This window comes from Rhizobium sp. SJZ105 (assembly GCF_007828365.1).
Lineage (GTDB): Bacteria > Pseudomonadota > Alphaproteobacteria > Rhizobiales > Rhizobiaceae > Agrobacterium > Agrobacterium tumefaciens.
Genome location: NZ_VIUP01000002.1, coordinates 1 through 57,671 on the forward strand (window position 1 = coordinate 1; position 57,671 = coordinate 57,671).

The 57,671-nt window shown below is 58.4% G+C and carries 50 protein-coding genes (1 of these 50 running past the window's edge); 22 read left to right on the top strand and 28 right to left on the bottom strand.

Annotation, left to right across the window (positions count from 1 at the left end; all coding sequences use genetic code 11):
- Positions 1-206 precede the first annotated feature (206 nt).
- Complete coding sequence (locus FB593_RS09270; protein WP_112199110.1) at positions 207-797, top strand: nucleotidyltransferase family protein; 591 nt, start codon at positions 207-209, stop codon at positions 795-797.
- A 128-nt stretch (positions 798-925) separates the two neighbouring features.
- Here FB593_RS09270 and FB593_RS09275 read toward each other — a convergent pair whose 3' ends face one another.
- From FB593_RS09275 to FB593_RS09295, 5 genes are all read right to left on the bottom strand, one after another.
- Positions 926-1,429, bottom strand: a complete 504-nt coding sequence (locus FB593_RS09275; protein ID WP_186447905.1) for a GNAT family N-acetyltransferase — start codon at positions 1,427-1,429, stop codon at positions 926-928.
- A 75-nt stretch (positions 1,430-1,504) separates the two neighbouring features.
- Entirely contained in the window at positions 1,505-2,116 is a 612-nt protein-coding gene (locus FB593_RS09280; RefSeq protein ID WP_321186271.1) for a GNAT family N-acetyltransferase, read from the bottom strand.
- Between the two features lie 117 nt (positions 2,117-2,233).
- The gene (locus FB593_RS09285) at positions 2,234-3,001 is read right to left on the bottom strand and encodes a DUF6892 domain-containing protein (RefSeq protein ID WP_210246034.1); all 768 of its coding nucleotides are present in this window, start codon (positions 2,999-3,001) and stop codon (positions 2,234-2,236) included.
- Positions 3,002-3,190: 189 nt separating this feature from the next.
- Positions 3,191-3,589 (bottom strand): hypothetical protein, encoded by a 399-nt coding sequence (locus FB593_RS09290; protein ID WP_162692342.1) that lies wholly within the window; start codon positions 3,587-3,589, stop codon positions 3,191-3,193.
- A gap of 335 nt (positions 3,590-3,924) precedes the next feature.
- On the bottom strand, positions 3,925-4,548 hold the full coding sequence (locus FB593_RS09295) for a 2'-5' RNA ligase family protein (RefSeq protein ID WP_112199107.1): 624 nt from the start codon (positions 4,546-4,548) through the stop codon (positions 3,925-3,927).
- A gap of 194 nt (positions 4,549-4,742) precedes the next feature.
- Between FB593_RS09295 and FB593_RS09300 the strand changes: the two genes are divergently transcribed.
- The 3 genes from FB593_RS09300 (at position 4,743) to FB593_RS09310 (ending at position 7,764) form a co-directional block, all read left to right on the top strand.
- Positions 4,743-4,976, top strand: coding sequence for a hypothetical protein (locus FB593_RS09300; RefSeq protein WP_112199106.1), 234 nt, complete (start codon positions 4,743-4,745; stop codon positions 4,974-4,976).
- Between the two features lie 173 nt (positions 4,977-5,149).
- Positions 5,150-6,886 (top strand): hypothetical protein, encoded by a 1,737-nt coding sequence (locus FB593_RS09305; protein WP_145166513.1) that lies wholly within the window; start codon positions 5,150-5,152, stop codon positions 6,884-6,886.
- Between the two features lie 200 nt (positions 6,887-7,086).
- Entirely contained in the window at positions 7,087-7,764 is a 678-nt protein-coding gene (locus FB593_RS09310; protein ID WP_145166514.1) for an SH3 domain-containing protein, read from the top strand.
- A 344-nt stretch (positions 7,765-8,108) separates the two neighbouring features.
- On the opposite strand, the gene FB593_RS09315 is transcribed toward FB593_RS09310, so the two are convergent.
- From FB593_RS09315 to odc2, 3 genes are all read right to left on the bottom strand, one after another.
- Positions 8,109-8,582 (bottom strand): hypothetical protein, encoded by a 474-nt coding sequence (locus tag FB593_RS09315; RefSeq protein ID WP_145166515.1) that lies wholly within the window; start codon positions 8,580-8,582, stop codon positions 8,109-8,111.
- A 773-nt stretch (positions 8,583-9,355) separates the two neighbouring features.
- Positions 9,356-9,925, bottom strand: coding sequence for a GNAT family N-acetyltransferase (locus tag FB593_RS09320; protein ID WP_013761478.1), 570 nt, complete (start codon positions 9,923-9,925; stop codon positions 9,356-9,358).
- A gap of 193 nt (positions 9,926-10,118) precedes the next feature.
- On the bottom strand, positions 10,119-11,252 hold the full coding sequence (gene odc2, locus FB593_RS09325) for an ornithine/lysine decarboxylase (protein WP_003510663.1): 1,134 nt from the start codon (positions 11,250-11,252) through the stop codon (positions 10,119-10,121).
- A gap of 537 nt (positions 11,253-11,789) precedes the next feature.
- On the opposite strand from odc2, the gene FB593_RS09330 reads away from it, so the two are divergent.
- Positions 11,790-12,683: a LysR family transcriptional regulator gene (locus FB593_RS09330; protein ID WP_145166516.1), complete on the top strand. Its 894-nt coding sequence runs from the start codon at positions 11,790-11,792 to the stop codon at positions 12,681-12,683.
- A 207-nt stretch (positions 12,684-12,890) separates the two neighbouring features.
- Here FB593_RS09330 and FB593_RS09335 read toward each other — a convergent pair whose 3' ends face one another.
- The 6 genes from FB593_RS09335 to FB593_RS09360 all read right to left on the bottom strand — a co-directional run bounded on the left by FB593_RS09335 (position 12,891) and on the right by FB593_RS09360 (position 20,469).
- On the bottom strand, positions 12,891-13,844 hold the full coding sequence (locus FB593_RS09335) for a substrate-binding domain-containing protein (protein ID WP_112199102.1): 954 nt from the start codon (positions 13,842-13,844) through the stop codon (positions 12,891-12,893).
- A gap of 90 nt (positions 13,845-13,934) precedes the next feature.
- Complete coding sequence (locus tag FB593_RS09340; RefSeq protein ID WP_112199101.1) at positions 13,935-14,936, bottom strand: ABC transporter permease; 1,002 nt, start codon at positions 14,934-14,936, stop codon at positions 13,935-13,937.
- Positions 14,937-14,987: 51 nt separating this feature from the next.
- A complete protein-coding gene (locus FB593_RS09345; RefSeq protein ID WP_003510667.1) occupies positions 14,988-16,511 on the bottom strand; it encodes a sugar ABC transporter ATP-binding protein in 1,524 nt (507 codons plus the stop codon).
- 263 nt (positions 16,512-16,774) lie between these two features.
- Entirely contained in the window at positions 16,775-18,280 is a 1,506-nt protein-coding gene (locus FB593_RS09350; RefSeq protein ID WP_111801416.1) for a sensor domain-containing diguanylate cyclase, read from the bottom strand.
- A 174-nt stretch (positions 18,281-18,454) separates the two neighbouring features.
- On the bottom strand, positions 18,455-19,279 hold the full coding sequence (locus FB593_RS09355) for a bifunctional allantoicase/(S)-ureidoglycine aminohydrolase (protein WP_065659479.1): 825 nt from the start codon (positions 19,277-19,279) through the stop codon (positions 18,455-18,457).
- A 143-nt stretch (positions 19,280-19,422) separates the two neighbouring features.
- Complete coding sequence (locus FB593_RS09360; RefSeq protein ID WP_013761484.1) at positions 19,423-20,469, bottom strand: class I SAM-dependent methyltransferase; 1,047 nt, start codon at positions 20,467-20,469, stop codon at positions 19,423-19,425.
- Positions 20,470-20,785: 316 nt separating this feature from the next.
- Between FB593_RS09360 and FB593_RS09365 the strand changes: the two genes are divergently transcribed.
- Complete coding sequence (locus FB593_RS09365; RefSeq protein WP_013761485.1) at positions 20,786-22,780, top strand: putative bifunctional diguanylate cyclase/phosphodiesterase; 1,995 nt, start codon at positions 20,786-20,788, stop codon at positions 22,778-22,780.
- Positions 22,781-22,825: 45 nt separating this feature from the next.
- On the opposite strand, the gene FB593_RS09370 is transcribed toward FB593_RS09365, so the two are convergent.
- Together FB593_RS09370 and FB593_RS09375 are read right to left on the bottom strand one after the other, a co-directional pair.
- Positions 22,826-23,902 (bottom strand): Ldh family oxidoreductase, encoded by a 1,077-nt coding sequence (locus FB593_RS09370; RefSeq protein ID WP_111842577.1) that lies wholly within the window; start codon positions 23,900-23,902, stop codon positions 22,826-22,828.
- Between the two features lie 91 nt (positions 23,903-23,993).
- Positions 23,994-26,702: a DNA translocase FtsK gene (locus tag FB593_RS09375; protein ID WP_145166517.1), complete on the bottom strand. Its 2,709-nt coding sequence runs from the start codon at positions 26,700-26,702 to the stop codon at positions 23,994-23,996.
- A gap of 375 nt (positions 26,703-27,077) precedes the next feature.
- On the opposite strand from FB593_RS09375, the gene FB593_RS09380 reads away from it, so the two are divergent.
- The 7 genes from FB593_RS09380 (at position 27,078) to FB593_RS09410 (ending at position 33,571) form a co-directional block, all read left to right on the top strand.
- On the top strand, positions 27,078-28,688 hold the full coding sequence (locus FB593_RS09380) for an ABC transporter substrate-binding protein (RefSeq protein WP_145166518.1): 1,611 nt from the start codon (positions 27,078-27,080) through the stop codon (positions 28,686-28,688).
- 9 nt (positions 28,689-28,697) lie between these two features.
- The gene (locus tag FB593_RS09385; protein WP_111842575.1) at positions 28,698-29,687 is read left to right on the top strand and encodes an ABC transporter permease; all 990 of its coding nucleotides are present in this window, start codon (positions 28,698-28,700) and stop codon (positions 29,685-29,687) included.
- The gene (locus FB593_RS09390; RefSeq protein ID WP_111801420.1) at positions 29,684-30,514 is read left to right on the top strand and encodes an ABC transporter permease; all 831 of its coding nucleotides are present in this window, start codon (positions 29,684-29,686) and stop codon (positions 30,512-30,514) included. The genes FB593_RS09385 and FB593_RS09390 overlap by 4 nt, the downstream gene beginning before the upstream one ends.
- Positions 30,511-31,314: an ABC transporter ATP-binding protein gene (locus FB593_RS09395; RefSeq protein ID WP_111801421.1), complete on the top strand. Its 804-nt coding sequence runs from the start codon at positions 30,511-30,513 to the stop codon at positions 31,312-31,314. Before FB593_RS09390 ends, FB593_RS09395 begins: the two co-directional genes overlap by 4 nt.
- On the top strand, positions 31,311-32,096 hold the full coding sequence (locus FB593_RS09400) for an ABC transporter ATP-binding protein (RefSeq protein WP_111802567.1): 786 nt from the start codon (positions 31,311-31,313) through the stop codon (positions 32,094-32,096). The genes FB593_RS09395 and FB593_RS09400 overlap by 4 nt, the downstream gene beginning before the upstream one ends.
- 3 nt (positions 32,097-32,099) lie before the next feature.
- Complete coding sequence (locus FB593_RS09405) at positions 32,100-33,218, top strand: pyridoxal-phosphate-dependent aminotransferase family protein (RefSeq protein WP_111801423.1); 1,119 nt, start codon at positions 32,100-32,102, stop codon at positions 33,216-33,218.
- 158 nt (positions 33,219-33,376) lie between these two features.
- Positions 33,377-33,571, top strand: a complete 195-nt coding sequence (locus FB593_RS09410) for a hypothetical protein (RefSeq protein ID WP_013761494.1) — start codon at positions 33,377-33,379, stop codon at positions 33,569-33,571.
- A gap of 270 nt (positions 33,572-33,841) precedes the next feature.
- On the opposite strand, the gene FB593_RS09415 is transcribed toward FB593_RS09410, so the two are convergent.
- Positions 33,842-35,653, bottom strand: a complete 1,812-nt coding sequence (locus FB593_RS09415; protein WP_003510695.1) for an IlvD/Edd family dehydratase — start codon at positions 35,651-35,653, stop codon at positions 33,842-33,844.
- Between the two features lie 521 nt (positions 35,654-36,174).
- Here FB593_RS09415 and ytfQ point away from each other — a divergent pair.
- The 5 genes from ytfQ to FB593_RS09440 all read left to right on the top strand — a co-directional run bounded on the left by ytfQ (position 36,175) and on the right by FB593_RS09440 (position 41,509).
- The gene (gene ytfQ / locus FB593_RS09420; RefSeq protein ID WP_003510698.1) at positions 36,175-37,134 is read left to right on the top strand and encodes a galactofuranose ABC transporter, galactofuranose-binding protein YtfQ; all 960 of its coding nucleotides are present in this window, start codon (positions 36,175-36,177) and stop codon (positions 37,132-37,134) included.
- 79 nt (positions 37,135-37,213) lie between these two features.
- The gene (locus tag FB593_RS09425; RefSeq protein ID WP_035251439.1) at positions 37,214-38,737 is read left to right on the top strand and encodes a sugar ABC transporter ATP-binding protein; all 1,524 of its coding nucleotides are present in this window, start codon (positions 37,214-37,216) and stop codon (positions 38,735-38,737) included.
- Positions 38,737-39,780: an ABC transporter permease gene (locus FB593_RS09430; protein ID WP_162632755.1), complete on the top strand. Its 1,044-nt coding sequence runs from the start codon at positions 38,737-38,739 to the stop codon at positions 39,778-39,780. The genes FB593_RS09425 and FB593_RS09430 overlap by 1 nt, the downstream gene beginning before the upstream one ends.
- On the top strand, positions 39,777-40,757 hold the full coding sequence (yjfF, locus tag FB593_RS09435) for a galactofuranose ABC transporter, permease protein YjfF (RefSeq protein WP_003510704.1): 981 nt from the start codon (positions 39,777-39,779) through the stop codon (positions 40,755-40,757). Before FB593_RS09430 ends, yjfF begins: the two co-directional genes overlap by 4 nt.
- Before the next feature lie 17 nt (positions 40,758-40,774).
- Positions 40,775-41,509 (top strand): FadR/GntR family transcriptional regulator, encoded by a 735-nt coding sequence (locus FB593_RS09440; protein ID WP_013761497.1) that lies wholly within the window; start codon positions 40,775-40,777, stop codon positions 41,507-41,509.
- A 129-nt stretch (positions 41,510-41,638) separates the two neighbouring features.
- Here the strand turns inward: FB593_RS09440 and FB593_RS09445 are convergent, their stop codons facing one another.
- Positions 41,639-42,856, bottom strand: coding sequence for an MFS transporter (locus tag FB593_RS09445; RefSeq protein WP_003510707.1), 1,218 nt, complete (start codon positions 42,854-42,856; stop codon positions 41,639-41,641).
- A 182-nt stretch (positions 42,857-43,038) separates the two neighbouring features.
- Between FB593_RS09445 and FB593_RS09450 the strand changes: the two genes are divergently transcribed.
- A complete protein-coding gene (locus FB593_RS09450) occupies positions 43,039-43,977 on the top strand; it encodes an AraC family transcriptional regulator (protein WP_013761499.1) in 939 nt (312 codons plus the stop codon).
- A 112-nt stretch (positions 43,978-44,089) separates the two neighbouring features.
- Here the strand turns inward: FB593_RS09450 and FB593_RS09455 are convergent, their stop codons facing one another.
- From FB593_RS09455 to FB593_RS27495, 4 genes are all read right to left on the bottom strand, one after another.
- Positions 44,090-47,365: an error-prone DNA polymerase gene (locus tag FB593_RS09455; RefSeq protein WP_111801425.1), complete on the bottom strand. Its 3,276-nt coding sequence runs from the start codon at positions 47,363-47,365 to the stop codon at positions 44,090-44,092.
- Positions 47,362-48,879 (bottom strand): Y-family DNA polymerase, encoded by a 1,518-nt coding sequence (locus FB593_RS09460; protein ID WP_186447906.1) that lies wholly within the window; start codon positions 48,877-48,879, stop codon positions 47,362-47,364. Before FB593_RS09460 ends, FB593_RS09455 begins: the two co-directional genes overlap by 4 nt.
- Positions 48,794-49,558, bottom strand: coding sequence for an ImuA family protein (locus FB593_RS09465; protein WP_025595750.1), 765 nt, complete (start codon positions 49,556-49,558; stop codon positions 48,794-48,796). Before FB593_RS09465 ends, FB593_RS09460 begins: the two co-directional genes overlap by 86 nt.
- Before the next feature lie 69 nt (positions 49,559-49,627).
- Positions 49,628-49,801, bottom strand: coding sequence for a hypothetical protein (locus FB593_RS27495; RefSeq protein WP_003510714.1), 174 nt, complete (start codon positions 49,799-49,801; stop codon positions 49,628-49,630).
- Between FB593_RS27495 and FB593_RS09470 the strand changes: the two genes are divergently transcribed.
- The 3 genes from FB593_RS09470 to FB593_RS27825 all read left to right on the top strand — a co-directional run bounded on the left by FB593_RS09470 (position 49,788) and on the right by FB593_RS27825 (position 51,781).
- Positions 49,788-50,141: a DUF1304 domain-containing protein gene (locus FB593_RS09470; protein WP_111801426.1), complete on the top strand. Its 354-nt coding sequence runs from the start codon at positions 49,788-49,790 to the stop codon at positions 50,139-50,141. The genes FB593_RS27495 and FB593_RS09470 overlap by 14 nt on opposite strands.
- Positions 50,142-50,145: 4 nt before the next feature.
- Complete coding sequence (locus tag FB593_RS09475; protein WP_111801427.1) at positions 50,146-51,417, top strand: glycerate kinase; 1,272 nt, start codon at positions 50,146-50,148, stop codon at positions 51,415-51,417.
- Between the two features lie 115 nt (positions 51,418-51,532).
- Positions 51,533-51,781, top strand: a complete 249-nt coding sequence (locus tag FB593_RS27825) for a hypothetical protein (protein ID WP_145166519.1) — start codon at positions 51,533-51,535, stop codon at positions 51,779-51,781.
- A gap of 117 nt (positions 51,782-51,898) precedes the next feature.
- Here FB593_RS27825 and FB593_RS09485 read toward each other — a convergent pair whose 3' ends face one another.
- The 6 genes from FB593_RS09485 to FB593_RS09510 form a co-directional block, all read right to left on the bottom strand.
- Complete coding sequence (locus FB593_RS09485; RefSeq protein ID WP_013761506.1) at positions 51,899-53,086, bottom strand: Gfo/Idh/MocA family protein; 1,188 nt, start codon at positions 53,084-53,086, stop codon at positions 51,899-51,901.
- 71 nt (positions 53,087-53,157) lie between these two features.
- A complete protein-coding gene (locus tag FB593_RS09490) occupies positions 53,158-54,210 on the bottom strand; it encodes a sugar phosphate isomerase/epimerase family protein (RefSeq protein ID WP_013761507.1) in 1,053 nt (350 codons plus the stop codon).
- 146 nt (positions 54,211-54,356) lie between these two features.
- Positions 54,357-55,430, bottom strand: coding sequence for an ABC transporter ATP-binding protein (locus tag FB593_RS09495; protein WP_111801428.1), 1,074 nt, complete (start codon positions 55,428-55,430; stop codon positions 54,357-54,359).
- 17 nt (positions 55,431-55,447) lie between these two features.
- The gene (locus FB593_RS09500) at positions 55,448-56,296 is read right to left on the bottom strand and encodes a carbohydrate ABC transporter permease (RefSeq protein ID WP_003510727.1); all 849 of its coding nucleotides are present in this window, start codon (positions 56,294-56,296) and stop codon (positions 55,448-55,450) included.
- Positions 56,289-57,227, bottom strand: coding sequence for a carbohydrate ABC transporter permease (locus FB593_RS09505; RefSeq protein ID WP_003510729.1), 939 nt, complete (start codon positions 57,225-57,227; stop codon positions 56,289-56,291). The genes FB593_RS09500 and FB593_RS09505 overlap by 8 nt, the downstream gene beginning before the upstream one ends.
- Positions 57,228-57,296: 69 nt before the next feature.
- Positions 57,297-57,671 carry the final stretch of an ABC transporter substrate-binding protein gene (locus FB593_RS09510; RefSeq protein ID WP_038493940.1) on the bottom strand. The gene runs 927 nt beyond the window's last position, so 375 of the gene's 1,302 nt are visible here — the last part of the coding sequence; its start codon lies beyond the right edge, outside the window — the gene reads right to left on this strand; its stop codon occupies positions 57,297-57,299.

Consider the following 57,671-nt stretch of genomic DNA (forward strand, 5'->3'; position numbering starts at 1 on the left):
CCTCTCCATAGAGTACCTTTCTTCCGCGCAACCTCGTTAAAGGTGGATGTTTGAGACCCGACGATCAATAGGTGTTTTTCAACGGTATCCGCCAACACCGGCCATTGCGGCCGCTGCGAAACTCCTTATTCTGTGCCGGCGCAGATGTCAGGAAAACAAGCGTCGCTTTAATCGGGAGTTTCGTGACAAGTAAGGAAATCACAAGGATGGACCAGCACGAAGGAATTCGATCCGCTGTTCTCGCTAGTCCATTGCTTCGCCCAATCATCGATGGGTGGGATAACGTAGCCTTACCGGATTGTTGGTTGGTCGCAGGCGCTATCGCTCAAACCGTTTGGAACCGGACGTTCGATTTGCCAACTACTCACGGCATTTCCGATATTGACATTGTTTATTTTGACTCGGACGACCTCACGGAAAACGGGGAAGCGCGGCAGGCGGCAAGAATTCGTGCGGCGTTCTCACATCTGCCGGTATGGATCGATGTGAAAAATGAAGCTCGGGTGCATATGTGGTACGAGGCCAAGTTCGGGTATCAGATTACGCCATACACCTCCACTGCCGAGGCCATCACCACATTTCCCACCACAGCGACAGCAATCGGCTTGAAGCCCATCGGGGGCTCCCTTCTTCTCAATGCTCCGTTTGGAACGGACGATCTGATGAACGGGGTTGTCCGAGCGAATAAGAAGCAAATCACCCGCGAAATATACGATGCTAAAACTACGCGGTGGATCGCTATCTGGCCTGACCTCTACGTTGTGCCTTGGCGTGATGAAGGCGCGCAGAAATCCTAATTTAGCGACAGTCGGCCGCGGCTCAAATCAAAAATGTTGATTGAAGCCCGGCTTGAAGAGACACGAAAGTCCGCTACCGATCCATTCGCGTCATTGCGGAGGTCTCGGCTTTGCCAAAAACGGACGTTTTATGAAGCGACAGCAACTGGCCCTTCCATCAAAATTGTTGGAAACGTAATCCCTGGCCCCATCGCCAGATTGATCACGCGAACCCGCCGTAGTCCAAGACGCTCGTAGAATGATTCAGCATTCAATGCCGCAAACACCTGGAACCTGGTCGCTCCGTGATCATTAGCGTCGGTGGCGCACTGATTGTAGATTAGACGACCAATGCCCTGCCGAGCTTGATCCGGGTCGGATGCGAAGTGTCGCAGATGAGCGACACCGGGTTCAGCCTCGCCGGTGCCCGGCTTTCCAGGCGTCCATCCCCCACAGCCGACAAGACGGCCATTATCTTCAACCACGTAATAAGTTTCTGAAGCGAGGAGGATTGGGTTCGACTTTGTCATTGAAGGAAGGGCTAAGACAAGAACAGCGGCGTCATAAGATGCCGCCATCAATGTCGGGTAAGCTCTTTCCAAAAGAGTTGTTACGGCCGTGGCGTCGCTCAATTTTGCAGTCCGCAATTGCATTCTTCTATCTCCAACCTCGCGCGCCATCATTGCTCATTGGTACAAAACCTCTCTTCGTCGCCATTTCGCTCATAACTATTCGAGCGGACGTGACCTCCGAAACAACAAACGGTTTCGATCCGGAAGATGACGGGCGAATACAAAACCTGCCTTCTCCAGAACTCGCTTTGAGCCACCGTTGTCTGGATGTGCCATCGCCCATACTTCTGGCAGCTTGAGCTGCTGATCCGAAACGCCCAATGCTGCGCGAACAAGCTCGGAGGCATAACCTCTGCCCCAAACCTCGGGACGAAAATAGTATCCTACCTCGAAATCCCAACCTGGATCAAAAGTGTCTTCATATAGTCCACCCCATCCTATGATTCGGCCGTCTTCGCGGCGTACGACAACCCATGGCGCACAGCCATCACGGCGTCTTCGCCATTCATGAACCAATACCCGCCGGCGGCACTCCCGAAGCGTTTTATCGCTATAGGTATGCGGCATTGCTGCGGGGTCTCCGAGGAATTCAAACAGCTCCGGGACGTCCGCCTTTTTTGATGGGCGTAGGATCAATCGTTCAGTTTCCAGCATGATCGCCACCTCCGACACGCACTGACTCAATAATTTGAAGGACATCGTACGCGCAGAGTATTCGTCAATCGATTTCTGGTTCATTGATGACCGCAAAAACCAAGAAGTCATCATCGCGCTCACCGCCAATAGGAGGCATCAACCCAAATCTTTTGTGAAGGTCGCTTTCGATGCCCTTGTTGATGGTCCGCTTAGCTGCGTCAATTGTCGAAAGCGCACCCAGGATCACAGTTATTGGTATGCGGCGCGGTTCTCATCGTAACTGGACACCCAATGGACCCAGACAGAGACTCCCCTAGCCTTCAACACTTCCATCACTTGTCGATTGGGATGCCCCGGAGACGTGACATCTGCGTAAAGCTGGTCGTCGAGGACACGGACGCTTCGTAGAGTGGGCATGTCGAGCAGAGCCGGGATGTTCTCTAACGCAATCCCTGCATTGATGGTCTCGATCTTGAATGGCGACAGGAGGTCACGGAGGTCACGGAGGTCACGGAGGTCACGGAGGTCACGGAGGTCACGGAGGTCCACAGTCCCGACTATCGACGTTAGATCAAGACTCTTGATGTTCGGGCAGTGCTTGATCCCGGCAAGGCTGTTGATGTCAAAGATATCGTCCTCTCCATCCCAGAAGAACCAGACATATCGATAGATGGAACTGCCTCCATCCAGAACAAGCTCGTCAATCTGATTCAGAAGGTCGGTCGAGAGAGGGTAGCGATCCAGAAAGGCTCGAACTGCGGGAATGGGCTTGTAGCCTTCGTTCTCAAGATCGACGGGCCGTCCAAGAAGATACTCGGCAAGCTGTTGTGGAGTCCCGAGATCGATCAGTTGTTTGTCGACGAGGCTGGATAGGATCGCAAGCTTCAGGTTAGGATCACCGACCGGCGCACCCGGCATATCTTCAGGCACGGGGTAGCGTGATGCAGTAGCCATCCGCGACCATCCAAGAGTTGCGAGAATACCTCCCGCGGCCACAAGATCACGTCGTTTCAGCATAAATGTGCCATATCTCCATGACATTGAGCCGGTTTACCGCGCTGGTCTGCTTCAATAGCAGTTCTACCGAAAGTAGCCTACACTGACTCAGCGCGAGATCGGTGTCCAGAATGGGTCGAAGGAAGACTGTCTTACCATTGGCGGCGTACCTGCCGAACAATGGGACTAGAACCGCTCGCAGCGATGATTTCAGATGGATTTATCGAATGCATCTGCCTCGCTTTGAGTAGTAAACGTAAATGTGACTCGTTCACTATCATCATCCTGACGGATGCCGATTGCAGTCACAATCAACCGAGCGATCTCATCCTGAGCTTCACTTCCCGACCGAGACGAATTCACCGCTTTCTCGATGGCTGGTGCGAATACTTCGCTGATTACACCGAGGCGCATATTGTGTTTCATGATGATGTCCCGATCCTCGATGATCGCTGCCTGTTCAGCTTTAGGGATTCCGGCATTGTCCATTGCGGTTATCGTGGCATTGGTCGCAAGCTTGATCGGACCCTCCTCAAGCCACCGATCAACCATCTGATGGAACTGGCGCATACGCGCAGCAGGGATTATTTTCTCTACAGTGATCGACATCTGCGTTCCTTTGTCAGCTTTCATGCATAACGATACACGCTCCCTAAATAAGGGACATGCTATCGTAATCATCGAGTACTTGCGCGAAGAGGGTGTAAGAGGTCGAGCAACGAGCTTCAACGCATTTGTGTTGATGGCAACACGAAAGATGTATGGCAACACTGGAGCGCGCCGAAACCGTCATAAAGGCCCTGAACAAGTTGCTTGCATGATTGACCGGCACTACCGTCGACGCTTTGGTATAGCCAGTCGCAGTGATCAACGCATCGCACCGAGCTTCAATACCCGGTTTGCTCCGGCCGCCGTCATGGCGACGAAGCTCCAGGAGTGGACATTCAACGCAATCGCAGTTCGTGTCGCACCACGACCGGCGGAAACTGGACAAAATCTGTCACGTCAAATTCGACGGTGAACCTTACTTTTCGGCTTTCGGCCCACTGGATTGCTGTTGGTTTGGCAGACTGCGGCACCGCAGTCGCGAGGGAGCAATGAGGAACCCACCGACCAACGCGGTAATGTTCGTGACAGCTCAGCGGATCAAAGTGACCGAGTAGTCTGCCGTGTATGTCGGACAAAACCTGGTTCGAGAGGGGTTTTGCCCAGAGAACCATGGTCTCATTGTCAAAGTATTTTACTGCGTCGAATGTGATCAAAAGCTCTTTCTGCACCGAAAAGACCTCTGCCATGATCGCGCTAACGTCTCCTGGCGACTGGTCAAATACTGCAAGCGTCAGATGGGGCGGGTACCCCAATTCCTGCATCGAGCCTTTGGCCTCAAATAAGCTTGCCTCATCCCACAGTTTCAGGATTTCATTTGCCGTAACGTTGCAGCTCTTCAGGCAGATTCCATAAGGCATTTGCTGCGTCCATTGTGCGCTTCTGTTCGACCTTACATCAACCAGGTGTTGCGGGTCGAGCGTCTGCTTTGGACCCAAAACAGCCGAATTCAGTTGCGCCATTTCCCGCTGATTGACGGCATCTGCCGCTTATGGCAGGACAGCTACGCCGAACCGTCGGCCAGAAATTCCTACGTAGGGGGATATCATGAGGCAGATATTTTTGCTGAGGCAAACCGAACTCTAAGCGCATAAGCGCAAGTTCATCCTTTCGCTTGTGCGCCACGCCCGAACTTTCATCGAGCATTGGAGCACTTATGCGAGCTATCGCGACCACGCCGGCTCTCGGCGGAGAGGTCTTTGACGTGAATTCCGAGATCGGCGGGACATTCACGGTCTCCATCATTGAAGATATTGGTGACGGAACCGTTATAGTCCGTATTCTGTATGGTGAGATCAAGGAAGACGGTTGGAAATCTTTCGGTCTTTTTGACGGAAATATATTCAAAACCCGGAGAGAGCGCCTTACCAATAGGCGCATTTTACGCTGACGTCCTGTGGCCATCCCCGCAACAGCGAGGGATGGCCAATCCCAGACCACGTACGATCATCCACTCTCTTCATTTACTCAAGGCAGTTGTCAAACCCGGTGTGGCGGCTTTCCATATTGCGCCTGGGATTTGACGCGATAGCATGCATCTGAAAGCGAATGGGGGCAGAGGTCGTGTTTCAGCGTATTCTACTGGTAGCGGTTACGGCATCCATCGCTTGTGCCGGGGTCTCACATGCGGACATCAGCCTTGAGCGTGTTCCAATTGACGGCTCCTCACCCGTTCTCCTGCTGAAAGGTGAGTTCACGACATCGGACAATCCTGAACAACTTGCGCGTGAGGTCGCCGCAAGCGGTGCCAAGCTGATCACCTTCAACAGCAACGGCGGAAACGTCGCTACGGCGATGGCGTATGGGAGGATGATCAGATCGCTCGGTCTATCGACGCTGCAGCTCCGGGCCGCCGAATGCGCCTCGGCCTGTGCACTCGCTTTCGTCGGAGGCGTGAACCGGCAGGCAGAGCCCGGCGCGATCGGTGTGCACCAATCCTCTTTCTCCCCGGAAACTATTGTCGAGGGGCACACTGCAGTCGCTGCGGTTCAGGCGCTGACCGCCCAGATAATGACGTACCTTGTGGAGATGGATGTCGACCCGAAACTGCTCCAACTCAGCCTGTCCGTTCCCAGCAACGACATGCGTTATCTCACCGCCAGCGAGATGCAGAGCTATAAAGTGACATGGGGAAGTCTGGCCGACTTCTCGGAATCCGCTGCTACATCCAAGGTCGCACCGACGGTGGTGCCTGCAACTCCACCAACCACTGAAGCCCATTTGCCGACAACAGAAGAAAAAGCATTAGCCTTCGTAGCGTCATACCATGACGCTTGGTCTCGCGGAAACGTAGAGGCGCTGACGTTTTTGGAAAAGGCGTATGGCGACACCATCGACTTCTACGGCAAACCCACACCTAAATCCGTGGTGATTGGTGAGAAGCGGAAATTTGCGACCAGATGGCCAGTCCGCGCCTACAGCGTACAGGCAGGCTCGACGAAGGTGACTTGCGCGGAAACCTGCAAGGTTGACGGCATCGTTGACTGGTACACGAAACGCGACGTCGGGAACCGTGTTTCGTCCGGCTCCGCCGAGTTCTCTCTGGTTTGGGACCAAAGGGCGGGCGTTATCCTCTCCGAAACGAGCAAGGTTATCCAAACTGACAAGGACGTCTCTCAACCCGTACGTCTGATATCCCAATGGACGGAACAGAATGATGCCTGCCGCGGCGGCAGCGGCGACCTGCCGGAAACAAATGCGGCCTGTGAACGGCGCGAAGTCATCAGCAACAAGCTGGAGGCTGCAGGATGGTGTTATGGTCGTGAGGGAGAATACGGCTATCAAATGCGATGGCATGCCTGTGGCTCGACATCCTATAAACAGGAAAGCGCGGGAGGGATTGCTTCCAGCGCGACGTTCAAGAAGCCAGACCTTTCCAGCTACCCTGCTCGAGGTCGTCTTTCCGGAAACACCGTTATGCCCGACTTCAAGGGGCGCGACCGCGAATTCAACAATTTCAGAACTCGTATTCGAGACGGTATGCGTCAAGGGCCAAACTTCGCTGGCCGATATACCCTTATCCAGATCGGGTGCGGCACCGGGTGCTCATTCGTAATCGTCGCCAACAATCAAACCGGTCGCCCGGCGTCCTTCCCACGTGGTGGCGAAGAGCACATGTATCTGAGTTTGGACTTTCGCCGCGATAGCAGGCTGGTGGCCGCTCAGTGGCTGAACTACGACACCAATACATGTGTGGTCGAGTTCTTCGATTTCGACCGAGATATTTGGAAACCAGTCACCAAAACTGACCTCGGAAAAGACGACGCGTGCTATCGGACGATCGCCGAAAATCTCCGTTGAGTTTGGTTTGGCGAAGGACTTCCGCCGAGCTTAAAAAATACCTGGCTGCGTCCGGCCCGATCACGCACGCGCTCGCCAAAAGCCAAGAGCGACCGCCTGCCGGCCATGTATCATCGAAATTAACCATTAAGTTGAGAGTGGCCGCCATTGCTACTTGCAGAGCATTTTAGCCATCGGCAATATGCCGTGGGGGCTCTTCTATGAAAAAACGATACTGGCTGCTTTGTGGACTTATCCTCTTCGGCATTTCGAAATTGGGGGAAACACCGTCGAAGTCCAGCGTAACATTACCATCGCCAAGCTTTTCGACTGGTGCGCGGGTCCCGGAACCTCCGCCGTCGACGGTGATTGACCAACAACCCGCCTCCCCTTCCGCAACAACCGCTTCGCCACGAGATGAGACGCCCACTTCGCCGAATTTCACAGAAATACGAACCAAGTATGTCAACGGAAACGGTGTCGCACTGCGCGATGCGCCAAACCCAAAATCTCAAATCATTGATAGACTGGATCGAGGACGAAAAGTGGACCTCCTTCAGTCGGAGGCACAATGGTCCCGGGTCAAAGATGTTCTGACTCAAAAAGAAGGGTGGGTCGCAACCAGGTTTTTGCAGGATGACAACCCCAAACGGGAGGAAATCTCAAAACCGCCGGAACCAAAGAGTAAGCCTCCACCGACACTATCACCCACCATCATCATCCAGCGCATCATTGCAGAATCTCTTGCCAACTATCCCGGCACGTGTGCCTGTCCCTACAGCACAGATCGTAGGGGCCGAAGATGCGGCAACCGAAGTGCATATTCTAAGCCTGGCGGTTATGCGCCAGTCTGTTTTGCACAGGACGTTACGAAATCGATGATTGAAGCCTATCGCTGACCCATTGTAACCGGTGTTCCGATCACACATTGTCCTCGCCGCCCTAATCTGTGATCGCCTTTCCATGGACAGGCAACGGGAGTTTCTCCATGGAGAAGACATTGGAGGTTCTCACGACCAGGAAGTCTGGACTTGAGGTTCACCGGCAGTGGCCGGACGAGGTCAAGGTTCAGATCGTTTCGGAGAGCCTCCGGCGCGGCGCGAAATTTCTTTATGTCGTCGACGGCCTTCGAACTTCTGACAGCGGCGATTTCTATAGTCGCCGCGCAGTCCAGACTAGGGGCGTGAGCGCTCAGTCCCAAAAATATGAAAGCCCCCAGAGGATCAACTCTGGGGCTGCGATTTTAGTAGCAGTAGAACGATGCAAGAAACGGGCTATGCCGCGCATCATTCTCTCCTTCGCCCGCGAGAAGAGCCTTAAAGGACTGCGGGTGACTTTTGATCAAACGCTGAAGAACCTCTGCATCGAAGGCTCCCATGGGTTCACCGTCAGGACCTCCCAAGTCCCACATCGGCAGCGTTTCTTCCCAGATCACATCGGCGTAGCGGCCCAACCAACCACCATCAGGCGCATCCTCGAAAGTAAGTGATCCGCTCTTGCGCACTGTAACGATATCGCCGAGATTAGCAGGGTGCTGCCCCAGCCAATCGATCACTTGATCATAGATTTCGTCAGGTCCACCCACAAAGCTGACATGGAAGCGGTCCCCGTTTTGCTGCTCAGGGATACTTCCTGCGCCAGTTGGAGCTACCGAGGGGATATTCTGACCGCGAGTGTCGTCTGGACGGCCGATACTGGTGATATCGAGATTGGGCATGACGTCTCCTTGTTTGCCGTTAACCATCGCCGTCTTCGACGACGTATAGGTTCGGCTAAAGAGACGTCTTCTGCCTGAGAAGCCCCGATAGTAAGCTTGGCAAGAATCACTACGTCCCAGCCTCGGAACGCAATAATTGCAACCGACTGGTCAAGCGCCGGGATATGATTTCGGTGCTGCTGCGTTTTCGCCGAACCGAATTAGGAACACGTCGTCCTCAATTCCCAGGTCTACGTACGAAACGTCGCAGGCATCGTTGCTAGTGTCGGAAAGCTCGTTCAGTTCCATAGATACATGCGCCAGCGGAATCCCACTTTCGGATTACTTCAGCGAGTAATCGAGAGCGTGCCGCTGCGTCGTCGAAATGATCAAGCGACGGTCTGTTTGTCATTGCTACTTTGCTAGGTCGTGGGGTGTTCATCGGTTTTGGTTCCCAAGGTTCGATTTAGAACCGATGAGGCTACCTATCGCAAGACACAGACTTAAAAGCTGCCGAAGCCGCTCGAACTGATCTCCCGCTAGGCCGCGTTGAAATGCCTTCTAAGTTCTGCAGTTTTTATATCTTACTTTCAATGAGATACGGATTTTGGCCATTTCAAACTGACTCCCCGGTCAAAATGACGTGCAAAAGATGCCCTCATTTAAGTATTTCCCCGGACATTTTCCGTGACTCCGTACAATTATCGGCACTCAAAGGCCGTCCGCAGGGCCACAGGGTAGAAAGAAAAACCCCGGCAATAAGCCGGGGTTTCATATCAGTGACAGGGCTCGTCTCAGGCAGAGAGCCTGCGGCCGCTTGCGACCAGCATACCAGCCGCACCTTCCAGCCAGCCAGCTTTGAGTTCAAGCGCCAGAAAACGGCTGCGCTCGAACGGGCCGGGCATGATCAAGTGCTGGGCCTTATCGGCAAAAAAGCCGAAGCGTTCATAATAGGCGGCGTCGCCGACCAGAAGAATGCCGCCATGGCCACGTTTGGTTGCCTCGGAGATTGCCGCACGCATCAGCGCCGAACCGATGCCCTTGCCCTCATGGGCAGCATCAACCGCAAGCGGGCCAAGCAGCAGTGCTTCGACAGCGCGGCCTTCGCGCGAAATGCCAGCTTCGACATTCCACAGGCGCACCGTGCCGATGACATGGCCGTCCTCGTCACGGGCAACGAGCGCCAGACCTTCCGCTGGCACGCGGCCGGCGCGCAGCTTTTCGGAAGACTTGCGGCGGCGGCCAGCGCCCATGGCGCGGTCGAGCAGGTTTTCACGGGCAACGACATCGCCCGGATTTTCCTGATCGACATGAAATGTCTGCGGGGTGAAAAATGCACGTACCGAATTCAGAAGAGCGGCCATCTCTCGGCCCTCCATCACACAACCGCCCACACGCGGCCCTTGATCAAAAATGGTGGAGCCGTTCCGGCCCGCCGACACGCTTTCCTCGGCTGGAAGAGGAGCAGCAAGCAGGGATTTGCGCAACAGCACAATCGGCAAAGCCGGAACGGAAGCTTGTTCGAGACGCCGCCTTACTCAGCGGGCGGCGTTCGGATCAGATGACGTAGGCTTTCAGCGGCTCGAAACCGTTGAAGGCAACCGCCGAATAGGTCGTCGTATAGGCACCTGCGCCTTCGATCAGAACCTCGTCGCCGATGGTCAGAGAGACCGGCAACGGGTACATGTTCTTTTCGTACAGCACGTCGGCGCTGTCGCAGGTCGGACCGGCCAGAACGCAAGGCTCCATCTCGTCCTGATCGCGCTCGGTGCGGATCGGGTAGCGGATAGCCTCATCCATCGTCTCGGCGAGACCGCCGAACTTGCCGATGTCGAGGAACACCCAGCGATGGTTGTCGTTGTCGGACTTGCGCGACACGAGAACAACTTCCGCCTTGATGACGCCAGCGTTACCCACCATGCCACGGCCCGGCTCAATGATCGTCTTCGGGATCTGGTTGCCGAAGTGCTTGCGCAGCGCCGTGTCGATAGCCTGGCCGTATTCTTCGGCAGCAGGAACGTCGCGCAGGTACTTGGTCGGGAAACCACCGCCCATATTGACCATCTGCAGGTGAATACCCTGCTTGGACAGCGAAGCGAAAACGCGCTTGGCATCGCCCAGCGCTGCATCCCATGCGTCGAGATTCATCATCTGCGAACCGACATGGAAGGAAACGCCGTAGGATTCGAGGCCCAGCTGATGTGCATAGACCAGAACATCAACAGCCATCTGCGGTACGCAGCCGAACTTGCGCGACAGCGGCCATTCGGCACCTTCACCGTCCGTCAGCACGCGGCAGAAGACGCGCGCGCCAGGAGCGGCACGGGCAACCTTCTCGACTTCCTCATGGCTGTCGACGGCGAAGAGATCGATGCCGAGCGCGTAAGCGCGGGCGACATCGCGTTCCTTCTTGATGGTGTTGCCGAACGAAATCCGGTCGGACGTCGCACCGGCATCAAGCGCCATCTGGATTTCAGCCACGGAGGCGCAATCGAAGTTCGAGCCGAGCGAAGCAAGCAGCTTCAGGATTTCGGGAGCCGGGTTTGCCTTGACCGCATAGTAGATCGCGCTGTTCGGCAGGGAATGCCGGAACGCGTTGAAATTGTCGCGCACGACGTCGAGGTCGACGACGAGGCAAGGGCCTTCGGGACGTCGGGTCTTGATGAAATCGAGAATGCGTGCAGTCGTCATCGATATATTCCCTATAAAACCGGCTCCGGAAAATCCGGAGGACAAAGGACGCTCGAGATATGCATACGAATCAGCCGGTGGAGGCGCAGAATCGATAGCATACGCTCAAGGCGCAAATATGAATGACGCCCTGCCAGAGCATCATTCGGCTTTGTCTGCCATCGATTGGAGGGAATGACCCGACCGCACTTCAGGCAATGATGGTGTGCCTCTTCAGTACCCCGGCTGATGGAAAGCCGGCAGAGAACCAGAAAGGCCCGCACCGTCGTTGCTTCATATGTCCTCGCATTTCCCGGTTGGCCGGAATAGCGACTGGAGGGGTTAGTTCCAGGTACCTTACCGAACTCCTCACCACATCGAGGACTCGGCGGACACACATGGGCACGTGCGACTTTGGGCAGTACGGGAGATAAGAATATTCGCCGTCATAATCAAGAGGATTTTTTCACCATATAGCGGATTTTTTCGGCAACCATTTTACGGGTTGAACAGTCACGCCTCAGCGTTCAATTATATGGAACGAACCGGAGGATTTTTATGGACACTCTCACCCGCATCCGCGCCTTTATCGACGTTGTCGAAGCGGAGGGTTTTTCCGCCGCTGCCCGCAAGACCGGGCGTTCCAAGGCGCTTTTGTCCAAATATATCCGGGAACTGGAAGATGATCTCGGTGCACTGCTTCTCAACCGCACCACCCGGCAATTCTCGCTGACGGAGGCCGGCCATACATATTACCGCACCGCCTCCGACATTTTGAAGGAGATCGACAACCTCGCCGATCTGGTGCGCGAGAAGAATGCCGATCTGAAGGGCAAGCTTAGAATATCCGTTCCGCGCACCTTCATCGACGCCGATGTTGGCCAGAGCCTCATCGATTTCGCCAAGGAAAATCCGGAACTGTCTCTGGAAATCGTCGCCGATGACCGATTCGTCGATCTGATCGAGGAAGGGTTCGACCTTGCGATTCGCATTACACGGCTGGAAGATTCAGGCCTCATCGCCCGCAAGATCTCCGATTTCCGGGTCTATGCAGTGGCGACGGCGGATTTTGTCGCCAGACACGGCCCGCTCAATGGTCCGCAGGACTTTTCCCGCGTGCCCTTCATCATCGACACCAACACCCGCTTCCACAACACCGTGCGTTATCTTGAAGCGGATGGCGGCTCGAACTCCGTTACCATCAGTGGACCGATCGAGGTGAACAGCCCGCAGGCGACACTGCGCGCCGCCCGCGCAGGGCTTGGCATCGCCATGGTGCCGGACTTCATTGCAAGACCCTTCATCCAGTCCGGCGAGCTTGTGACCCTGTTCGACGACTATATTTCCAAAGACCGCGGCATATATGCCGTCTACCCCCACCGCCGTTACCTTCCCGCCAAAGTGCGCAGCTTCGTGGATTATCTCTCGGCGTGGTTCAGGAAAAATGGATGAAGAGCGGGGGAGCGGTATAGTTTCCGCCGACCTTCACCTCGTCATGCGGTATTTTATCCGGCATCGAGCCGCGGCGCGCCCGCTCCATGAAAGAGTCTATCGCGATCAACGACCTGATCGCGCGGCACCCCGAATCTGGTCCGGGGTACCGGAGTGCGGATGCAACGCCTGCCTTTCAGCGGGCGTTGCATAGCCGGAAACCGATTATCAGAACGGCGAATCCGGGAAGTAGAACTGCTTGGCATTGTCCTTGGTGATGAGCGTAGCGTCGAGAATATACTCGCCAGCAACCGGCACCTGATCGTAAAAATGACCAGCCGTAAGCTGCATGGCGGTCGCCACCATCGCCGGCGGATAGAGCACGTCGACCGGAATTAGCTTGTCGCCGTCCATTACGCGCTTGATCATGTCCTTGGAACCGGCGCCAGCAACGATATACTTGATATCGGTGCGTTTCGCCTGCTGGATTGCCTCCAGCACGCCAACCGCCATGTCGTCGTCCTGACACCAGACCACGTCGATCTTCTTGTATTTGGTCAGGTAGTCCTGCATCACGCGGAAGGCGTCGTCGCGGTTCCAGTTGCCGTACTGGCGGTCGAGAACCTTGATGCTGGAGCCGGCAATTCCCTTGTCGAAACCATCCTGGCGCTGCTGGTCGATCGGGATCGGCAGACCGCGAATGACCACCACTTCCGCATCAGGCGTGGTTTTCTTGATGTATTCGCCTGCCACTTGTCCGAGTGCCGGATTGTTACCCGCAACGTAGAGATCGCGGATCGAATTGTCGTTGACGCTCGGCGCGCGGTCGACGAGCGCGACAAAGGTGCCCTTGTCCTTGATCTCCTTGATGGCGTTGACGAGCGGATCGGGATCAGACGGCAGCACGACCAGTGCGTCCAGCCCCTGCACGGCAAGATCCTGAAGCGCGTTTGCCTGGTTGGCGGCATCCGGCGAGGTCTTGACGATGACATTCAGACCCGGATGCTCCTTCATCAGAAGCTTTGCCACCCGTTCGGCATGGTAAACGACGCCCGCCGTCCAGCCGTGGTCGGCCGCCGGAATGGATACCCCGATCGTTACCTTCTTCTCCTGCGCATGGGCAGAACCCGCAAGAACGGCAGCCAGCGCGACAAATGCCACGCCGATGAATTTTCTACGCATAGTCTATTTCCTCCCAAGACCGGGGCGTTCCTCCTGTTTAAACCGCGCATGCCCCAGATTGCGCGGCCAGATGTCTCATCGATCGTCCGGCTATCTGCGGCTGAGCGAACGCTGCACCAGCATGGCGATGATGATGATCGCGCCCTGAATGGCACCGATCAGATATTCGCTGACGAAGTTCGACAGGATCATGATGTTGCCCACGATTTCCAGAATGAAGGCGCCGCAAATCGTACCCCAGATGCGGCCCACACCACCCCGTAGCGCCGTGCCGCCGACGACGACGGCGGTGATGGCCTGCAACTCCCACAACATGCCTGTAGTGGCCGAAGTGGAGGCAAGACGCGGCACGTAAAGCAGGACGGCAACGGCGACGCAAAGCCCCTGAACCACGTAGGCAATCGTGCGGACTCGAGCGACCGAGATACCCGAGTAACGCGCCACATCCTCGCTGGAACCTACCGCCGTCAGATGCCTGCCGTAACGGGTACGGTAAAGCACGAAAGCGGCGATGGCGGCAGTGACGAAGATGACGATGACCGGCACCGGCACACCGATCACATTGCCGAAATAGACCGGGCGATAAAGCGTCTGGATTTCCGGGTTGCGCAGCGTGATCGCGCCACCCTGCGACAGCCAGGTGGTCAGCCCACGATAAATGCCCATGGTGCCGAGCGTGGCGATGAAGGGCTCGATGCGGCCGATGGTGGTGATGAGGCCGTTTGCAAGCCCGCAAGCGGCGCCGATGGCGATAGCCAGCGCCATGGCGGCCAGTAGCATCACCAGCGGATTGGCAATAACGCCACTGTTCATGAACAGGATCATCAGGCTGGCAACGAAAGCCACCATCGCGCCGACGGAGAGATCAAGTCCGCCGGATGTGATGACATATGTGGCGCCGAGCGCAATGATGGCGATGAAGGCGCTGCGGGTAACCACGTTCAGCAGATTGTCGATGCCGATGAAATTCGGATTTGCGACGGCGCCGAGAACCAGCAGCAAAGCCAGCGCCACAAAGGGCGCAACGGCGCGCAGGTCCCAGTCTTTCGAGGTCTTCGGCGTTTTGCCGTTATCAAGTGCGGCCTCAGTCATATTTCCCCTCAATTGTCTTTTCTTCAGGCCAATCTGCCGGGACATCAGCCCTCAGGCGAATTCCTGCGTGTGCACGCCAGTCGCGAGTGCCACGATATCGTTTTCGGTCATGCGTTCCCCCGTCACCTCGCCGACGATCCTGCCGGAGCGCATTACAAGGACGCGGTCGCAGATGCCGATCAGTTCCGGCATCTCCGAGGACACGACGATGATCGACCTGCCCTCGTCTGCAAGCTTTGCTATGAAACGGTAGATCTGTTCCTTGGTGCCGATATCGATGCCGCGTGTTGGCTCGTCGATGATGACGATCGATGGATCGAGCAGCATCATCTTGGCGAGCAGCAGCTTTTGCTGGTTACCGCCGGACAGCTGGCCCGCGAGCAAGTCCTTACTTCCCGTGCGAATATCGAAATCACGCACCGCATCATCGAGCGCTGCCTTCTCTCGACGGATATCGATCTGGAACAGGCGGCTGAATTTCCTCAGCGAGGCGAGTGTGAGATTGACCCGCAAATCCTTCGTCAGCAGCAATCCCTTGCCCTTGCGATCCTCGCTCAGATAAACGATACCGGCCTTCAGACTGTCTTCCGCCTTTGCAAAATGCACAGGCTTTCCGAGATGGCGGATCGTCCCCCGCCCTGGACGCAGGCCAAGCACGCCCTCCATAAGCTCCGTTCTGCCCGCGCCGACGAGACCAGCAAAACCGAGGATTTCGCCCTTTCGCAGGCTGAAACCGGCATCCTGCGCATAGCCGGGAACGGTGAAATGCTCCACCTGCAAGACAGGCTCGTGCTCGCCGCCGGCGTTCCTGTCCGGATAGAGCTTGGCGACATCGCGTCCCACCATCAAACGCGCCATATCGGCGGGCTCAAGCGCCGATATTGGGTGGGAGCCGACCAACCTGCCATCGCGCAGAACGGTCACACGGTCGGCAATCTCCTTCACCTCCGGCAGGCGGTGCGAAATATAGAGCACGGCCACGCCCTTTGCCCTTATGTCCCTGATAACGTTCAACAGCGCATCGGTTTCAATGGGCGTAAGGCTTGCGGTCGGCTCGTCGAAAATGACGACGCGATGCGGCACGAGCAGAACGCGGGCTATCTGCACCAGCTGGCGCTGGGCAATCGACAGGCTGCCGACGACGGCATCGGGATCGATCGTACCGCCGAGATCGGCGATGGCCCTCAGGGCGCCGGCACGCATGGCGCGGTCGTCCATCATCGGGCCTTTGCACAATTCGCGGCCCAGATAGATGTTCTGAGCCACCGTCAGATCCGGGGCCAGCAATATTTCCTGATGCACGAGAACGATGCCGCGATGTTCGGCGTCGACAGGTCCGCTCAGCGTAACTGCCTCGCCATCGATCCTGATTTCCCCACTTGAAGGCTTCTCATTGCCCGCAAGCAGTTTCATCAACGTCGATTTACCAGCCCCGTTCTCGCCAATGATGGCGTGAACTTCGCCAGCGCGCACGGCAATCTCTATATCCTTCAGAACCTGGACGGGACCGAAAGACTTGGACAACCCGACAGTCCGTATAAGGACCTGATCTGGAGATTCCTCAGCAAAAGCCATGTGTCGTCACCGGTACCCGGTGCGAATGAACGGATCTTGCCCCTCGATTTTACTTGAAATCATCATGCACGAACTCCTCCCAAAGCTCTTGGGAAGAAGCTAACGTCCGTTTTGAGGTACGTAAAGCAAATTTCGCTGGTCTTTTAGAATACACTCAAATTTGACCAGGACGATGGTACCTAAAGGCTAAAAAATAGGCGGCCATGGTCCCGCAGAGCGTTGGAAATCCTCAGTGAGGCAAGGCACCCACGGGATGCCTGTGGCTAGAGAAGGCGCTTCAGGGAGCTGGCTTCCGGTTGCGGGGAGGCCTTCGTTGTGTCGCTGTTGTCGGCAGACCTGTTGCGCATCGCGGCGTAATAGGCGTTTTTCTGCTCGTACATATGCATGTCGGCACGGCGCACCAGCGATTCCATCGTCTCGCCGGCTTCGCTGGTTGCCACGCCCAGCGAAAGACTAAGCGGCGCATTGGAGTAGAACTGGTTGTTGATCTTCAGCAGTTCGTAAATTGTATCCACCATCGCCGCGGCGATCTGCTTGTCTGCGCCAGGCAAAAGGATCGCAAATTCATCACCGCCAATGCGCGCAGCATGGTTCGGCGCGGTAACGACACCGTTCAGGACTTCGCCAAGGCGCCGCAACAGCGCGTCGCCTGCGTCGTGCCCTAGCTTGTCATTGGCGTCCTTGAGGCCATTGAGATCGATGACGATGGCCGAAACGGGCCGGATCGTGCTGCGTTCCAGCCTGTTCATTTCGTCCGAATAGAAGGCACGATTGTGCAGCTTGGTCAGCACATCGTGCTTGCCGAGATATTCGAGATAGGCTTCCGCCTTTTTCCGCGCCGTAATATCAGTCAGCGCCACCTGCACCAGTGACCAGTCGCGTTCGTGGCCCGGAAAAACGGAGAAATGCAGCAGCACATGCCGCTCTGAACCATCCAGCGCGTAGTTCACCACTTCGCGATGATGGTTAAGATTGCCGTTCCACAGCTCCATCAGCTGTTCGCGGAAGGGCTTTTCCATTTCACCACGGAAAATATCGCCAAGCCGCTGCAACAGAACCTGACGGTCCGGTGCACAAAACAGATCCAGTGTCGCCCGGTTGACGTCGATCACGCGGATTTCGCTCATGCATTGGCGCACGAATTCGGGATGCACATCCATGAACACCCGGAAGTCGATGATGCCGCGTTCCCTGACCTCCTCGATCAGACGCCGAACCCGGCTGAAATCCTCCACCCACAGGGAAACGGGCGAATGTTGGAACATGCCTTCAGCATAACGGCGGTTGAAAAGCTCCTTGCGGCGAGCCTCCTCACGTTCCGTCACATCCTCTGTGGTCAGCAGCAACCGCCCGAGTGTCTGTTCGTAGCCGGGTATGACCGCACCGCGCAGCTGGATATCCAGCCGCTTTCCGCCAATCGAGTAATTGACGGCATTGCTGATGAATTCTGTTTTTCCAGCCCAAAGCTCGGAAAGCTCGTTCACATGGCTTTCAAGCATGTCATCGCGGAAAATCCGTTGCAGATTATCGATCAGATGCGCCTTGTCCCGCGCTTCGAACAGTTCAAGTGTCTTGGCATTAACCTGAACGACGCGGATTTTTTGCGAGCACGCCGCCACCCGCGACAGATCTTCCAGCAAAAACGCCCGGATATCCTCGACGCCCTGCGCCCGCCAGATATCGAACTGGCTTTTCACCTCGCTGAAATCCTCGATCCACATCGCCACAGGGGCAAGATTGAAGATATTGGTATCGATCGTTTCAATCATACGGGCAGTCTTCTTCAGGATAATAAGGGCGGATGCCGAATGCCGAAATCGTGCGAGACAGCGATGACTGACCGCATATCTGGATTTATTAGGGATATTCGATCCAACGCAAGCCTTTATCGCGCAAGCCAACGGATTGCGCGATAAATCTCGGTTTCGCCAAGATTCCGCCCGTTACCAGAGCTTCACGTGGCGGTTCACATCCTTGTAGAGCAGGTAGCGGAAACGGCCCGGCCCGCCTGCATAGCAAGCCTGCGGGCAAAAAGCGCGCAGCCACATGAAATCACCCGCCTGCACTTCCACCCAATCCTCGTTAAGCCGGTAAACCGCCTTTCCTTCCAGCACGTAAAGACCGTGCTCCATGACATGGGTTTCCATGAAAGGAATGGTAGCGCCCGGCTCCAGGCTGACGATGTTGAGGTGCATGTCGTAACGCACGTCGTCGGGATCGATAAACCGGGTGGTCGCCCATTTGCCGTCCGTATCGGGCATCGCCGACAGAGCGTGTTCATCTTCATGCGTGAAGATCGCCGGCGGCGGCTCTAGCCCGTCCACCGCCTGAAACGCCTTGCGGACCCAGTGGAACTTGACCGGTGCCGTGCCGGAATTGCGCAGCTGCCAGCGCGAGCCGGCGGGCAGGAAGGCGAAGGAGCCGGTCCGCAACGCATGCTGCACGCCCTCAAACTCCACGGTCATTTCGCCATCAACGACAAAGATCGCCGCTTGCGCCCTTGCGTCCGGCTCCGGCCGCTCGCTGCCGCCGCCGGGCTGCACTTCAACGATATATTGCGCAAAAGTCTCGGCAAAACCGGTCATCGGCCGGGCGATGATCCAGGCCCGCGTCCCGGTCCAGTGCGGGAGCACGCTCGTCACGATATCGGACATGACGGTTTTGGGGATGACCGCATAGGCAGTCTTGAAAACAGCCTTGCTAGACAGCAGTTCCGTCTGCCCCGGCAGACCGCCCATATCCGAATAATATTTCTTCATTTCAGCCATTCCATTCTGCAACGCATTTCGCGCGAATTCTTAGGCCTGTAGCGACGTTTAATCAAATAATTATTGGCGTGCACAGGGCGTGCCGCCCGCATGGTAAAATGCGGGCGGCCTATTTCGCGCGGACATGTGAAACGAGGTTGGGCTCAGGCCTTTTTGCGCATCGTGGCATAGACGATATTGTGGTTTTCGCCGAAAAATACCTCCGCCTCGATACTTGCGGGATCGGCGCTGGCGTTGACGATCCGCCACATATCCGCCTTCGAACGCAACAGCAGCGCCCAGTTCATGAAGGTCTCCATGTAGCCATCGACCACAATGTCTTCGGAGAAGTTGGCGAAGAGGAACATTCCGCCGGGCTTCAGCATCTCCATGCAGCGCCGCGTGAGCTTGATCGCCACCTTGTCGTTCAGGTAATCGTAAAGACCGGCGGCATATACCAGATCGAATTTGCCGAGCTCGTGCGAACGCAGGACGATGTCACGCACCGAACCGTCAATCGCCTCGATGCAGCTGCCGTTGAAATCGCGGGCAACGGAACCGACACTCAGGGGATCTTGATCAAGCGCCACCCAGCGCCGGATCTTGCCCTCTTTCAAGGCTACGGATGCATCCGCCTCGCGCAGATGTCCCGATGCAATGGTGAGGATTTCCGTTTCGCTTCCATGCCGCGCCGCAGCCTCGTCGACAAACCGGGTCAGCAAATCCCGCCGCTCGCGGACAGCGACCGAGGAGCTGGCGTCCTTCGTATAATCGTAGAGAGCCGCGCCAAGCGGCGTTGCGTTCTTCACCTTATCGGCAACGCTGTCGTGACCGTAGATGAAGTCGAGAAGCTGCGCATCGCCCGAATAGCCCCGCGGCTTTTCGAACGACCAGCGCGTGAAGGGATCTTCCAGAAAATAGTCCGACACGGAGTGATTCTGCACCAGAGGAATCAGTTCAGCCCACACGCTTGAGTGGAGCTTTTCGCGCAGGCCATGCAGTGCGCCAGCCGTTCGATGTATTATCTCATGTGCTGAAACACCATTTTCGAACTGCTGTTGTGCCAATTCGAGAATGATCGCTATCTCTGCTTTCGCAACTGCGAAATGCTCATCGAACGCTTCCGTTTTCCGTGCAAAAATCTCTTTTGCGACAGTATCAGGAGTGATCAGACTTGCCCCGTCCAGATTTCTTTTCTTTACCTGCCTCACTTCAGCCTCCAGTATTAACACATTGTTAACTATACGTTTCTGGGAGACGGAAGGCCACTCGCTTTCGATTTTTGAGCAGTGTAGGGATACATTAGTTTATTAGCGTATTTTTTTGGTCACACTCGTGGACCGGAGGAGAAAGCGGATACGCGATTTAGTGAAACTTAATGTTGCGAGCGTATGATGCGCTCTTGCTTTTCATGTTTCCGCCCGCATGGAGAGAAATCGGCAGGAAATCGCGCTTAGCGTGAAAGTACACGCAAAGGTCGAATAAGCAGTTACTTGATAAAGTATACGCAACACTATGGGAAAGTGCATGAAGCACACGTTAGGCGAGGTGAGTGGACAGCAAGAATATCGGCGGCCGGACGCCCGATTTTCTGATGAACTTCTTGCCCTTTACCAGCAGGAAGGTGAGCGTAGCCGCCGGGGTTCGATCAGGCGGGGCCTGTGGACGGCTGTTTTCATCTATCTGCTATTTGCCATTACCGACATCATTCTGGTGCCCGACGTCGCCTTTTACACCATAATCGCAAGAGTTATCGTCGTCCTGACGTCCCTGCTGACGCTCGAAATTCAATTGCGCATGGGCGCGAGCACCGCCGCACTTGACCTCACCTGCGCCACTGCGCTCGTCATGGGCTATATTGGCTGGCTTGTGCCCTCGCTCTTGACCGACAATCTCGAAAACATGTCCTATTACATGGTTTTCGGGGCGATCTTCATGATGGGCGCCAATCTGTTTTTCACCTTCCGCTTCCATCTTTCGCTCGTGTCATCGGGCATCATTCTCGTCACCTACTTTCTGGCGGCGACGCAGTTCCCCGAAGATGCGTTCTACAAGCTCGCTTTCGGCACCTTCTATATCTCCTGCTTCGTCTTCACCTCTTACGTGAACTGGAACCTGAACCGGGAACGCTACCACGTCTTTCTCAACGCACTGGAGGCCAAGGCCCAGCAGAAAGCGGCGGACGAGCGCGGGCAGGCGCTGTTGCGGCTTTCAAATACCGATTCACTGACAGGCCTGCAGAACCGCCGCGCCATCGACCAGCATCTGCGCCTGTTGTGGGACAATTGGAGCAAGAAGGGGGAAGGTTTCGCCGTCTTTCTGATCGACGTGGATTTCTTCAAGAAATACAATGATCGCTACGGCCACCAGGAAGGCGACAAGTGCCTCGTGACAGTGGGCAACGCCCTGCAGGACGCGATCATCGACCATGGCGCCTCCATCGGACGTTATGGCGGTGAGGAGTTCATCGTACTCGCTCCGTTCAAGTCCAGACAGCAGGTGGGTGAGCTTGCCGAAACCATCCGCCACACCGTCGAAGACCTGTCGCTTTCGCACGATCAGCGCCGGGACGGAACCTTCATCGTCACCGTCAGCATTGGCGCGTCTTTCACCCGTCCCAATCCGGATGGCAAGCTCGAAAAGATCATCAACGAGGCCGACCGGGCGCTTTATATTGCCAAGGCCAATGGCCGCAATTGCATGAAGCTGTTCGATCCGGACGATCCGCAGACCAGCGACGAAACCGAAAATATCGCCGCACTTCTGAAAATCGCTGTCGCGGAAAACCTCGTTTCTCTCGTCTATCAGCCGATCCTCAACATATCGACCAACGAGACAGCAGGAGCCGAAGCGTTGATGCGGCTTCGCCTGCTCGACGGTGGCTCCGTTTCGCCCGGCACCTTTATCCCGATTGCCGAACGCACCGGCACGATAATGGAGCTCGGTCTCTGGACCATAAAGACCGCCTGCCGGCAGATACTGGCCGATGACAAGGTATCGGTGGTCAGCGTCAACGTATCGCCGATGCAGCTGAAGAACCCTGGTTTTGCCACTTCGGTCGCAGCGATCCTCGTTGAGGCAGGGATTGCCGGCGGCAGGCTGGCCTTCGAGATCACCGAGGGTCTGGATATGGAGATGCATTCGGATGTATTACGCTGTCTGAACGATCTGAAGACGCTCGGCATCAATATATGGCTGGATGATTTCGGAACCGGATTTGCGGGCCTTTCCTGGCTGCGGATGACGGATTTCGATACCGTAAAGATTGACCGCTCCTTCCTGCATGACAGCAAGACACCCCGCGGCCGGGCGATGTTGCAGGACATGATCCGTCTCATCCGCAATCGCGGCCACAAGATCCTGATCGAAGGCGTGGAGACGGAAGAGCAGCTGAGGCTCGTGCGCCAGCTAGAGATCGATTATGCGCAGGGTTATTATATCGGACGCCCGGTCGTCGCCGAAAGGCTGAACGTGGCGACTACCCCCTACCCGCAGCCCAAAATGCTACAGCGCCCCGCCTGACGATGCGATGGCGGTGGCAAGCCGCCGTCACCGACAGGCCCCGTCTTAGTGATATGCGGGCGGAATGATCGAGAATTTTGCCGCAAGTTCCGAAAACGCAGCACGCGTGACGGGATCGACAGGTGCGCCCTCCCTCTCCCGCTTTGCCGCTACCGCCCATTCACGATCGCCCGGCGCCATGACCTTGCAGTCCTCCCGCGCTGGCGATCCCCGCAGTACCTCGAGATAGCGTTTCATGCCCTCGTCGAACACTTCGCGCTCAAGGAAGGCTTCGGGCTTCAACGCCAGGACGAAGGCCCCAAGCCCGCGCGGCTTGGAAAAATCTGGCCCCGACATTGGGGCGATATCGAAACTGAGCTTCATGCCGCTGAGAACGGCGCTAAAGATTTCCACCATTCCCGCAAGCGCCGCTCCCTTGAAACCAAAGGCACCGCCCAGCGGAGCCAGCATTTCAACGGCATTGGGGTTCTGCGTGTCGATACCGTCGCCATCAGACGCAACTCCTTCCGGCAATTGCTCTTCCAGGCTGCGGTAAAGCAGAACCCGGTTATAGGGCACGGCGCTGGTGGCCATGTCCAAAAGCCAGGGCATGTCATCGGCTGCCGGCACGCCGACTGCAATGGGGTTGGTGCCGTGGAAACGCATCGCGCCGTCATGCAGGCGCACGAAACTGTCGGAGTTGCAAAAGGCAATGCCGATATACCCCTGCCGCGCCGCCTCCAGCACGTAAGCGCCGGCCGGGCCGAAATGCGAGGAATTCCTGATCGCAACGGCGCCGATGCCGAATTTCCCAGCAAGCGCCATGGCGCTGTCCATGGCCGCATAGGTAGCGCGGGCGCCATGGGCATGGTCGGCATCGATCGTCTCCACTGCGCCGAAGCCGGACACGCGGCTGATCTGCGGCCGCGGATTGAGACGCCCGCCTTCAAGTCCTGCGATGTAGTGAGCAAGAAGCCGAACGCCGTGGCTGTCTACGCCCAGCCGTGTGCCATGCATCATGGCGCGGGTCGCCGCATCGGCGGTTTCATCATCGGTGCCGACAGCCAGGAAAACGGAACGGCAAAACCGCTCCAGTTCATCCAGCCTTGCGAGGACAGTGATATTTTCATTGCTGTGCGACATCAGGGGAACCTCCCGATTCCAGAATCCATGCCGCACAAGCTAGTCACGGGGCGCGTTTTTGCAATCGAATATCGCGCCCCGAATGGATCAATCAGTCGTCGCCGCCAATCGCCTCGTAGGTGTCGCGCTCACCGGCGATGATGGCGCGCTTGCCGACATGGTTGGCGGGACCGACAATGCCTTCCTGCTCCATACGCTCGACCAGGGAGGCGGCACGATTGTATCCGATCGACAGGCGGCGCTGGATATAGGAGGTGGAGCATTTCTTGTCGCGCATCACCACCTTAACGGCCTTTTCATAGAGATCGTCGCTATCGTCGTCGCCCATCGATGTCTTGTCGAAGACCGCCGTTTCCTCTTCCGCCTCGTCGTCAGCCTCGTCGGCGTCTTCCGTAACGGTGCCGAGATATTCAGGCCGACCTTGGGTCTTCAGATGCGCCACGACCTTTTCCACTTCCTCGTCCGACACGAACGGACCGTGGACACGGGAGATGCGGCCGCCACCCATCATGTGCAGCATGTCGCCCTGGCCGAGCAGATGTTCGGCACCCTGTTCGCCAAGGATGGTGCGGCTGTCGATCTTCGAGGTCACCTGGAAGGAAATGCGGGTGGGGAAGTTGGCCTTGATCGTGCCGGTGATGACATCGACCGAGGGGCGTTGGGTGGCCATGATGAGATGGATACCGGCAGCGCGCGCCATCTGCGCAAGACGCTGGATCGCGCCTTCGATCTCCTTGCCTGCGACCATCATCAGGTCGGCCATCTCGTCGACGATGACGACGATATAGGGCATGGCGGTGAGGTCCATTTCCTCCTGCTCGTAGACAGCTTCGCCGGTTGCGCGGTCGAAGCCGGTCTGCACGTTGCAGAACACCGTCTCCCCTTTGGCGCGGGCGGCAGCGGCCCTTGCGTTGTAACCGTCGATATTGCGCACACCGAGACGCGACATCTTGCGATAGCGGTCTTCCATTTCGCGTACGGCCCATTTCAGTGCCATGACCGCCTTCTTCGGATCGGTGACGACAGGGGTCAGAAGATGCGGAATGCCGTCATAAACCGAAAGCTCGAGCATCTTGGGATCGACCATGATCAGCCGGCATTCCTCCGGCTTCAACCGGTAGAGCAGCGACAGGATCATGGTGTTGATGGCGACCGACTTGCCCGAACCGGTGGTACCGGCAACGAGCAGATGCGGCATCTTCGCCAGTTCGGCGATGACAGGTTCGCCGCCAATGGTCTTGCCAAGGCAAAGGGCCAGCTTCTGGCGGGTCTCGCTGTAATCGGTCGCTTCGATAAGCTCGCGCAGATAGACCGTCTCGCGCACCGGATTGGGAAGCTCGATACCGATGACATTGCGGCCGGGCACGACGGCGACACGCGCCGAGAGTGCCGACATCGAGCGGGCGATATCGTCCGACAGGCCGATAACGCGCGAGGACTTCACGCCGGGGGCGGGCTCGAATTCGTAAAGCGTCACAACTGGGCCGGGGCGCACATCGATGATCTCACCCTTGATGCCGAAATCCTCCAGCACGCTTTCCAGCAGGCCGGCGCTTTGCTCGAGCGCCTCCGGCGTCATGGTCGTGGTCTGCTGGACGCGAGCCTGCTGCAGAAGATCGATGGAGGGGTATTCATATTCGCCGTCTGCAAAGACCGGCGCTTCCCGGAACATCGGCTGCGAGGCCTGGATGGGCGCGCGGGGCGTGAAACGCGGCTCGGCAACGATTCTTTCCGCCAGCTGAACCTGCTCAACAGGTCTCTGCGGCTCAGCAACTGCGACCGTCTCCACGACCGGCTGCGGAACGATCTCTGGTTCAACGACCTGAGTTGGGACTGGAATTGCAGGATGATGCACGCCGATTTCGCGGTAAAGCCTGATCGCTGAACCACCCGGAATCCTGATGACGGGCGGTACGGCCGAAAGCCGGATTGCCGGAGCGGCCGGAGATGCGGATGCCAGCGTCGGGGCAATCGCAGGCGCTGTCAGCAACGGGTTTGCGAGAACGGTGCGCGCAGATGCGGGAAGGCCTTCGCCGGCGTCATCCGGCAGATCGAGCGTCATCACTTCCCAGAAAAGCTCATCCGGCAGATGGGCGGCAAAGGCGGGAATGGATGCCTGCGGCGTTGCAACCTGTTCAACAGATGCAACCGACGCGGCGGGCAGCGGCTGAACAGGTGAATCGTTTCCCGGTACCGGCGCTTCGAAGACGGCGGCTGCGTCAACCGGCTGAGGCGGCATCAGCGCTGCTGCAGCGGCTTCTTCCGCCTGTTTGCGCGCAAGCTCCAGTCGTAATTTGTAGGTCAGCGCCCTTGCGCCCCGCGCATCCGGCGGCTGCGGCAGAAACGGCATGCGTGGCGGCTGAATGCGCGGCTCCGGCGACTTTACCACCGTCGCAAGTGCAGGCTCCTGTACAGTAGCCTCCGGCTGCACGACCATCTCAGGCTCGGCAGTTTCAGACAGGATGTCGGTGGGTGCCTCCTCTTCCGCAAGATGCGGCGTCTCGACCGGCATGCGCCGGCTAAAGGCGCTTTCCGGCGTGCGGGTGAAACGCACATTCGGGCCAAGCACGAAAGCATTCTGCCAGCCCGGCATTTCAGCGCGGCCTTCGATGGCGTCCGCAGCGCTGACATCGGCATTCGGCCGGGGCACAACACCCGCCTTCATTGCCGCGGCCTGGTCCTGACCGGCAACGGCCTTGCCGCCGGCATGACGAGCCTTATCGCTCCCCTCCCCTACGCTATTGGACGAATTCTGGAATCTGGATCGGGAGAAGCTCATGGCAGCGTGCACACTCATCATAAACGTACATATTTCGGTCTCCCTGAAATAGAAAATAAAGGTTAATTACCCCTTTCCAAACCGGGTCACGCAGGCAGAATTTCGCTTTAGCCACAGGTGAGACGTGACATGCACCAGCAAGGAATCGGCACTCCAAGCCTCTATATTTATTGCGTTAAATCAGTTTTTCATCGCCGTTTTACGGCAACCGGCGCGGCTTAAGAAAAGGGGAGTGACGCCTTGGAGCATATTGTTTCCGCAAGCGGTCGCGCAACGTAAAATCATTGCTGTAAAGCCCGTGAATTAACGTGGACACTGCTGCGGTTGCAGTCTTAAGATCGGGCAGGCCGCGGCCCAGCGGAAAGGCCCGCCCGCCCTCATTCCGGAGTGAACCTCATGTCGCCTGTCCACCTGTCCCGCCGCTCGCTTCTCAAAACCTCGCTCCTTCTTGCCGCAACCACCGGACTTGCGGGCATTGCCGCCGCGCAGCAGTCAAAGCCCGGTGGGCGGTTGATCGTTGCGGCCGATTCGGAGCCGAAGAACCTCAACCCGGCCATCGTTGCCTCCAACGGCGTGTTCTACATCTCGAGCAAGATCGTTGAGCCGCTGGCGGAAGCCTCCTTCAATGGCAGGGACGGGCTGGAACCAAGGCTTGCGACGGAATGGCATGGATCGGAGGACGGCTTGAGTGCCACGTTCAAGCTGCGCGAAGGCGTGACCTGGCATGACGGCAAACCCTTCACCTCCGCAGATGTGGCCTTTTCCGCACTTTCTGTTTGGAAGCCGCTGCAAAACCTTGGGCGGCTGGTCTTTGCCAATCTTGAAAAAGTGGATACGCCTGATGACCACACGGCCATTTTCCGCTTCTCCAAGCCGACACCCTTCCAGCTCATCCGCAACGCTTTGCCGGTTGTCACCAGCGTCGTGCCGAAACATCTTTATGAAGGCAGCGATATCGCCACCAATCCGACCAATACGAAACCAGTCGGCACCGGACCTTTCGTTTTTGCGGAATATAAGCCCGGCGAATATTACCGCCTGACCCGCAATCCCAATTACTGGGGCAAGAACCAGCCGCAACTCGATGAGATCATCTATCGCGTTCTGCCCGACCGGGCGGGCGCCGCTTCTGCGCTTGAAGCCGAAGAAATCCACCTCGCGGCCTTTTCCGCCGTGCCGCTTGCCGATCTTGCCCGCATCGCGAAGGAGCCGGGCATCAAGGTCATCCCGGAGGGTTACGAAGCCCTCACCTATCAGCTCGTCGTGGAAATCAACCACCGCCGCAAGGAACTGGCCGACCTCAAGGTCAGGAAGGCGATCGCCCACGCCATCGACAAGAAATTCGTCATCGACAAGGTCTTCCTCGGTTACGCCACAGCATCGACCGGCCCCGTACCGAAAAATGCACCCCAGTTTTACACGGGAGACGTTGAAACATACGATTTCGACGTCGCCAAGGCGAACGCCCTGCTGGACGAGGCGGGTTATGCACGCGGAGCGAACGGAACGCGATTTTCACTGAAGCTTCTGCCGGCGCCTTACTTCAATGAAACCAAGCAATTCGGTTCCTATCTTCGCCAGGCGCTACAGGAAATCGGCATCGATGCTGAGCTGGTCAACAATGATGCCGCCGCGCACCAGAAGGCCGTCTATACCGACCATGCCTTCGATCTCGCCATCGCGCCCCCGGTCTTCCGTGGCGATCCGGCGATCTCCACCACCATTCTCGTGCGCTCCGGCATTCCAGCCGGCGTCGGCTTCTCCAATCAGGGAGGCTATGAGAACAAGGCGCTCGATGCACTGATCGACAAGGCGGCGGAAACCGTGGATACGGCAGCCCGCACGGTACTATACAAGGATTTCCAGAAGCAGGTCGCCGCCGATCTGCCGCTGATCAATGTCGCCGAATGGGGTTTCATCACGGTTGCGCGCGATACTGTCAAACACGTCGCCAGCAATCCACGCTGGGCCGTTTCCAACTGGGCGGATACGGTGGTCGGCACCTGAGGAAGCGCCGTGAGGCGCGCGGCGACATTGCTACGGCGAAGGGTGATCAGCGCCATTCCAGTGCTGCTGATCGTTCTGGTCTTTACCTTCGTGCTGCTTGAAAACGCATCCGGTGACGCGGTTGACGCCTATCTCGTCACCATCGGCGGCGGCGACGCCGGACTGCGGGATGCCCTGCGCGAGCAATATGGTCTGAACGGTTCGGTGTTGGCCCGCTTCTGGCTTTACGCCAGCTCGGTGCTGCGACTTGATTTCGGCTGGTCGCTTGCGTTTGACCGACCGGTGCTGGGGCTGATACTCGAACGGCTGCCGAACACGCTGCTCCTGATGGGCAGTGCCACCGCACTTGCTTTCATCATCGGCACCGCGCTCGGCATCCTGGCGGGCGCCCGTCCCGGCGGGTTGACCGACCGGGTACTCTCGGCCCTGTCGCTGGCGCTTTACGCCACGCCGGGCTTCTGGCTCGGCCTTGTGCTCGCCATCGTCTTTGCCGTGCAACTGAGGTGGCTGCCAACATCCGGCATCGAAACCATCGCATCCGGAAAACAGGGATTTGCAAGGGCGCTCGATATTGCCCGCCATCTTGTCCTGCCGGTCGCCAGTCTCGGGCTGATCTATCTGGCGCTTTTCCTGCGCGTCATGCGTACTGCCATGGCGGCGGTCTGGCCGCTGGATTTCGTGCTCTTCGCCAAGGCCAAGGGGCTTTCGAGACGGCGGATCGTGCTGCGCCATGTCGCACGCAACGCCGCACTGCCCCTCGTCACCGTGCTTGGCCTGCAAGCGGCAACCATGCTCGGCGGCAGCGTGGTGATCGAGAGCGTTTTTGCCATTCCCGGTTTTGGCCGGCTTGCGCAGGAAGCCGTCAGCGGCCGCGACACACCGCTCTTGATGGGCATTATTTTGACAAGCGCCGTTTTCGTTATCCTGATCAATCTCGTCGTTGATATTCTCTATGCCGTGTTCGATCCGCGCATCGGCAGCGGGGAGCAACAGACATGAGTTTCACTCTCCGGCTCCTGCGCAGTTTCGAAGGTGCGGCAGGTGCCATCATCCTGACACTGCTAGCTGTGACGGCGCTCGCCGCTCCCCTTCTGTTTCCCGGTGACCCGCTGTCGATCGTCGGTGAGCCGCTCATCGCGCCCTTCTCCCACGCCGCCTCCCCCCTCGGCACCGACCGGTTGGGCCGCGATGTACTGGCGGGACTTGCCCACGGTGCGCAGGCATCCCTGCTCGTCGGCATCGGCGCTGCCGCTGCCGCCCTCATGATCGGCACCGTCGTCGGCACAATTGCCGGATTTGCCGGTGGCCTCGTGGATGAGGCGCTGATGCGTGTTACCGACGCCTTCCAGATCGTGCCGAATTTCCTTCTGGCGCTCGCCTTCGTCAGCACCATCGGCCCATCCATGCCCATCGTCATCCTTGCGATTGCGCTTGGCGCCTGGGCGGATCCAGCACGGCTGATGCGGGCGCAGGTGTTGAGTATCCGCGAGCGGGATTACGTGCAGTCCGCCCGCGCCATCGGGATGCATCCGCTGGAGATCGCGTTTCGGCAAATACTTCCCAATGCGCTGCCGCCGGTTCTGGCGCTCGCCGCCATCATCGTCGCAGCCGCTATCCTAACCGAGGCGGCATTGTCCTTCCTCGGCCTCGGCGATCCGAATATCGTCACCTGGGGTTCGATGATCGCGGAAGGACGCAACGTCCTGCGCTCGGCGGCGTTTCTCTCCGTCATCCCCGGCATCGGTCTTCTGGTCACGGTTCTCGGCGTCTATCTTCTCGCGGAGGGAATCAACAAAGCGATGGCGACGAGGAAAGAAACGCCATGAGCGGCAATGCACTCTGCAGGATCGACGATCTCAGCGTCCGCTATGCGGCCGGCGACGGACCGGCGCTGCAGGATATTTCGCTGACAGTCCGGCAGGGACAAAGGCTGGCGATCATCGGCGAAAGCGGTTCGGGCAAATCGACGCTCGCCAAGGCAATTGCCGGGCTCCTGCCTTTGAGCGCACGGGTTTCCGGCGATATTTCCTGGAGCCGCGACAGCGGTCTTTTCACAGACAGGCCGCAGCCGGGCCGCGATATCGGCTATATTTTTCAGGATACCGGTGCGACGCTGAACCCGGTTCTCACCATCGGTGAACAGGTGGCGGAAGGCGCTGTGCGGCATCTGGGCCTTTCATGGAAGCAGGCACGAGATCTTGCCCGCGATCTTCTGGAACGGGTGCGGTTGCCGCATCCCACCCATCTCCTCGGCGCCTATCCGCACCAGCTTTCCGGCGGGCAAAGACAGCGTGTGGCGATTGCAGCCGCCATTGCCGCGCACCCCGCAATCCTGATCGCCGACGAGGCGACGAGCGCGCTCGACACGGTAAGCCAGGCCGCCATTGCCGCACTGCTGGATGGGCTGGTGCGTGAAGAAGAAAGAACGCTGGTCTTCATCACCCATGATATTGGTCTTGCTTCCGGCCTTGCCGACGAGATCGCCGTTCTGCATGCCGGACGGCTGGTGGAGCACGGCACCACCAGGCGGGTGTTATCCGCGCCTGCGCACGACTATACGCGCGCACTGCTCTCCGACTATCTCGACCTTTCGACACCGCCTCTGATCAATGAGGCAGCATCATGAACGAAGCCCTTCTGAGCGTAGAGAACCTCTCGAAAACCTACCGGACCGGCGCACGCACGGTGGAAGCACTGTCCGATATATCCTTTTCGCTTCAGCCCGGCGAGACGCTTGGGCTTGCCGGCCCCTCCGGCTGCGGAAAATCGACACTGGCACGCATCCTGATGCGGCTGATTCCGGCCGACGAAGGCACAGTCCGTTTTGAAAATCGCGACTGGCTGGCGCTTGATGGCGGCGAACTGCGCGCGGCGCGGCGGCATATGCAGATGGTGTTTCAGGATACGCATGGCGCGTTCAACCCGCGCGCCAGCGTCGAGGATGCCATAGGCGAACCGCTGCGTATTCATCGCATCGTCGAACGACGCGAACGCCCGGCGGAAATCCGCCGCCTTCTCGAGCGAGTCGGGCTGCCCGCCAGCTATGCCGGCCGCTCGGTGTTCGAGCTTTCCGGCGGCCAGCGGCAGCGCGTGGCAATTGCCAGAGCCATTGCACTCAAACCATCCCTTCTCATTCTGGACGAGGCCGTTTCAGCGCTCGATGTCTCCGTACGCAGACAAATTCTCGAACTGCTGGTCGAAATACAGCGAGAGACGGCCGTCGCCTGTATTTTCGTTTCCCACGACCTCGCGGTCATCCGCGCCGTCTGCCACCGCGTCGCCATCATGGAGGCGGGTCGGATCGTCGAGATCGGCAGGACAGCAAACATCGTTTCCACGCCGCAATCCTCGACCGCCAGAACCCTGATCGAGGCTGCGCCGCGCCTGACCATCACCACGCAAGGATAAGACATGCCCGCCCCGGATTACGCATTGCTGCTCGACCCGCCCGCCTTTCCAGCAGACCGTTACGCCGCTCTCGCCGACCGGCTGGCGGCGCTGATGGGCACGAAGAACGATGTGCTTCTGGTACAGGCGGAAGCAGTGCTTGCGCTTGAAGCTGCGGCCACCAGCCTCGCGCGGCCTGGTCTGAGAGCGCTCAATATCGTCACTAGTCCCTATGGCGCGTGGTTTGGTGGCTGGCTGGAGCGTGGCGGCGCAACGGTTCGCAACCTGACCACCGCTCCGGCAAAGCCGATATCACTTCACGAGGTCGAGAGAGCGCTGGACGAAGGGCCAGGTTTTGATCTTCTCGCTATCGTGCACGCGGAATCCGCAAGCGGCATTCTCAACCCCCTGCCCGCCATTGCCGCGCTCGCCAAAGACAGAGGCATCGTCACGGTCGTCGATGCCGTCGCTTCCATCGGCGGCCATACCTTCGAGGTTGACCAGCTCGGCATAGATATTGCGGTCATCGGCCCGCAAAAGGCGCTGGCAGGCCCGGCGGGCTTATCCGCCATCTCCGTCAGCGAAAGTGCCTGGAAACTTCTTTCACATGGCAATGCACCTGAGAACTCCATGCTTTCACTTCTCGACCAGAAGAAACTCTGGCTCGATACCGGCCGCGGCGCGCTCCCGGGAACACCTGCGCCGCTGGAATTCTATGCGCTGGAGGCGGCACTCGACCGGATAGAGGCAGAAGGTCTGGCATCCGCAAATGAACGCCACGAACGAGCGGCGACAGCCACTCGTAACGGCATCAAGGCCCTTGGCATGTCGACGTGGGTGGAGGAGACTGACGCGTCTGCTCTGGTTTCGACAGCGATCTTGCCGGACACGGTGGATACCGGCGCATTTCTGGCGGCTGCGTCCAGGGAGCAAGGTGCGGATGTCTCGGGCGGTGTCGGTCGCGGTGCGGAACGGCTGATAAGGCTCAATCACACCGGCCGGCGCGCCAATCCGGATTCGGTGCAAGCCAATATAACCGCTGTTTCAAGCGCCCTGAGAAGCCTCGGCCATGCCGCAGATACCGATTCCGCGCTGGAAGCGGCCGAAAAAGGCTATTCCGGCACCTCCTCGAAGGGTCTCTGACAGCGCCGATAAACGTTCGTTGCGCGAAATCGGGTGCTGGCGGAACGTCAGTCACGCCATTGTTGTTAAAAATGGTAGACAAATTCCTTGGTCAATCTTGACGAAATCATGGCAACGCGCGAAACTTAACGCACTGTTAACTCGCGTGAAGAAGGGAAATGGCCATGGTAGCAGGGTTCAACATGCTCTCCTTTGACCTCTTTGGCATCGGCCGAAGAACGCCCGCCATAAACGAGCGGGTCGAGAAGGATTTGCAGGACAGGACGCCACGCAGACCGGACGACCAGTCCAACGATGACGACCGTGATCAGGAATACGAACTGTTCTTCTGGTCGCTTTATCCTGTGATTTAAGTTTTTAAGCGCAGGCTGACGGGGCGGTTGAAACGTCGTTTTCCCGTCCTGCGGCCTTGGGCCGAAATGTGTTCAGCGTAGCCTCAAACACGGTGAAACAATCGATCCGTGAAGTACACGTTAAACATATGCGACGTCATCCTCGGGCTTGACCCGAGGATTTACAAAATCTCGAAAAATCAAACATTTGCAGATGCTCTGGACAAAGTCCGGGCATGACGATGGAAAGGGCAAAGCCCTTTCCATCAAAGAGCCGTAAACGGCCCTGCCTTAGTGGTTGTCGCGCGGCAGACCCTTGGTCTGGGCAATGCGCTGATACTTAACGGCCGGTTCAAGAACCGCGCCGGTTTCCATCTGGCTGACGATGCCGCGCTGGATTTCCTGCCATGGCGTCTGGTGATCGGGGTACTTGAAGCCGCCCTCGGCGGAGAGCGTTTCGTAACGCTTGGCCAGTTCCTCGCCGGAAATCAGGATGTCGGCCTTGCCACGACCCACATCGATACGAACGCGGTCACCCGTCTGCAAGATGGCCAGACCACCGCCTGCCGCTGCTTCCGGAGAAGCGTTGAGGATGGACGGGCTGCCAGACGTGCCGGACTGGCGGCCGTCACCGATGCAGGGCAGCGAATTGACGCCTTCCTTCAAGAGATAGTCCGGCGCACGCATGTTCACCACTTCTGCCGCACCCGGATAACCGATCGGACCGGCGCCGCGCATGAAGAGAACGGTGTTGGCGTCGATCTTCAGCGACGGATCGTCGATGCGGTGATGGTAATCTTCCGGACCGTCGAACACCACGGCACGGCCTTCGAAGGCTTCCGGGTCGTTCGGGTTGGAGAGATAACGCTTGCGGAATTCTTCCGAGATCACGCTCGTCTTCATGATGGCAGAGGAGAACAGGTTGCCGCGCAGAACACGGAAACCGGCGCGCTCCTTGAGCGGCTGGTCATAGGGACGGATGACCTTTTCGTCTTCGATGATGGCACCACGGCAATTGTCGCCGATGGTTTTGCCATTCACGGTCATGGCGTCTTCCATGATGAGCCCCTGGGTCATCAGCTGGTTGACGACAGCCGGAACGCCGCCGGCATGGTAATAATCCTCGCCGAGATATTCACCGGCCGGCTGCAGGTTGACGAGCAGCGGCACGTCTTCACCGTAGGTCTGCCAGTCATCGACCGTCAGTTCAACGCCGACATGGCGTGCAAGGCCGTTCAGATGGATCGGCGCGTTGGTGGAGCCACCGATGGCCGAGTTGACGCGGATGGCGTTGATGAAGGCATCCTTGGTCATGATGTCGGAAGGCTTAAGGTCTTCCTTGACCATTTCGACGATGCGAAGGCCGGTGAGATAGGAGATTTCCTGACGGTCGCGGTAAGGCGCCGGAATGGCGGCCGAGCCGGGCAGCTGCATGCCGAGTGCTTCGGCAAGCGAGTTCATCGTCGTCGCCGTGCCCATGGTGTTGCAATAGCCGGTGGAAGGTGCGGAAGAAGCGACGAGCTTGACGAAGCCTTGATAATCGATCTCGCCCTTGGCCAGCAGTTCACGCGCTTTCCAGACGATGGTGCCGGAACCGGTGCGCTCGCCACGGAACCAGCCGTTCAGCATGGGGCCGACGGAAAGGGCGATGGCCGGAATGTTGACGGTGGCCGCCGCCATAAGACAGGCAGGCGTGGTCTTGTCGCAGCCGATGGTCAGAACAACGCCGTCGAGCGGATAGCCGTAAAGCACTTCCACGAGGCCGAGATAGGCGAGGTTGCGATCGAGACCCGCCGTCGGGCGCTTGCCGGTTTCCTGGATCGGATGCACCGGAAATTCAATGGCAATGCCGCCCGCTTCACGAATGCCTTCGCGCAGGCGATGCGCCAGCTCCAGATGGTGGCGATTGCAGGGCGAAAGGTCCGAGCCGGTCTGCGCGATGCCGATGATAGGGCGATCGGACTGAAGCTCGGCCTGGCTGAGACCGAAGTTCATGTAACGCTCGAGATAAAGCGCGGTCATATCAGCGTTTGCGGGGTTATCGAACCACGCGCGCGAACGAAGCTTGCCTTGGGTTGCGGGCAGATTGTCGGATTTGGTCATGATGCGGTCTCCAGCCGGAAGTGGCCAACGGTAAAATATTACGAAATGCGACAAGCTTATGTTGTGCGCAAGGAAAATGGAATCAGCTTCTCGGAAGCACGCATAACCGACAGACGAGCGCCAGACGAGTGACCTGGAGCCGTTCTTCAGCTTTAGCCGAATATTTTTCGGTGTTTACGACCATACCGACGTTGCGCAATGGCCTCTTCCCTCCCTGCCTTGCCGGATTGTAACTGACCCCGAGGCCCCACATTCCGTCACGACGTGACTTGCTTATTTGTATTACTATTAGATAGCGTCGCGGCCTGTCAAGCCGGATCAGACTATATTACGGGCGAGTTTTGCGCGGCGAAGAAATTAGAACACACACAATAAATCATTGATTTCTAATAATTTAATGCTGCGCCTCAATAAAATCGGCATCACGTGAATTGGAAATCCGCTAAAAAACCCCTTTTCAAGAGTATTACTATATGCTCATAGTGACGTCGTCACGCTGACATCATTTCTGGGAGGATAAGATGAGAAAAGCTCTTGCGGCAATCACTGTCGCCGTTTCCGCATGCCTTGCATCCAGTGTTTCCGCACAATCGCTGACAGTCGGCTTCTCGCAGATCGGCTCCGAATCCGGATGGCGCGCCGCTGAAACCACTGTCACCAAGCAGCAGGCCGAAAAGCGCGGCGTTACGCTGAAATTCGCCGACGCACAGCAGAAGCAGGAAAACCAGATCAAGGCCGTTCGCGGCTTCATCGCGCAGGGCGTCGATGCGATCCTGATCGCACCTGTCGTCGCAACCGGCTGGGACGCCGTGCTGAAGGAAGCAAAGGAAGAAAAAATCCCCGTCATCCTGCTCGATCGCCAGATCGAGGCGCCGGATGATCTTTACCTGACCGCGGTCACCTCGGATCAGGTTCACGAAGGCAAGGTTGCCGGCGACTGGCTCGTCAAGGATGTCGGCGCGAAGGACTGCAAGGTTGTCGAATTGCAGGGCACGACCGGCTCTTCGCCCGCCATCAACCGTAAGAAGGGCTTCGAAGAAGCCATCGCTTCGCACAAGAACATCAAGATCGTGCGCTCGCAGACGGGTGACTTCACCCGTACCAAGGGCAAGGAAGTGATGGAAAGCTTCATCAAGGCCGAAGGCGGCGGCAAGGATATCTGTGCCGTGTACGCTCACAATGACGACATGGCCGTCGGCGCGATCCAGGCGATCAAGGAAGCCGGCCTGAAGCCGGGATCCGACATCAAGGTCGTGTCCATCGATGCCGTACCTGACATCTTCAAGGCCATGGCCGCCGGTGAAGCCAATGCGACGGTTGAACTGACACCTGACATGGCCGGTCCTGCCTTCGACGCTCTCGAAGCCTATCTGAAAGACAAAAAGGCACCGGCGAAGTGGATTCAGACCGAATCCAAGCTCTACACGGCGTCTGACGACCCGATGAAGGTCTACGAGGCGAAGAAGGGTCTGGGTTACTAATAGACCCCCTTATCTTCGGAAGGAGCGGCATGTCATGCGTGCCGCTCCGTCACAGCTTCTTTCATGCAGGGCCTGCGCAATGTCCGAAACGGCACCACTTCTGGAAGCACGCGCCATCGGTAAATCCTTTCTCGGGATAACGGCGCTGGACGGCGTCGATTTTTCGCTCGGGCGCGGTGAAATTCACGCGCTTCTCGGCGAAAACGGCGCGGGGAAATCAACACTCATCAAGATACTGACCGGCGTTTACCACCGCGACAGCGGCTCCATCTTTCTGGAAGGTAGCGAGATATCGCCCACCAATGTCGGCGAAGCGCAGGCCCTCGGTATCGGCACCGTCTATCAGGAAGTAAACCTTCTCGAAAATCTGACTGTTGCCGAAAACCTCTTTCTCGGCCGACAACCGCATCGCTTCGGGCTCATTGACAGAGCATCGATGCAGAGACAATCGCAGGCGCTGCTGTCCCAATACGGGCTTTCGATCGACGTCAACGCCCTGCTTTCCAGCTATTCCGTGGCTATCCGCCAGATCATCGCCATTGCCCGCGCCGTCGATCTTTCCGGCAAGGTTCTGGTGCTGGACGAGCCGACCGCCAGCCTCGATGCCCATGAGGTCGAGATGCTGTTCGGTGTGCTGCGGAACTTGCGCGCGCGGGGTATCGGCATCGTCATCATCACCCACTTCCTAAACCAGGTCTACGATATCGCAGACCGTGTCACGGTTTTGCGCAACGGCCGCCTCGTTGGCACGCGCGACATCGGCAACCTGCCGAGGTCCGAACTCATCGCCATGATGCTGGGCCGCGAGCTTCAGCACATCACCCACGAGCATCAGGCCACTGACGACACGGTTGCCGAGGGCGAACCGCCGATCCGTTTCGAGGGGTACGGCAAACGCGGCAGCATCGCCCCCTTCGACCTCGGCATTCGTCCGGGAGAGATCGTCGGCGTCGCCGGTCTTTTGGGGTCGGGACGAACGGAAACGGCTTTCCTGCTGTTCGGCATCGACAAGCCCGATACCGGCAAGGCCACGATAGACGGAAAGACCATCGCTCTTTCTTCGCCTGAGGCCGCAATCACGGCCGGCTTCGGTTTCTGCCCGGAGGAGCGCAAGACTGACGGTATCATCGGCGACTTTTCCGTGACCGACAATATTGCTCTGGCTCTCCAGGCCCGCCAGGGGTGGGCGCGGCCGCTTTCGCGCCGGCAGAAGGTGGAACTGGCCGAAAGCTTCATCAAATCGCTGGACATCCGCCCGGCCGATCCTGACCGGCCGATAAAATTCCTGTCCGGCGGCAACCAGCAGAAAGCCATTCTGGCGCGCTGGCTTGCAACCCATCCCCGGCTTCTTATCCTCGATGAGCCGACCCGTGGTATCGATATCGGCGCCCATGCGGAAATCCTCAAAATGATCGAAAAACTCTGCACCGAGGGCATGTCGCTCGTCGTCATCTCGTCCGAACTGGAAGAACTGACCGCCGTTGCCCACCGGGTCGTCGTGCTGTCCGACCGCCGGCATGTCAGCGAATTGAAGGGCGGCGAGGTGACGGCCGACAACATCATGCGGGCAATTGCGGATGCGGCCAGAACGGAGGCGGCATGATGGTGGCTGTGACAAGGCGCCTGAAAAGGCTTGCTCCCCAACTGATCGCCCTCATCGTCATTCTGGCAGCGATTACAATCGTTTCGCCGGGCTTCCTGCATGTTTCGTTCCAGAACGGCAGGCTTTACGGCAGTCTGATGGATATTCTCGTGCGTGCCGCACCCGTGGCGCTCCTGACCATTGGCATGACGCTGGTGATCGCTACCAAGGGCATCGATCTGTCGATCGGTGCTGTTATCGCCATTTGTGGCGCGGTGGCTGCAACACTCATCAGCAACGGCCATTCCATCCCAACCGTCATCGCCATCTCGCTTGCTGTCGGCATTGCCTGCGGCCTGTGGAACGGGGTGCTGGTCGCCCTTCTCGACATCCAGCCGATTATCGCCACGCTGATCCTGATGGTGGCGGGGCGCGGCATCGCCCAGCTCATCACCGAAGGCGTCATTCTCACCTTCAACGACGACAGCTTTTCCGCCATCGGCTCCGGCTCCTTCGCAGGCGTTCCCCTGCCCGTCATCATCTGGATGGCGGCGGCGCTGGTAATCGGCCTTCTGGTGCGCAAGAGCGCGCTCGGTTTTCTGATCGAGGCAACCGGCATCAATCGCCGCGCGGCGGCACTTGCCGGTGTGCGGGCACGCTTCCTGCTGTTTTTCGTCTACGCCGTATCCGGTCTCTGCGCGGCCATCGCCGGCATGATCGTGACCGCCGACATTCGCGGCGCGGATGCCAACAATGCCGGGCTGTGGCTGGAACTGGACGCCATATTGGCGGTGGTGATCGGTGGTACATCGCTGAATGGCGGCCGCTTCTCCATCACCGCATCGCTGATCGGCGCGCTCATCATCCAGACCATCAATACCGGCATTCTGGTCTCCGGTTTCCCGCCGGAATTCAACCTCATCATCAAGGCTGGCATCATCATGGTGGTGCTCACGCTGCAATCGCCGGCAATCATGGCGGTTCTGGGCTTTGTCAAAACGCCAAAGCCACACGCAAAACCGGCCACGGCTAACGGAATGACCAAGGAAGGTACCGCGCGATGATCCACAGCCGCAATCTTCCGTTCCTCACCACACTGACGATCTTCCTCATCGCCTATCTTCTGTGCGTGCTGCAATATCCGGCGATCCTGTCGACACGGGTGATCGGCAATCTATTGACCGACAATGCCTTTCTCGGCATCGCTGCCGTTGGCATGACTTTCGTGATCCTGTCGGGTGGCATCGATCTGTCCATCGGCTCCGTCATCGCCTTCACCAGCGTTTTCGTGGCTGTCATGGTCGGCACCTATAATATTCACCCGCTGTTGGCCTTCGCCATCGTGCTCGTGATCTCAACGCTGTTCGGCTGCTTGATGGGGGCGATGATACGCTTCCTGTCGATCCCGCCATTCGTGGTGACGTTGGCGGGTATGTTCCTGGCGCGTGGCGCGGCCTATCTGATCTCGACGCAATCCGTACCGATCTCGCATCCCTTCATCGATGCGATACAGGGATTTTATTTCCGCTTTCCCGGCGGCGGCAGGCTGACAGCACTTGCTATTGTCATGCTTCTCGTCTTTGCCGCCGGCATGCTGATTGCCAGCCGCACCCGCTTCGGCGCGAATGTCTACGCACTTGGCGGTAACCCGCAATCGGCCGAACTGATGGGGGTGCCGATCGGTACAACGACAATCGGCATCTACGCACTTTCCGGGTTCCTGTCCGGCCTCGCCGGCATCGTCTACACGCTCTACACCTCATCGGGTTATTCGTTGGCGACGGTGGGCGTGGAGCTGGACGCTATTGCAGCTGTTGTCATTGGGGGAACGCTTCTGACGGGTGGAATGGGGCTGGTGGCGGGCACCTTCGTCGGACTGCTGATCCAGGGGTTGATCCAGACCTACATCGTTTTTGACGGAACCCTGTCATCCTGGTGGACCAAAATCGTTATTGGCGTGCTGCTTTTTGTCTTCATCGTGTTGCAGCGCGCAATCATCTGGTATTCAAACAGGAGACTGGCCGGACCACATCCGGCATAACCAACACGGAGGCTTTATTGGGGCTGCTCGAAACGACGATAAGCGGGCGAAAACGCCGGAACAGCCACGCGCATGTGGTCTCCGAACTCGGCAGCGCCATCGTCTCGGGCAGGATTGCGGAAGGATCCTTGCTGCCTAACGATGCCGAACTGTCTCTCCGTTTCGGGGTCTCGCGCACCGTATTGCGCGAGACGATGAAGACGCTGGCGGCCAAGCGGCTGGTCGAACCCAAGGCAAAGGTCGGCACCCGCGTCCTCGACCGTTCGAGCTGGAACTTCTTTGACCCGGATGTGCTGGGCTGGCGCTGCGAGGCCGGAATAGACCAGGAATTCGTGACACATCTGGCGGAAATCCGCCTCGCGCTCGAGCCGGCGGCGGCGGCAGCTGCCGCGCTTCAGGCATCGAATGACGATATCGTTTCCCTTTATGTGATTGCCGCCAAATTCGACAATCCGCAGCATACGCCGGAAACCATCGCCAAGGTCGATCTCGAATTCCACCTCGCCGTGGCGCACATGTCCGGCAATCCCTTCATGCGTTCGGCAAGCGGGCTGATCGAGGCCGCCCTTGCGATCTCATTCCAGCTTTCATCCCCGGCCTCGTCGCCCGGAACCATCGCCGAGATCGCCGCAAACCATCTGCGGATCGTGCACGCCATCGCCGCCCGTGATGCGGACGCCGCCGTGAAAGCCATGCGCCATGTAATCGAGGTCGGCAAGGACCGGACGCGAAAGGCAATCAAGACGCCTTGAAGGCGAAAAGCCTATCGACATCCCTTCTGTCACCCCGAGCCTGATGCCAGCATGACGGAGGCGGGTTGGCTTTTCATCATAAGATTCGGACCCGCACGGATACGGGCCCTTTTCCTTCCGGCAAGTATCTTACCCCTGCGACGCTTCAATCTGCGGCACCACGCCACGGCGCGATGCCATGAGCGATGCGCCGAGGAGTGCTGCAATGCTGACGAAAACGAAGACCATGGTCGCACCCTGAAGGTCGATCAGCAGTCCGCCCAGAACAGCGCCGCTGGAAATGGCGATCTGGAAGGTGGTGAGCAGCAACGCGCCTGCACTTTCGGCCTCGTCTGAGGCGACGCGGGTGATGAAGCTCTGCACGCTGACAGGAAGCGCACCGAAGGCGAAACCCCAGGAGGCAATGGCAAAGCCAGCGACAACGGGAGATGCACCGGCAATCACCAGCACGGAAGCGGATGCGGCAATCAGGGTGGCAGCAAACGTCACAGCCCATGCCGTGTTCTTCTCAGCGAGGAAGCCGCCGAAGAGATTACCGAAAAAACCGCCCACGCCGTAAGCCAGAAGAACGAGCGAGATTGCTTCGACGCCAAGCTGCGGCACGTCTTCGAGGAAGGGGCGAACATAGGTGAAGCCGGCGAAGTGACCCGCGACGATGAACAGCGTCGTCAGAAGGCCGATCCTGACCTGCGGGCGCTGCAATAGCCGGAACATGGTGGACAGGCCGGGCGCACCGGCCGGCGGCAGCGAGGGAACGGTGAGCAACTGCACGACAAGTGCGATGACACCCAGCACGCCGGCGACGGCAAAGGCCGCACGCCAGCCAAGCGTCGCGCCGATCCACGCTCCGACAGGGGCTGCGCAAACGGTGGCAACCGAAACGCCGGTTAGGATGATGGCCATGGCGCGCGGCATCTTATCCAGCGGAACAAGCCTTAGCGCCAGCGCCGCCGACATGGCCCAAAAGCCGCCAAGGCCGATGCCGAGCAAAACGCGCGATGTAAACAGCATGAAAAGACCGTTGGCAAAAGCGGCCAATGTGCTGGAAATGATCAGCAACGTCGTGAGGCCAAGCAGGGTCCACCGGCGATCAATGCTGCGCGTGCCGATGACGACGCCAGGACCGGCAACCGCTGCGACCAGTGCCGTGACGGTGATGGACTGGCCGGCAATGCCGGAGCTGATGGAGAGATCGGTCGACAGTGGCGTCAGAAGGCTGACCGGTAGGAATTCCGCCGTTACCAGCCCGAAGACACCGAGCGAAAGCGAAACCACCGCCGCCCACTTCGCATCCGGCTCTTGTCTGTGTGGCGCATATTCAAGTTCGTTGATTGTTCGGTTATTCATGAAAATCTCCTGATGCGCATTCTGGGAACGAGCCCTGAAACGGAATGGCAAAACGATGAAGCCGGTGGGAGCCCGGTGCGTCGCCTCACAAATCGATTGTCGTAAGCTACGCGTGACAGCTCGGCGTTTCCATGCTAAAAAATCCGCATTCCTTAACCAAACGTCCGAATTTGTGAGTTGCCATGAATGATGCATTGACGGAAATGCTGCGTGGTCTGCGGCTTGACGGCGTGGAATATGGCCGCTGCCGCATGGCAACGCCCTGGGCGACGGCCTTTCCCGAGCAGGAGGCGGCGCGGTTTCATTTTATCGGCGTGGGCCAGGCAAAATTACGCAAACCTTCCGGAGAATGGCTGACGCTTACGTGCGGCGATGCAGTGCTTCTTCCCCGTGGCCACGCCCATGTGCTGGGCAGCGGCGAGGATGTAACGCCTGCCCTCTTCGACCGGTTCGGTAAAAAGGAAGTGTGTCAGGGCATTTTCGACATGGAATGTGCCGGTGCCGGCGGCGACACGGTAGCCTTTACCGCCTCGATGCGTTTCAACATGGATAATCTGCATCCGCTTTTGCAACTGATGCCGGATGTGATGCTGACCAGCGATCTCGCCAAAAGCGATCCGGCCATTCCGCATCTCCTGGAAGCCATGGCGCGCGAAGTGGAACTGAACCGCGTTGGTGCCGGTGGCATTCTGGCGCGGCTTGCCGATGTCTTGACGGCAACACTGATCCGCACATGGGTAGAATATGGTTGCGGCGATTCCAGCGGTTGGCTTGCCGCCGTGCGCAATCCCGAACTCGGACGGGTGCTTGCAGCGATCCACCTTACCCCCGAGAAAGACTGGAGCGTGGAAGAGCTTGCCTCCTTGATGGGTGCATCCCGCTCGAGTTTTGCAGAACGCTTCACCCGTGTGGTGGGTGAAAGCCCAGCCCGTTATGTCGTTCGCATACGCATGCATCAGGCGCGACTGTGGCTGCGCGAGGGTATGCGTGTCACGTTGGCGGCGGAAAAGCTCGGCTACGATTCCGAGGCATCCTTCAGCCGCGCCTTCAAACGCGTGATCGGCGCGCCACCCAGCCAGTTCCGCAGGAAGGACACCTCTGGTCTGGAAGATGCGGCATAGAGCGCATCTTAGAGCACGTCCGGTTTAAACGGAAACTTTTGACGCGCTCTATCTCTTTGTTTTTACGCATTTTCCGGACGTAAAACCGCTACGCACTTTTACTGGAAATGCCCTAATGGAAATTGCGGGAAATGACCTTTATCCGCTCCACCTCATCTCCATCCTGGGTCGCAGGCGGTGGGCGTTTCCTGATGTTGCGATGATCGTCCGGCGGAATACCGTGGTGGAACTCGTCGCCGCGCCCATGCGGCAGAGGAAAGGGGTGGTTGCGCTCACCCACGCTTGCCAGCGCCTCTGACAGATCGGTCAGCCGGTGGGCGACCAGATGCACCACCTCGCCTTCCCGTTGGATCTTGCCGTAAATGCCGACCATACCGGCGGAAAGCACCACGCGCCGGTATTTTTCGAAGGTCTTGACCCACAGAACCGCATTGGCGATACCTGTCTCATCCTCCAGAGTCATGAAGATCACTCCCTTTGCCGAGCCTGGGCGCTGGCGCACCAGAACCAGCCCCGCCGTTTCCAGCCACGTGCCATCACGGACGCGCACCGCCTCCGCACAGCTGACAATGCGCCGGCGGGAAAGATCGCGCCGCAGGAAGGACACGGGGTGTTCGCGCAGGGTCAGCCCCACATGGCCATAATCCTGCACCACCTCGCCGCCATCAGTCATGGGCCGCAGCGCCACGGAGGGTTCGGAAAGCTCATCCACCACAGCGTTTTCCCGGCTGGCAGCGGCAGCAAAAAGCGGCAACGGCTCATCCCGCAACGCCTTGATGGCCCACAGCGCCTCGCGTCTGGAAAGCGACAGCGACGGCAGAAAGGCATCGGCTTCGGCGAGACAGACTAGGGCAGCGGCGGGAACACCTGCCCTCCGCCAGAGATCGTCCACGGAAACGAAATCGCGATCCTGACGGCAGGCGACGATTTTTGCTGCATGATCGTTGGAAAGCCCCTTCACCATGCGCAGGCCAAGCCGCACGGCGTAGCGCTCTTTACCATTCGCATTCTTCTTGCCCGTGGGCTCCAGCGTGCAATCAAACCGGCTGTTGTTGACGCAAACCGGGCACACCTCCACGCCATGGTCACACGCATCACGCACAATCTGCGCCGGGGCGTAAAACCCCATGGGTTGCGAATTGAGAAGCGCCGTACAGAAAATATCGGGATGATGGCATTTCAGCCATGAGGAGGCATAGGCGATCAGCGCGAAGGAGGCCGCATGGCTTTCTGGAAAACCATAACTGCCGAACCCTTCCAACTGCTTGAAGATGCGTTCGGCGAATTCTTGCTCATAACCACGATCCACCATGCCATCGATCATATCCTGACGGAATTTGGAGATGGTGCCGACATTCTTGAAGGTCGCCATGGCGCGACGCAACTGATCCGCCTTACCAGGTGAAAAACCGGCGCATTCGATGGCGACGCGCATCGCCTGCTCCTGAAACAGCGGTACACCCAGCGTTTTGCCCAGCACGCCTCTCAGCTCCTCTTTGGGATAATGTTCTTCTTCTTTTTTGTCACGGCGACGAAGATAGGGGTGCACCATATCGCCCTGAATGGGACCGGGACGAACGATGGCGACCTGAATGACGAGATCGTAAAATATCTTTGGCTTCAACCGCGGCAGCATGGACATCTGCGCCCGGCTTTCAATCTGGAAGGTACCCAGCGTGTCGGCTTTCTGGATCATGGCATAGGTGGGGTCATCATCCTGTGGGACAGTGGCGAGATCGTATTTAACGCCCGTGCGCTCCTCCAGCATGTTGAAACCGCATCTCATGCAGGAGAGCATGCCGAGCGCCAGGCAATCCATCTTCATGAATTTGACGATATCTATGTCGTCTTTGTCCCATTCGATGATCTGCCGGTCGTCCATGGCGGCGGGTTCGATCGGCACCAACTCGTCCAGCCGGTCATGGGTCAGAACGAAGCCGCCCGGATGCTGGCTGTGATGGCGCGGCGTGCCGACAAGCTGGTTGGCCAGCTCGAAGGCGAGCTTCAGGCGGCGGTCCTCCATATTGAGGTTCAGTTCCTGCACCTGCTTTTCGCCCACCCCTTCGCTCCAGCGCCAGACCTGCGAGGACAGAAGTTTGGTCAAATCTTCCGGCAGGCCCAGAACCTTGCCGACATCGCGCAGCGCCCCGCGCCCGCGATAACGGGTGACGACCGAGCACAGCGCGGCCTTGTCGCGACCATAAGTGTTATAAACCCACTGGATGACCTCCTCGCGCCTTTGATGCTCAAAATCCACATCGATATCAGGCGGCTCGCGCCGTTCTTCCGAAACGAAACGTTCGAACAGGAGATCAACCTTGAGAGGATCGATGGCGGTGATGCCGAGCACATAACATACCACCGAATTGGCGGCTGAGCCGCGCCCCTGACAGAGAATATTTTCCCCCCGTGCAAATTGGACGATGGCATTTACCGTCAGAAAATAGGGTGCATATTCCAGCCTGCCGATAAGCCCCAACTCATGATGCAGCGCCTTTTCAACCTTCTCCGGCAGACCATCCGGATAACGCCCCGGCGCCGCTTCCCAGACGAGCTTTTCCAACGCCTGTTGCGCCGTCAGCCCCGGCAGGCTGCGCTCTTCAGGATATTGATAGACCAGCTCCTTCAGCGAAAAGGTGCAACGCTTCGCGATTTCGAGGCTGCGGGCCAGTGCTTCCGGGTAGCGGGCAAACAGCCGGTGCATTTCCTGAGGCGGCTTCATATAGCGGTCGGCATGCCGCTCGCGCCGGAAACCCGCCTCGTCAATGGTGCAATTGTGCCGGATGCAGGTAACGACATCCTGCAGCATGCGACGCTCGGGCACATGAAACAGCACGTCATTGGTAACAACAGTCGGCACATCAGCGGCTGCAGCCATATTCGACAATTCGAAAAGCCGCATCTTGTCGTTGGGTCGTCTTCGCAGGCTCAGCGCCATATAGGCTCGGTCAGCAAAAGCAGCTTTCAACCGGCGCAGGCGAAGCGCGCAGAGATCGTCAGCCAGATCGGCGAGCAGCACCACGATAAGGCCTTCGCCATAAGCTACGAGATCGTCCCATGTGAGCCGACACTTACCCTTGCCACCCCTCTTCTTGCCGACGGAAAGCAGCCGACAAAGCCGCCCGTAAGCCGGGCGATCCATGGGATAGACAAGCACGGAAAGATCGTCATCCAGATCGAGCCGGCAGCCGATGACGAGCCGGATGCCATGATTATCGGCCGCTTCATAAGCGCGGGGAATGGCCGCAAGGCTATTGCGATCGACGATGCCGAGTGCCTCGATACCGAGATTTTTTGCCTGTTCGAACAGTTCATCACAGGAACTTGCACCGCGCAGGAAGGAGAAATGCGTGGTCACCTGAAGCTCGGCATAGCGCGGCGTGCTCATGCGAAGACCCCATGGATGAACCAGCCCTGCGAGCCCGTCTCGGTATGTTCGCCATCACCGGAGCGGAAAATCCAGAAACGCTCGCCGCTTTCGTTTTCGACAGTGAAATAATCGCGCACGGCGGCCTTTTCGCGGTCGCGTTTCCACCATTCGCCAAACACCCGTTCCGGCCCATCAGCGCGCCGCACATTATGGCGCACGCCTTTCCAGATGAAATAACGCGGCGGATGATCCGGAAGCAGCGCCAGAGTTTCGATGGGTTCCGGCCTTGCAAAAAGCCTGACCGGGCGCGGCCAGTGGCAAGGCCAGCCGAGCGTATCCTCAGGTGCCAGCGCCGCAACGCTGGCAAGAGAACGTTCCGGCACGTCGCTTGCCACCGCCGCATAACGATATACCCTGTGGCCACGATTGAGGATGACATCGACCGTATCGGCGATTTCCGCACGCCCTTCCTCCAGAAGCGAGGACCGGGCCTGCGCGGCGATAAGCGGCTCGGCATGGGTGGCGGTCAGCACCATCATCTCGATGCCAAAGCCGGGATCGATGGTGTCGATACGGTCGGTCAGAAGCCGGACAAGCTGTTTGGCATCACGCACCGGTCTGGAGGTGCCGGCCCGCACGGCCTGCAAGCCGCTATCCACCCGGTGCAGCACCAGATCGACGCGACGTGCGCCAAGGCCGCGCTTTTCCAGCGAGACGCAAAGCTCAGCAACCAGCTTTTGCACATAGCGGGCAATTGTCTCCGCCGCCGCGATCGGCTCGGGAAAGGCGCGGCGCACCTCCACCAGTTCGGCAATGCGCACCGGCTCGATAGGTTCGCCAGTCTCGCCGAAAGCCTTGGTAAGCCGCCTGACCACTTCCGGGCCGAAACGCAGGGTCAACGGCGCCCGTGGAGCCTCGGCAAGTTCGCCTATGGTGCGAAAACCGAGCACCTTCAATCCGGAAACGATACGCTCCTCCAGCCTGAGCGCCGCCAGCGGCAGCCCGCTGATCGCCGCCCGCTGCCCTCCCGGCGATACGATGCTGATCTCCTTACGGCCAAACCGGGCAAGCGCATGGGCCGCCCCCCAGCTATCGGCAATGGCAGCGCGGGCGGCGAAGCCTGCGGCATGCAGGCGGTTCACCATGCCGCTCAACATCAGCGTCTCATTGCCGTGCAGATGGTCCGCACCTGCCGTATCCAGCACCAGCCCATCAGGCGGATCTGCGGCGACGATCGGGGCATAGATACGCAGGAAATGAAAAGCGAGTTGTTGCAGGGCGCGGGCATCCGCCGCCGCATCCAGATCTTCGACAACGAGACCCGGCACCAAAGCCTGCGCCTTGCTGACGGGTGTACCGGGCCGGATGCCCGCCGCCTTTGCTGCCTTGTTCAGCGCCAGCACCAGGCGGCGGCTGCCCTGACGGCCGATCATGACCAGCGGCTTTTCAACCGGCGGCGCGTTCTGCCCCGAAAGACGCCGGTAGCGATCCGTCGACCATGTCGGCAGGTAAAGCGAGACGACCCTTTGCATCACAGGCTTCCACTTCAAATGCAGCGCTTTCGCCGCCGCGACATCGCAAAAGTTCCAGAAACCAGCGTGGCCTGCCCACCCCCGGTACCGGCAGGGGCGAAGATGGCCGGACAGAGACACGCCAGCGGGTTACAGCGGCCGTCGGCTCGCCAAACAACGCCGCATCGGCCGGGCGCCGGAAGCGGCGAATGGCGATGCCAGTGACACCAGAGGTTTCCGCCGCCAGTTGCAACCGTCGCGAGGCATTCATCGGCAACTTCGCAAGCTCGCCCATCACGGCGCCAAAACCGTTGCAGCGCAAGCCTTCCTCGAAACAGTCGAGCACGCCTTTCTCATCGCGGCATTCGACGATGATGACGCGGTTCTGCGACAGGCCCGCCTGCGTCAATCCCGGCATGAACAGATCCCTGCGAGTAACACACCATAACACCTTGCCGGACAGCCTTGCTGCCACACCGGCCGCAAAAAGCGCCGCTGCCGCACCATCGGCGGCGCCATTGCCGCCGCCGCTCACCTCATGCAGGCAACCGAGCTTCAGCCCGCCTCCAGGCAAATGGTGATCGATGGCATCCACGCCGAAAGGCAAGGCCTCGTGCAGGCGGTGAGGACCGCCACCGATCCTTTCCAGCCTTTCACGCAGCTCTTCGACAACGAGCAACTGTTCCGCGCGCTTTTGCATGGCATGACAGGTTTCAATTCCGGTTTTTCAGTTTTATTGTTCCTGTTTTGTTCTTATTTCAGCAAAGAGTCAAGCAATGCTGTGCGGCTCTTCAACAGGTTTGCGCGGGAAGAGAGGGATTATGGCCTTGCGGCCATGTGTACCACCGTTAAAACGGATTATCCGGTCGGCCTCTCCCTTTTTGCGGATAATTGACGCGCCGGACATCAGGGTTTGGAGGAAACCGCCGATGATCGCCAGCATTCTGATTGCCGTGGTTGCGGCCATCCATGTTTACATCACCATTCTGGAAATGCTGCTGTGGGAAAAGCCGGCCGGCCGCAAGGCCTTCGGCCTCTCTGCGGATTTTGCGCGACAGACGAAGGCGCTTGCCGCCAATCAGGGGCTTTACAATGGTTTTCTGGCAGCCGGATTGATCTATGGGCTCACGCAGGGCGATGAAGGACTGAGTTTCAAGGTCTTCTTCCTCACCTGTGTCCTGATAGCCGGCATTTTCGGCGCCATTACCGCAAATATGAAAATCCTGTTCATTCAGGCTTTGCCGGCATTGTTTGCGCTCGGCTTCCTCTGGATCGGAGTATGAACCTATGACCGCATGGAACGACCTCCGCGCAAAAGACGCTCTCAACCGCATATTTATGGCGGCAGTGGCGAGTGCCGATCCCGCAAAGGTGCTGCAACATCATCTTCCTACCCCGCCCAAGGGCAGGTGCGTGGTGGTCGGCGCGGGCAAGGCCTCGGCTGCCATGGCCGCAGCGCTTGATAAGGCCTGGGCGGATGTGAACCTCTCCGGCATCGTCGTAACACGTTACGGTCATGCCGTTCCGGCCCGGCGCATCGCAATCATCGAGGCCTCCCATCCCGTCCCCGACGACATGAGTGCGGAAGCGGCAAGACGCATTCTTGCCGCCGTTGAAGGGCTGACCGCAGACGACATGGTGATCGCGCTAATTTCCGGCGGCGGTTCGGCACTGATGGTCGCACCTGCCGAAGGCATGACGCTTGCGGACAAGATGGCCGTCAACCGCGCACTTCTTGCCAGCGGTGCGACGATTTCCGAGATGAATGCCGTGCGCAAGCACCTCTCCCGCATCAAAGGCGGGCGACTTGCGCTGGCCGCCAAACCGGCCAGAGTGGTTTCGCTGTTGATTTCAGACGTACCGGGCGACGATCCCTCTGAAATCGCTTCCGGCCCCACTGTTGCCGATCCGAGCGATATCAACAATGTGCGGGAAATCGTCTCCCGTTATGCGCTCGATCTTCCCGAGAATGTGCGCAAAGTGCTGGAAAAGGGCGAGGAAACGCCGAAGGCAGGCGATATAGAAGAGGACATCAGGCTGATCGCGACACCCTCGCTCGCCCTACAGGCGGCGGCGGACGAGGCGGTGAAGCTTGGCCTTACGCCGCTCATCCTCGGGGATTCGCTGGAGGGCGAGTCAAAGGATGTCGGCGCGGTGATGGCGGGTATCGCCCTCTCCGCCAGCCGCAAGGGCCTGCCAGTCAAAGGCCCGGCCGTGCTGCTTTCCGGCGGAGAAACCACGGTGACGATCGGCAAAGGGCTGGCCGGCAAGGGTGGGCGCAACACGGAATTTCTGCTGAGCCTTGCGCTGACGCTGAAGGGTGCAGGCGGTATCTGGGCCATCGCCGGCGATAGCGACGGCATAGACGGCGTTGAGGATGCGGCAGGCGCACTGGTGACGCCCGATACGCTTGCGCGTATGCGCAACGCCGGTGCCGATCCGCGCCAGTCGCTGGTGGGACACGACAGCTACACCGCCTTCAAGGCGGTTGGCGACCTTGTCGTGACCGGTCCGACGCTGACGAATGTGAATGATATCAGGGCGATTTTGATCGGGTGAAAGCGGGAGAGCTCGAGCCTGTTATGGCCCTGCGGTGCGCATCGTTGAAGGTGGCTGTTTTGACTATACCGTCGGACAGGTATAATCTGGTGGCCTGTCTTTTGGAGCCTCAGCCATGCGTTTTGGAGTGCTCGTAATTGGTCTAGCCCTGGCCCTGATCCCCACCTTGGCGGATGCCCACAATTGCAAATGCCGAAATCGCGGTGTCATGTTGGAACTCGGCCAGACATCCTGCCTGAGGGTCGATGGCGGCTCCTATCTCGCGCGCTGCGAAATGAAACTCAACGTCTCATCCTGGACGAGAATACAGGACGGTTGCCCCGTGACTGAACGAATGCAGCAGCAGATGACACGCGTAAATTGATCACGTCTTCAGGTGGGTCATGAGGGGAAAGCGGGCAGAGAAGCCGAGAGCTTGCCCCCTCATCCGGCCCTTCTCCCCCCGCAGGGAGAAGAAATACGCCGCGACGCCATGTCGATCTTACAGCTTCACCCAGCCGCCATTCTTCTTACCGGATTCGATGCAGGCGGTGACAAAAGCGACGCCTTTGACACCGTCATCGACGGTCGGATAGGTGACCGCCTTGTCTAGCTCCGAACCGGTGCGGCGGGCTTCGATGGCGTGGGCCGCTTCGGTATAGATGGTCGCGAAGGCTTCGAGATATCCTTCCGGATGGCCCGAGGGAATGCGCGTGACGCGTGCGGCGGCGGCACCGGCGCCAGCACCGCCGCGGGTGATGAGCTGTTTCGGCTCGCCAAGCTTCGTGAACCAGAGATAGTTCGGATCAGCCTGCGTCCACTCGATGCCTGCCTTGTCGCCGTAAACGCGGACCTTCAGCCCGTTTTCATGCCCGACAGCCACCTGGCTGCACCAAAGCAGGCCTTTGGCTGGTTGCTTGCCGTCCTTCGGTTTGAAGCGCAGCATCACATGCGCATTGTCGTCCAGACGGCGACCCTCCACGAAGGTATGTACATCCGCTGCCAGTTCATCGGCTTCCAGACCGGAAATGAAGCAGCCGAGATTATAGGCATGGGTGCCGATATCCCCTGTGGAGCCGCCGACACCGGATTGCGCCGGATCGGTGCGCCAGACGGCCTGTTTCGCACCGGTCTGCTCCAACGGCTCAGCCAGCCAATCCTGGGGATATTCCATCTGCACCAGACGGATGTTCCCGAGCGCACCGGTTTCCACCAGTTCACGCGCATGCCGCACCATAGGATAACCGGTGTAGTTATGGGTGAGGATGAACAGCGCGTCCGCCTTGTCCGCCACGTCCTTCAGCTTTTTGGCATCCTCCAGATTGGAGGTCAGCGGCTTGTCGCAGATGACATGAATGCCGCGTTCCAGAAACGCCTTCGCCGCAGGATAATGTACGTGGTTGGGCGTGACGATCGCTACCGCCTCGATACCATCCTCGCGAAGCGCTTCCTTCTCTGCCATTTCTTCGAATGACCCGTAGCAACGCTCTGGAGCAAGCCCGAGTTCGCGGCCGGAGGCGAGGGATTTTTCCGGTGTCGAGGACAAGGCCCCGGCCACGAGATCGAAGCGGTTGTCGAGCCGCGCGGCCATGCGGTGAACGCCGCCGATAAATGCACCCGAACCGCCACCCACCATGCCCAGGCGAATCCGCGTGTTCGCCTTGTCGGTTGTCTTTCCTTCAATAGCCATAATGTCTCCTCGGCATTTTCTAAGCGCATTCCCACACGGAAAACGGCTTCACACTTTTCCTGGAAATGCTTTTAAAGCCCAAGCATGCGCCGGTTGGCCGCATCATCGGTGCCGGCAGATGCGAAATCATCAAAGGCTTTTTCCGTGACGCGGATGATATGGTGCTTGACGAACTCGGCCCCTTCCCGGGCACCGTCTTCAGGATGTTTCAGCGCGCATTCCCATTCAACCACTGCCCATCCGTCGAAATCATTGGCAGCCATTTTCGAGAATACCGCACCGAAATCCACCTGCCCGTCACCCAGCGAGCGGAAGCGGCCCGCACGGTTGACCCAACCCTGATAACCGCCATACACGCCTTGGCGGCCGGTCGGATTGAACTCAGCGTCCTTGACATGGAACATCTTGATGCGGTCTTTGTAGATGTCAATATTGTCAAGATAATCAAGGCATTGCAGCACGTAATGCGACGGGTCGTAGAGCATGTTGGCGCGCTTGTGGTTCTTCACACGCTCCAGGAACATCTCGAAAGTCACGCCATCATGCAGATCTTCGCCGGGATGGATTTCGTAGCAGACATCCACGCCCTGCTCATCGGCGTAATCAAGGATCGGCGTCCAGCGTCTTGCCAGCTCGTCAAAGGCGGTTTCCACCAGACCGGCCGGGCGCTGCGGCCACGGATAGATGAAGGGCCAGGCAAGAGCGCCCGAAAAGGTCGCATGTGCGTTGATGCCGAGATTTCTCGAAGCCTTCAGGGCAAGCTTCACCTGTTCCACCGCCCATTGCTGGCGAGCCTTCGGATTGCCGCGCACTTCAGGTGCTGCAAAACCATCGAAGGCTTCGTCATAGGCGGGGTGAACGGCAACCAGCTGGCCCTGCAAATGGGTGGAAAGCTCGGTTACCTCGATGCCGTTCTGGCGGGCGACACCCGCAAATTCATCGCAATAATCCTTGGATTCCGCAGCCTTTTTCAGATCGATCAACTGCCCGGCCCAGGTGGGAACCTGCACGCCGGCATAACCCTTTTCTGCTGCCCATTTGGTAATGCCGTCCCATGTATTGAAAGGCGCAGCATCACCGGCAAACTGACCGAGAAAAAGACCCGGTCCCTTGATCGTTTTCATAAAAATCTCCTCCTGTATCGATACAGTTCAGCGGTAAAACCGCTTTGGCTCCCAATTTGCCAAGCTAACCGCTCATAATTTTCAGACAAGCCCCAAATGCCGGGGAGCGAGAGAATTTCGTTATTCCACTAAAAAACGAAACACGTCTAAAGCGCCAGACCGCTTGCCCTGTCGAACACATGTACACGCTCGTGATGCACGGTGGCGGCAAAGGGGGTGTTGACCTTGACCAGTTGCTCGCCATCCACCACCGCCGTAACCTGATCGCCCGCCAGTTCGAAGACCACATGCGTCTGCGCGCCTGTCGGCTCGACCAACACCGTCCTGCCGGACAGCGAAATATCGCCGCCGACGGTCGAACCGATATGTTCCGGTCTCAACCCAATCGTCACCGACTGGCCGCGCTTGACATTTCTTGAGGCGGCAATGCGGATCGCCGTCCCGTCCTTCAGCCGGGCGGCGGGTTCATCGCCCTCGCCGTCGACCACGCCTTCGATGAGGTTCATGGCCGGCGAGCCGATGAAGGCGGCAACGAAGAGATTGGCAGGTGTCTTGTAAAGTTCGAGCGGCGTGCCCTGCTGCTCGATACGGCCGTGATTGAGCACCACCACCCGGTCGGCGAGCGTCATTGCCTCGATCTGGTCATGGGTGACGTAGATGGAGGTCGTACCGACTTTCTGATGCAGAGCCTTGATTTCGCTACGCATCTGCACGCGCAGCTTGGCATCCAGATTGGACAGCGGCTCATCGAACAGGAAGACGGCCGGGTTGCGCACCACGGCGCGGCCCATGGCGACGCGCTGGCGCTGGCCACCCGAAAGCTGCGAGGGCTTGCGGTCCAGAAGCTTGCCGAGATCGAGCATGCGTGCGGCTTCCGCCACGCGCTCATCGATGACATTTTTCGGCTGCCCGGCAAGCTTCAGGTTGAAGCCCATGTTTTCGGCGACCGTCATATGCGGATAAAGCGCATAGGACTGGAATACCATGGCGATATTGCGCTCGCGCGGCGTCATGGAATTGACGACGGTGCCGCCAATGAGGATATCCCCATCGGTGATTTCCTCCAGCCCGGCGATCATGCGCAGCAGGGTAGATTTGCCGCAGCCCGAAGGCCCGACCAGCGCAATGAATTCGCCATCGGTTATATCGAGCGAGATGCCGTGAATGACATCGAGCGAGGCATAGGACTTGCGGATATCCCTAAGTTCGACGGAAGCCATGTTTTGCTCCTTTCAAGTCACGATTTGACGGCACCGGCCGTCAGGCCCGCGATGATGTGTTTCTGTGCGAGGAAGAAGACGATGACGGTCGGCAGGATCGTCAGCGTGATGAAGGCGAGCACGAGCTGCCATTCCGTGCCGAATTCGCCGCGATAGACCATGATGCCGAGTGGCCAAGGATATTTCGATTCTGAGTTCAGCATGATCAGCGGCAGAATGTAGCTGTTCCAGCTGCCGACGAAGGAAACGATCCCAACCGTCGCCACGATGGGTCGTGAGAGCGGCATCGAAATGTGCCAGAAAAAGCGCAGATAGCCGCAACCATCCACGAAAGCGGCCTGAAACAATTCTTCCGGCAGATTGCGGAAGTAATTGCGAAACAGAAGGATGCTCATGCCGAGCCCGAAAGCCACCTGCGGCAGAACCACGCCCCAATAGGTATCGAGCAGACCGAGATCGCGGATGCGGATGAACAGCGGCAGGATGGCGGTCGCCGCCGGGAACATCAGTCCCAGCAGAAAGTAATTCAGCAGGAAGGAAGAGCCAAAGAACTTCACATGCGCAAAGGTGAAGGCGGCCATGGCCGAGACGGTCAGCGTCAAAAAGACCGTCAACAGCGCAATCACCAGCGAATTGAATATCTGCAGCCAGTAGCGTTTGCCAAAGAGGATATCGCCGTAATTGGCCCATTGCCACTCGGCTGGCAAGCCGAACGGGTTGACGCGCAGATCCCCCAGCGTCTTGAAGCCGCCAAGCGCCGTCGTCAGAAGCGGGATGAGCACGATGGCCGCGATCAGGCTCAGCGATATATAAAGATAGAGCTTTGTTTGCAGCGGCATGCGGACGGAAGTGGATGGTTCAGTCATGGCGCATGAAAATCCTTTTGTAACCGAAGGCGAGCGTCACGCAGATAACGAAGAGTACGACACCCACCGCGCTGCCAAGCCCCACCTGCATGCGCATGACGCCGTAGGTGTAGAGAAAGGTGACCATGGTTTGCGTGGAGTTGGACGGACCGCCACCGGTAAGCGGCATGATCATGTCGAACAGCTGTAGCGAGCCGATCACCGCGAAAAAGACGGACAGGCGCACCGTTGAGCCGAGCATAGGCAAGGTGACGTATCGAAACTTCTGCCAGCCGGAGGCGCCGTCGATTTCGGCAGCTTCCAGCACGTTCTTGTCGACGGATTGAAGGCCGGCGATGAACAACATCATGTGGAAACCGAAATACTTCCAGACGATGACGCCAAGCACGGCGTAGATCGCCACATCCTTGTCGGCCAGCACGTAAGGATTGGCGAAGCCGAAGAAATTGGAGATGGCAGCGAAAAGGCCGTAATCGCCATCATAAACGAAGCGCCAGATCAGGCCGGCCGCGACATCCGCAAGGACATAGGGCAGGAAGAAAACCAGCCGAAAGGCAACGACGCCCGGAAGGCGGTGCGCCAGCATCATGGCAAGCCAGATCGCCAGCGGGATCTGGATCAGCACGGAAATCAGGATGATGAGGCCGTTATTGAGCAGAGCCTGCGAAAAGGCGGCATTGCCGAACAGGACCTGGAAATTCTTCAAGCCCACAAAATCGGTCGGCGTGCCGTAACCGTTCCAGCGGTAAAGGCTGTACCATGCCGCCTCGCCCATGGGCAGAATGACGAACAGGGTAAAGAGCAGCAATGCGGGCGGAAGGAAGACCAGCAGGGTCAGCGCACGGTCATGCGCGACCGAGCTTTGCTTGCGCTTCGTCTTCGACGCGCCGCGCGCCGGTATGGACGCAGAAGTCATGGAAATATCCGTCATCTCTATCCGCTTTCATTCAGGCAGATACTGCGGCGCCGCGTCCCGCGCGGCGCCGACATGGAACCGAAATCAGCGAAGCTCGAAAGCATCCTGAATTTGCTTGGCACCCTCTTCGGCGCTCATCTGGCCGGAAACGATTTCGACGGAGACATCGTTGACCACGCGGCCAACGGCCGCGCCCAGTGTCTGGTCGAAGAAGTTCTGGTGCCAGGTAGAGCTTGCAAGCTGCTTGGCCGAATCCGCCAGCAGCGGGTTCTTGACCGCTCCATCCGCACCCGTCGCAACCGGCAGGATCATGCCCGCAGCCGCCATCTTCTCTTCACTTTCCTTGCTGGTCAGGAAGGTCGCGAAATCGATCGCTTCCTTGGAAGCGTTTTTCGTGACTGCCCAACCATTCAGACCGCCCAGCGTGTCAGTGACTTTGCCAGCACCACCTTCGACGGC

Coding starts and splice junctions, on each gene's coding strand:
- FB593_RS09320 (WP_013761478.1), bottom strand. CDS start 9,925: ATGGCCGCTCTTCTGAATTCGGTACGTGCATTTTTCACCCCGCAGACA.
- FB593_RS09425 (WP_035251439.1), top strand. CDS start 37,214: ATGTCCGAAACGGCACCACTTCTGGAAGCACGCGCCATCGGTAAATCC.
- FB593_RS09445 (WP_003510707.1), bottom strand. CDS start 42,856: ATGAATAACCGAACAATCAACGAACTTGAATATGCGCCACACAGACAA.
- FB593_RS09365 (WP_013761485.1), top strand. CDS start 20,786: ATGAAGCACACGTTAGGCGAGGTGAGTGGACAGCAAGAATATCGGCGG.
- FB593_RS09430 (WP_162632755.1), top strand. CDS start 38,737: ATGGTGGCTGTGACAAGGCGCCTGAAAAGGCTTGCTCCCCAACTGATC.
- FB593_RS09300 (WP_112199106.1), top strand. CDS start 4,743: ATGCGAGCTATCGCGACCACGCCGGCTCTCGGCGGAGAGGTCTTTGAC.
- FB593_RS09330 (WP_145166516.1), top strand. CDS start 11,790: ATGGACACTCTCACCCGCATCCGCGCCTTTATCGACGTTGTCGAAGCG.
- FB593_RS09390 (WP_111801420.1), top strand. CDS start 29,684: ATGAGTTTCACTCTCCGGCTCCTGCGCAGTTTCGAAGGTGCGGCAGGT.
- FB593_RS09455 (WP_111801425.1), bottom strand. CDS start 47,365: ATGAGCACGCCGCGCTATGCCGAGCTTCAGGTGACCACGCATTTCTCC.
- FB593_RS09275 (WP_186447905.1), bottom strand. CDS start 1,429: ATGCAATTGCGGACTGCAAAATTGAGCGACGCCACGGCCGTAACAACT.
- yjfF (WP_003510704.1), top strand. CDS start 39,777: ATGATCCACAGCCGCAATCTTCCGTTCCTCACCACACTGACGATCTTC.
- FB593_RS09395 (WP_111801421.1), top strand. CDS start 30,511: ATGAGCGGCAATGCACTCTGCAGGATCGACGATCTCAGCGTCCGCTAT.
- FB593_RS09495 (WP_111801428.1), bottom strand. CDS start 55,430: ATGGCTTCCGTCGAACTTAGGGATATCCGCAAGTCCTATGCCTCGCTC.
- FB593_RS09490 (WP_013761507.1), bottom strand. CDS start 54,210: ATGAAAACGATCAAGGGACCGGGTCTTTTTCTCGGTCAGTTTGCCGGT.
- FB593_RS09285 (WP_210246034.1), bottom strand. CDS start 3,001: ATGCTGAAACGACGTGATCTTGTGGCCGCGGGAGGTATTCTCGCAACT.
- FB593_RS09315 (WP_145166515.1), bottom strand. CDS start 8,582: ATGCCCAATCTCGATATCACCAGTATCGGCCGTCCAGACGACACTCGC.
- FB593_RS09485 (WP_013761506.1), bottom strand. CDS start 53,086: ATGGCTATTGAAGGAAAGACAACCGACAAGGCGAACACGCGGATTCGC.
- FB593_RS09465 (WP_025595750.1), bottom strand. CDS start 49,558: ATGCAAAAGCGCGCGGAACAGTTGCTCGTTGTCGAAGAGCTGCGTGAA.
- FB593_RS09280 (WP_321186271.1), bottom strand. CDS start 2,116: ATGATGACTTCTTGGTTTTTGCGGTCATCAATGAACCAGAAATCGATT.
- FB593_RS09375 (WP_145166517.1), bottom strand. CDS start 26,702: ATGATGAGTGTGCACGCTGCCATGAGCTTCTCCCGATCCAGATTCCAG.
- FB593_RS09505 (WP_003510729.1), bottom strand. CDS start 57,227: ATGACGGATATTTCCATGACTTCTGCGTCCATACCGGCGCGCGGCGCG.
- FB593_RS09290 (WP_162692342.1), bottom strand. CDS start 3,589: ATGTCGATCACTGTAGAGAAAATAATCCCTGCTGCGCGTATGCGCCAG.
- FB593_RS09450 (WP_013761499.1), top strand. CDS start 43,039: ATGAATGATGCATTGACGGAAATGCTGCGTGGTCTGCGGCTTGACGGC.
- FB593_RS09415 (WP_003510695.1), bottom strand. CDS start 35,653: ATGACCAAATCCGACAATCTGCCCGCAACCCAAGGCAAGCTTCGTTCG.
- FB593_RS09410 (WP_013761494.1), top strand. CDS start 33,377: ATGGCCATGGTAGCAGGGTTCAACATGCTCTCCTTTGACCTCTTTGGC.
- FB593_RS09350 (WP_111801416.1), bottom strand. CDS start 18,280: ATGATTGAAACGATCGATACCAATATCTTCAATCTTGCCCCTGTGGCG.
- odc2 (WP_003510663.1), bottom strand. CDS start 11,252: ATGACGACTGCACGCATTCTCGATTTCATCAAGACCCGACGTCCCGAA.
- FB593_RS09475 (WP_111801427.1), top strand. CDS start 50,146: ATGACCGCATGGAACGACCTCCGCGCAAAAGACGCTCTCAACCGCATA.
- ytfQ (WP_003510698.1), top strand. CDS start 36,175: ATGAGAAAAGCTCTTGCGGCAATCACTGTCGCCGTTTCCGCATGCCTT.
- FB593_RS09470 (WP_111801426.1), top strand. CDS start 49,788: ATGATCGCCAGCATTCTGATTGCCGTGGTTGCGGCCATCCATGTTTAC.
- FB593_RS09340 (WP_112199101.1), bottom strand. CDS start 14,936: ATGACTGAGGCCGCACTTGATAACGGCAAAACGCCGAAGACCTCGAAA.
- FB593_RS09345 (WP_003510667.1), bottom strand. CDS start 16,511: ATGGCTTTTGCTGAGGAATCTCCAGATCAGGTCCTTATACGGACTGTC.
- FB593_RS09270 (WP_112199110.1), top strand. CDS start 207: ATGGACCAGCACGAAGGAATTCGATCCGCTGTTCTCGCTAGTCCATTG.
- FB593_RS27825 (WP_145166519.1), top strand. CDS start 51,533: ATGCGTTTTGGAGTGCTCGTAATTGGTCTAGCCCTGGCCCTGATCCCC.
- FB593_RS09460 (WP_186447906.1), bottom strand. CDS start 48,879: ATGCAAAGGGTCGTCTCGCTTTACCTGCCGACATGGTCGACGGATCGC.
- FB593_RS09355 (WP_065659479.1), bottom strand. CDS start 19,279: ATGGCTGAAATGAAGAAATATTATTCGGATATGGGCGGTCTGCCGGGG.
- FB593_RS27495 (WP_003510714.1), bottom strand. CDS start 49,801: ATGCTGGCGATCATCGGCGGTTTCCTCCAAACCCTGATGTCCGGCGCG.
- FB593_RS09500 (WP_003510727.1), bottom strand. CDS start 56,296: ATGACTGAACCATCCACTTCCGTCCGCATGCCGCTGCAAACAAAGCTC.
- FB593_RS09380 (WP_145166518.1), top strand. CDS start 27,078: ATGTCGCCTGTCCACCTGTCCCGCCGCTCGCTTCTCAAAACCTCGCTC.
- FB593_RS09310 (WP_145166514.1), top strand. CDS start 7,087: ATGAAAAAACGATACTGGCTGCTTTGTGGACTTATCCTCTTCGGCATT.
- FB593_RS09405 (WP_111801423.1), top strand. CDS start 32,100: ATGCCCGCCCCGGATTACGCATTGCTGCTCGACCCGCCCGCCTTTCCA.
- FB593_RS09400 (WP_111802567.1), top strand. CDS start 31,311: ATGAACGAAGCCCTTCTGAGCGTAGAGAACCTCTCGAAAACCTACCGG.
- FB593_RS09295 (WP_112199107.1), bottom strand. CDS start 4,548: ATGGCGCAACTGAATTCGGCTGTTTTGGGTCCAAAGCAGACGCTCGAC.
- FB593_RS09335 (WP_112199102.1), bottom strand. CDS start 13,844: ATGCGTAGAAAATTCATCGGCGTGGCATTTGTCGCGCTGGCTGCCGTT.
- FB593_RS09370 (WP_111842577.1), bottom strand. CDS start 23,902: ATGTCGCACAGCAATGAAAATATCACTGTCCTCGCAAGGCTGGATGAA.